The 56795-nt window shown below is 55.9% G+C and carries 54 protein-coding genes; 28 read left to right on the forward strand and 26 right to left on the reverse strand.

The genetic code is table 11. The annotated features are described in order from the left end of the window. Window positions 1–348 precede the first annotated feature (348 nt). From G477_RS0114825 to rbsK, 6 genes are read left to right on the forward strand one after another with little or no spacing between them, the layout of a single operon-like run. Window positions 349–1374, forward strand: a complete 1026-nt coding sequence (locus G477_RS0114825) for a LacI family DNA-binding transcriptional regulator (protein ID WP_035212163.1) — start codon at window positions 349–351, stop codon at window positions 1372–1374. Window positions 1375–1415: 41 nt separating this feature from the next. After that, the gene (gene rbsD / locus G477_RS0114830) at window positions 1416–1814 is read left to right on the forward strand and encodes a D-ribose pyranase (protein ID WP_026698590.1); all 399 of its coding nucleotides are present in this window, start codon (window positions 1416–1418) and stop codon (window positions 1812–1814) included. Between the two features lie 12 nt (window positions 1815–1826). After that, on the forward strand, window positions 1827–3320 hold the full coding sequence (locus G477_RS0114835) for a sugar ABC transporter ATP-binding protein (protein ID WP_035212165.1): 1494 nt from the start codon (window positions 1827–1829) through the stop codon (window positions 3318–3320). Then, window positions 3310–4272 carry an ABC transporter permease gene (locus G477_RS0114840; RefSeq protein WP_156897372.1) on the forward strand — a complete coding sequence of 321 codons (963 nt, stop codon included), beginning with the start codon at window positions 3310–3312 and terminating at the stop codon, window positions 4270–4272. The genes G477_RS0114835 and G477_RS0114840 overlap by 11 nt, the downstream gene beginning before the upstream one ends. A gap of 14 nt (window positions 4273–4286) precedes the next feature. Next, a complete protein-coding gene (locus tag G477_RS19805) occupies window positions 4287–5360 on the forward strand; it encodes a substrate-binding domain-containing protein (protein ID WP_026698593.1) in 1074 nt (357 codons plus the stop codon). A gap of 8 nt (window positions 5361–5368) precedes the next feature. Further along, window positions 5369–6286: a ribokinase gene (gene rbsK, locus G477_RS0114850; RefSeq protein WP_026698594.1), complete on the forward strand. Its 918-nt coding sequence runs from the start codon at window positions 5369–5371 to the stop codon at window positions 6284–6286. A gap of 203 nt (window positions 6287–6489) precedes the next feature. Here the strand turns inward: rbsK and G477_RS0114855 are convergent, their stop codons facing one another. From G477_RS0114855 to G477_RS0114880, 5 genes are all read right to left on the reverse strand, one after another. Then, window positions 6490–6723 (reverse strand): hypothetical protein, encoded by a 234-nt coding sequence (locus tag G477_RS0114855; protein ID WP_026698595.1) that lies wholly within the window; start codon window positions 6721–6723, stop codon window positions 6490–6492. 68 nt (window positions 6724–6791) lie between these two features. Beyond that, on the reverse strand, window positions 6792–6953 hold the full coding sequence (locus G477_RS21020) for a YvrJ family protein (protein ID WP_084406282.1): 162 nt from the start codon (window positions 6951–6953) through the stop codon (window positions 6792–6794). Window positions 6954–7646: 693 nt separating this feature from the next. Next, complete coding sequence (locus G477_RS0114870; protein ID WP_026698596.1) at window positions 7647–7919, reverse strand: hypothetical protein; 273 nt, start codon at window positions 7917–7919, stop codon at window positions 7647–7649. Continuing rightward, entirely contained in the window at window positions 7916–8401 is a 486-nt protein-coding gene (locus tag G477_RS0114875) for a sigma-70 family RNA polymerase sigma factor (protein ID WP_026698597.1), read from the reverse strand. Before G477_RS0114875 ends, G477_RS0114870 begins: the two co-directional genes overlap by 4 nt. 217 nt (window positions 8402–8618) lie before the next feature. After that, a complete protein-coding gene (locus G477_RS0114880) occupies window positions 8619–8885 on the reverse strand; it encodes a hypothetical protein (protein WP_026698598.1) in 267 nt (88 codons plus the stop codon). Window positions 8886–9216: 331 nt separating this feature from the next. Between G477_RS0114880 and G477_RS20625 the strand changes: the two genes are divergently transcribed. Then, the gene (locus tag G477_RS20625; RefSeq protein ID WP_051288081.1) at window positions 9217–10611 is read left to right on the forward strand and encodes a polysaccharide deacetylase family protein; all 1395 of its coding nucleotides are present in this window, start codon (window positions 9217–9219) and stop codon (window positions 10609–10611) included. Window positions 10612–10775: 164 nt separating this feature from the next. Here the strand turns inward: G477_RS20625 and G477_RS0114895 are convergent, their stop codons facing one another. The 4 genes from G477_RS0114895 to G477_RS0114910 are packed head-to-tail and all read right to left on the reverse strand — an operon-like array spanning window position 10776 to window position 12880. Then, window positions 10776–11207 (reverse strand): hypothetical protein, encoded by a 432-nt coding sequence (locus G477_RS0114895; RefSeq protein WP_156897373.1) that lies wholly within the window; start codon window positions 11205–11207, stop codon window positions 10776–10778. 53 nt (window positions 11208–11260) lie between these two features. After that, window positions 11261–11683, reverse strand: a complete 423-nt coding sequence (locus tag G477_RS0114900) for a hypothetical protein (protein WP_026698601.1) — start codon at window positions 11681–11683, stop codon at window positions 11261–11263. Then, window positions 11680–12090, reverse strand: coding sequence for a YhfM domain-containing protein (locus G477_RS0114905; RefSeq protein WP_026698602.1), 411 nt, complete (start codon window positions 12088–12090; stop codon window positions 11680–11682). The genes G477_RS0114900 and G477_RS0114905 overlap by 4 nt, the downstream gene beginning before the upstream one ends. Next, window positions 12074–12880 carry an immunoglobulin-like domain-containing protein gene (locus G477_RS0114910; protein WP_026698603.1) on the reverse strand — a complete coding sequence of 269 codons (807 nt, stop codon included), beginning with the start codon at window positions 12878–12880 and terminating at the stop codon, window positions 12074–12076. The genes G477_RS0114905 and G477_RS0114910 overlap by 17 nt, the downstream gene beginning before the upstream one ends. A gap of 131 nt (window positions 12881–13011) precedes the next feature. Between G477_RS0114910 and G477_RS19815 the strand changes: the two genes are divergently transcribed. Then, the gene (locus G477_RS19815; RefSeq protein ID WP_051288083.1) at window positions 13012–13395 is read left to right on the forward strand and encodes an ArsR/SmtB family transcription factor; all 384 of its coding nucleotides are present in this window, start codon (window positions 13012–13014) and stop codon (window positions 13393–13395) included. A 185-nt stretch (window positions 13396–13580) separates the two neighbouring features. Here the strand turns inward: G477_RS19815 and G477_RS0114920 are convergent, their stop codons facing one another. Next, on the reverse strand, window positions 13581–15548 hold the full coding sequence (locus tag G477_RS0114920; RefSeq protein ID WP_026698604.1) for a penicillin-binding transpeptidase domain-containing protein: 1968 nt from the start codon (window positions 15546–15548) through the stop codon (window positions 13581–13583). A 556-nt stretch (window positions 15549–16104) separates the two neighbouring features. After that, window positions 16105–16617 carry a hypothetical protein gene (locus tag G477_RS0114925; RefSeq protein WP_156897374.1) on the reverse strand — a complete coding sequence of 171 codons (513 nt, stop codon included), beginning with the start codon at window positions 16615–16617 and terminating at the stop codon, window positions 16105–16107. 254 nt (window positions 16618–16871) lie between these two features. On the opposite strand from G477_RS0114925, the gene G477_RS0114930 reads away from it, so the two are divergent. Continuing rightward, window positions 16872–17420 carry a hypothetical protein gene (locus G477_RS0114930; RefSeq protein ID WP_026698606.1) on the forward strand — a complete coding sequence of 183 codons (549 nt, stop codon included), beginning with the start codon at window positions 16872–16874 and terminating at the stop codon, window positions 17418–17420. 40 nt (window positions 17421–17460) lie between these two features. Further along, on the forward strand, window positions 17461–17808 hold the full coding sequence (locus tag G477_RS19820; RefSeq protein ID WP_051288085.1) for a nucleoside triphosphate pyrophosphohydrolase: 348 nt from the start codon (window positions 17461–17463) through the stop codon (window positions 17806–17808). Here G477_RS19820 and G477_RS0114940 read toward each other — a convergent pair. The 3 genes from G477_RS0114940 to G477_RS0114950 all read right to left on the reverse strand — a co-directional run bounded on the left by G477_RS0114940 (window position 17790) and on the right by G477_RS0114950 (window position 20215). Next, complete coding sequence (locus G477_RS0114940; protein ID WP_026698607.1) at window positions 17790–18356, reverse strand: GNAT family N-acetyltransferase; 567 nt, start codon at window positions 18354–18356, stop codon at window positions 17790–17792. The genes G477_RS19820 and G477_RS0114940 overlap by 19 nt on opposite strands. A 48-nt stretch (window positions 18357–18404) precedes the next feature. Continuing rightward, window positions 18405–19838, reverse strand: a complete 1434-nt coding sequence (locus G477_RS19825; RefSeq protein WP_051288087.1) for an RQC-minor-2 family DNA-binding protein — start codon at window positions 19836–19838, stop codon at window positions 18405–18407. A gap of 62 nt (window positions 19839–19900) precedes the next feature. Beyond that, window positions 19901–20215: a winged helix-turn-helix transcriptional regulator gene (locus G477_RS0114950; protein WP_026698608.1), complete on the reverse strand. Its 315-nt coding sequence runs from the start codon at window positions 20213–20215 to the stop codon at window positions 19901–19903. A gap of 270 nt (window positions 20216–20485) precedes the next feature. Between G477_RS0114950 and wrbA the strand changes: the two genes are divergently transcribed. Then, window positions 20486–21100, forward strand: a complete 615-nt coding sequence (gene wrbA / locus G477_RS0114955; protein WP_026698609.1) for an NAD(P)H:quinone oxidoreductase — start codon at window positions 20486–20488, stop codon at window positions 21098–21100. A 459-nt stretch (window positions 21101–21559) separates the two neighbouring features. Here wrbA and G477_RS0114960 read toward each other — a convergent pair whose 3' ends face one another. Continuing rightward, complete coding sequence (locus G477_RS0114960) at window positions 21560–22063, reverse strand: OsmC family protein (RefSeq protein ID WP_026698610.1); 504 nt, start codon at window positions 22061–22063, stop codon at window positions 21560–21562. A 170-nt stretch (window positions 22064–22233) separates the two neighbouring features. Between G477_RS0114960 and G477_RS0114965 the strand changes: the two genes are divergently transcribed. The 3 genes from G477_RS0114965 (at window position 22234) to G477_RS0114980 (ending at window position 24829) form a co-directional block, all read left to right on the forward strand. After that, window positions 22234–22860 carry a TVP38/TMEM64 family protein gene (locus G477_RS0114965; protein WP_026698611.1) on the forward strand — a complete coding sequence of 209 codons (627 nt, stop codon included), beginning with the start codon at window positions 22234–22236 and terminating at the stop codon, window positions 22858–22860. Next, window positions 22832–23086 (forward strand): glutaredoxin family protein, encoded by a 255-nt coding sequence (locus tag G477_RS0114970; protein WP_051288089.1) that lies wholly within the window; start codon window positions 22832–22834, stop codon window positions 23084–23086. The genes G477_RS0114965 and G477_RS0114970 overlap by 29 nt, the downstream gene beginning before the upstream one ends. Before the next feature lie 597 nt (window positions 23087–23683). Continuing rightward, the gene (locus G477_RS0114980; protein WP_026698614.1) at window positions 23684–24829 is read left to right on the forward strand and encodes a baeRF3 domain-containing protein; all 1146 of its coding nucleotides are present in this window, start codon (window positions 23684–23686) and stop codon (window positions 24827–24829) included. Window positions 24830–24909: 80 nt separating this feature from the next. Here the strand turns inward: G477_RS0114980 and G477_RS0114985 are convergent, their stop codons facing one another. Further along, complete coding sequence (locus G477_RS0114985) at window positions 24910–25635, reverse strand: FadR/GntR family transcriptional regulator (RefSeq protein WP_026698615.1); 726 nt, start codon at window positions 25633–25635, stop codon at window positions 24910–24912. Window positions 25636–26021: 386 nt separating this feature from the next. Next, window positions 26022–26363 (reverse strand): hypothetical protein, encoded by a 342-nt coding sequence (locus G477_RS0114990; protein WP_026698616.1) that lies wholly within the window; start codon window positions 26361–26363, stop codon window positions 26022–26024. Window positions 26364–26550: 187 nt separating this feature from the next. On the opposite strand from G477_RS0114990, the gene G477_RS0114995 reads away from it, so the two are divergent. After that, window positions 26551–27246 (forward strand): response regulator transcription factor, encoded by a 696-nt coding sequence (locus tag G477_RS0114995; RefSeq protein WP_026698617.1) that lies wholly within the window; start codon window positions 26551–26553, stop codon window positions 27244–27246. After that, on the forward strand, window positions 27239–28576 hold the full coding sequence (locus G477_RS0115000; RefSeq protein ID WP_026698618.1) for a sensor histidine kinase: 1338 nt from the start codon (window positions 27239–27241) through the stop codon (window positions 28574–28576). The genes G477_RS0114995 and G477_RS0115000 overlap by 8 nt, the downstream gene beginning before the upstream one ends. A 375-nt stretch (window positions 28577–28951) precedes the next feature. Here the strand turns inward: G477_RS0115000 and G477_RS0115005 are convergent, their stop codons facing one another. From G477_RS0115005 to G477_RS0115020, 4 genes are read right to left on the reverse strand one after another with little or no spacing between them, the layout of a single operon-like run. Beyond that, on the reverse strand, window positions 28952–29659 hold the full coding sequence (locus G477_RS0115005) for a LutC/YkgG family protein (protein ID WP_035212170.1): 708 nt from the start codon (window positions 29657–29659) through the stop codon (window positions 28952–28954). Next, window positions 29656–31071 (reverse strand): LutB/LldF family L-lactate oxidation iron-sulfur protein, encoded by a 1416-nt coding sequence (locus G477_RS0115010; protein ID WP_026698620.1) that lies wholly within the window; start codon window positions 31069–31071, stop codon window positions 29656–29658. The genes G477_RS0115005 and G477_RS0115010 overlap by 4 nt, the downstream gene beginning before the upstream one ends. Before the next feature lie 2 nt (window positions 31072–31073). Next, window positions 31074–31805 carry a (Fe-S)-binding protein gene (locus G477_RS0115015; RefSeq protein ID WP_026698621.1) on the reverse strand — a complete coding sequence of 244 codons (732 nt, stop codon included), beginning with the start codon at window positions 31803–31805 and terminating at the stop codon, window positions 31074–31076. A 21-nt stretch (window positions 31806–31826) separates the two neighbouring features. Further along, a complete protein-coding gene (locus G477_RS0115020) occupies window positions 31827–33575 on the reverse strand; it encodes an L-lactate permease (RefSeq protein ID WP_026698622.1) in 1749 nt (582 codons plus the stop codon). A gap of 718 nt (window positions 33576–34293) precedes the next feature. Between G477_RS0115020 and G477_RS0115025 the strand changes: the two genes are divergently transcribed. The 6 genes from G477_RS0115025 (at window position 34294) to G477_RS0115055 (ending at window position 41769) form a co-directional block, all read left to right on the forward strand. Next, on the forward strand, window positions 34294–34887 hold the full coding sequence (locus tag G477_RS0115025) for a hypothetical protein (RefSeq protein WP_026698623.1): 594 nt from the start codon (window positions 34294–34296) through the stop codon (window positions 34885–34887). A gap of 341 nt (window positions 34888–35228) precedes the next feature. Further along, window positions 35229–36851, forward strand: a complete 1623-nt coding sequence (locus tag G477_RS0115030; protein ID WP_026698624.1) for a glutathione ABC transporter substrate-binding protein — start codon at window positions 35229–35231, stop codon at window positions 36849–36851. A 339-nt stretch (window positions 36852–37190) separates the two neighbouring features. Beyond that, window positions 37191–38723, forward strand: coding sequence for a BCCT family transporter (locus tag G477_RS0115040; RefSeq protein WP_245575558.1), 1533 nt, complete (start codon window positions 37191–37193; stop codon window positions 38721–38723). Window positions 38724–38779: 56 nt separating this feature from the next. Then, window positions 38780–40429, forward strand: coding sequence for an acyl-CoA dehydrogenase family protein (locus G477_RS19830; RefSeq protein ID WP_051288091.1), 1650 nt, complete (start codon window positions 38780–38782; stop codon window positions 40427–40429). A 182-nt stretch (window positions 40430–40611) separates the two neighbouring features. Continuing rightward, a complete protein-coding gene (locus G477_RS0115050; RefSeq protein WP_205622345.1) occupies window positions 40612–40980 on the forward strand; it encodes a DUF805 domain-containing protein in 369 nt (122 codons plus the stop codon). A 102-nt stretch (window positions 40981–41082) separates the two neighbouring features. Then, complete coding sequence (locus tag G477_RS0115055; protein ID WP_026698627.1) at window positions 41083–41769, forward strand: Na-translocating system protein MpsC family protein; 687 nt, start codon at window positions 41083–41085, stop codon at window positions 41767–41769. Window positions 41770–41804: 35 nt separating this feature from the next. Here G477_RS0115055 and G477_RS0115060 read toward each other — a convergent pair whose 3' ends face one another. Continuing rightward, entirely contained in the window at window positions 41805–41996 is a 192-nt protein-coding gene (locus G477_RS0115060; RefSeq protein ID WP_026698628.1) for a hypothetical protein, read from the reverse strand. Window positions 41997–42262: 266 nt separating this feature from the next. Then, entirely contained in the window at window positions 42263–42982 is a 720-nt protein-coding gene (locus G477_RS0115065; RefSeq protein WP_415783237.1) for an MBL fold metallo-hydrolase, read from the reverse strand. 498 nt (window positions 42983–43480) lie between these two features. Between G477_RS0115065 and G477_RS0115075 the strand changes: the two genes are divergently transcribed. Continuing rightward, on the forward strand, window positions 43481–44494 hold the full coding sequence (locus tag G477_RS0115075) for a zinc-binding alcohol dehydrogenase family protein (RefSeq protein ID WP_026698630.1): 1014 nt from the start codon (window positions 43481–43483) through the stop codon (window positions 44492–44494). Between the two features lie 140 nt (window positions 44495–44634). Here G477_RS0115075 and G477_RS0115080 read toward each other — a convergent pair whose 3' ends face one another. The 3 genes from G477_RS0115080 to G477_RS0115090 all read right to left on the reverse strand — a co-directional run bounded on the left by G477_RS0115080 (window position 44635) and on the right by G477_RS0115090 (window position 48631). Continuing rightward, a complete protein-coding gene (locus G477_RS0115080) occupies window positions 44635–45372 on the reverse strand; it encodes a GTP pyrophosphokinase (protein ID WP_026698631.1) in 738 nt (245 codons plus the stop codon). A 295-nt stretch (window positions 45373–45667) separates the two neighbouring features. Further along, the gene (locus G477_RS0115085; RefSeq protein WP_026698632.1) at window positions 45668–47704 is read right to left on the reverse strand and encodes a beta-galactosidase; all 2037 of its coding nucleotides are present in this window, start codon (window positions 47702–47704) and stop codon (window positions 45668–45670) included. A gap of 96 nt (window positions 47705–47800) precedes the next feature. Further along, a complete protein-coding gene (locus tag G477_RS0115090) occupies window positions 47801–48631 on the reverse strand; it encodes an AraC family transcriptional regulator (protein ID WP_026698633.1) in 831 nt (276 codons plus the stop codon). 398 nt (window positions 48632–49029) lie between these two features. On the opposite strand from G477_RS0115090, the gene licT reads away from it, so the two are divergent. The 5 genes from licT to G477_RS0115125 all read left to right on the forward strand — a co-directional run bounded on the left by licT (window position 49030) and on the right by G477_RS0115125 (window position 56632). Further along, entirely contained in the window at window positions 49030–49893 is an 864-nt protein-coding gene (gene licT / locus G477_RS0115095) for a BglG family transcription antiterminator LicT (RefSeq protein ID WP_026698634.1), read from the forward strand. Window positions 49894–50131: 238 nt separating this feature from the next. Continuing rightward, a complete protein-coding gene (locus G477_RS0115105) occupies window positions 50132–52006 on the forward strand; it encodes a beta-glucoside-specific PTS transporter subunit IIABC (protein ID WP_026698635.1) in 1875 nt (624 codons plus the stop codon). Beyond that, window positions 51999–53462, forward strand: coding sequence for a glycoside hydrolase family 1 protein (locus tag G477_RS0115110; protein ID WP_035212173.1), 1464 nt, complete (start codon window positions 51999–52001; stop codon window positions 53460–53462). The genes G477_RS0115105 and G477_RS0115110 overlap by 8 nt, the downstream gene beginning before the upstream one ends. A gap of 410 nt (window positions 53463–53872) precedes the next feature. Next, on the forward strand, window positions 53873–54799 hold the full coding sequence (locus G477_RS0115120; protein WP_026698638.1) for a phosphotransferase: 927 nt from the start codon (window positions 53873–53875) through the stop codon (window positions 54797–54799). 699 nt (window positions 54800–55498) lie between these two features. Further along, window positions 55499–56632: an alcohol dehydrogenase catalytic domain-containing protein gene (locus G477_RS0115125; RefSeq protein WP_026698639.1), complete on the forward strand. Its 1134-nt coding sequence runs from the start codon at window positions 55499–55501 to the stop codon at window positions 56630–56632. The last annotated feature ends 163 nt before the right edge of the window (window positions 56633–56795 follow it).

Consider the following 56795-nt stretch of genomic DNA (forward strand, 5'->3'; position numbering starts at 1 on the left):
CAGGGCGCCCGCTTAGCAAGACGAAGCGTCTCAAACATTCCGCCAAGCGACGCGGATTTGGATTCGTCGCCGCACAAGCGGCGGTGACCTCCTTATCGCCGGCTGCCCGTGGCAGCCGGGGCAGGGAAAAAGTTCAGTGGATGAAGCGCGGCAGGCGACTTGGCTCACCAGGCAGCCGAAGTTGGATCAGCATACCAAAAAGCATCGATCACCTTCTTTTCGCTTGACGAAACTTGTCAGAAAATTTTAAAAAGTGACTTGCTTCTTTAGCAGAACCGTGGTAGATTGAACCTATGAAAGCGCTTACGTTAAAATCTAAACGTTTACATTGAAGAGCAGGTGAGGCAATTGGGAAAGAAAGCGACGATTCTGGATGTAGCAAAAGAGGCGGGTGTGTCGGTAGCTACCGTGTCCCGCGTCGTGAACAAACAGGGGGGCGTCAAGCAGGAAACGGAGGCACGTATTCTGGCTGCGATTGAGAAACTCGACTACGTCCGGAACGCGATTGCCCGAAGCATGGTACGAAAGGAAACGAAGACGATCGGCGTCATCATTCCAGACATGACGAACCCCTTTTTCTCGAAAGTCATCTCCGGCATTGAGCAGGCAGCCCTGAACGATCACTACTTTACGATCATTTCGAACTCGCACGAATCGGAAGCAAGAGAGGAAGAAATTCTCGACCACTACCTGCAGCGCGGGGTCGACGGCCTTGTCATTACAACCGCAAACGAGACCGGTCATCAGCTCGATGCGTTCATGAAGTCGAACATTCCCGTCGTCGCCGTCGACCGGCAGCTGAAGCAGTATGAAGTCGACACCGTGCTCTCGGGCAACCGGGAAGGGTCCTTTGAAGCCGTCCAGCACTTGATCCAGGAAGGCTTCCGGCGAATTGCAATCATCCGTGGACCACAGCACACCACGCCAGGCCTGGAACGCTTTAAAGGCTACTTGAAAGCGCTGCAGATGCACGGCATTCACATGGAAGAAGAGCTGATCGTGGATGGGGATTTCATGGAAGAGAGCGGGTATCAATGCATTCAGCGGCTCTATCACATGGATCACCCGCCGGATGCGGTGTTTTCCTCGAACAACTTGATGAGCATCGGAGCGGTGAAGGCGATGAAAGATTTGAACTGGGAGATCGGCTTCGAAGTCGGGTTCTCCGGCTTTGATGATATTGAGATTGCGACCTTCATGGAGCCGAACCTGACGATGGTCTCGCGAAACATGGAAGGCCTCGGTGAAGTCGCCTTTAAGTACCTGCAGCGCCGGATGAGAGAACCGGATCCGAGCCGTCCGAAGCGGGAATACATCATGGCTCCGTCGCTGATTGTCCGGGAATCCGGCAGAAGACTTCGAAGGCATGTGTAAAAATCTAAACGTTTACATTCCAGTTAGGGAGGAGCCTGACCATGAACAAAGGGAACATTCTTCATCCTGAGCTGAACCGGCTCATTGCGGAAACCGGGCACATGGAAGAAATTGTCGTTACTGACGCGGGACTGCCGATCCCGGAGGAGGCAGGAACGAGAATCGACCTGGCTCTGGAAGAAGGCATGGTGCCGTTTCTGACGCTGCTGGACGCGGTGCGCTCCACGTTTTCTGTCGAGAAAATCATTCTGGCAGAAGAAATCAAATCGAAAAGTCCGGAAATGGAGCAGGCGATCCTCGATCGGTTTCCCGGCATGGAAACCGAGTACGTGCCGCATCCGGATTTCAAGCAGCGGACGAAAAACGCCAGAGGGCTCGTGCGCTCCGGAGAATTCACGCCGTACGCCAACGTCATTCTGGTAGGGGGAGTCGTGTACTAAGGGGGGATACACATGAATCTGCTTCGTATGGAGAAAATGAACAAAGCGTTCAACCGCATTTACGTGCTCCGAGACATCGATCTGCACGTAGATAAAGGGGAAATCGTCGCACTGCTCGGAGAAAACGGAGCGGGCAAATCCACACTCATGAAGCTGCTGGCAGGCATACATGATCCGACCTCTGGAAGCATCTATTTAAAAGGGGAAAAGGTCGAGATCAATGGACCGAAACATTCGCAGCGGCTCGGGATCAGCATCATCCACCAGGAGTTCAACCTGCTGCGGGAGCTGTCGATCGCCGAAAACCTGCACATCGGCAGCTACTTGACGAAGGGGGGCGGACGGATCGACTGGAAAGCGATGAACGATCATACAAAAGAGATGCTGGAGCGCGTCGGGCTTTCCCGGCTCGATCCGAAAACGCTCATTAAAAACTGCTCCATCGCCGAACAGCAGCTGATTGAAATCGCCAAAGCGCTGTCCGTCGAAGCCGAAATCCTCATCATGGATGAGCCGACCGCGACGCTGAATAACGAAGAGACCGAAAGGCTCCTCACCCTCATGGAGGAACTGCGCCAGCAGGAATTGGGGATTATATTCATCACCCACCGGCTCGATGAAGTCATCCAGGGGGCCACCCGCTTCGAAGTCATCCGCGATGGGGAGTATATCGGCGGGGCGGAAGTAGAAGGGCACACGAAGGATGAAATTGTCACGATGATGGTCGGGCGCCGTCTTTCAGACATGTTTCCCGAGCGGGTGAAGCAGTACGGCGATCCGCTGCTGGAGGTCGAGCATCTGCACGTGAAAAACAAGCTCGAAGATATTCACTTCACCGTGCATGAAGGGGAGATCCTCGGCATCGCAGGCCTCGTCGGTTCGGGGAAAACAGAGCTCTCCAAAGCCCTCTTCGGCATGCAGAAGCTCGAGAGCGGCCGGGTGATTATGGCCGGGAAAGACATTCAAACGCCGAAGGAAGCGATCGATGCCGGCATCGCGCTCGTCACCGACGACCGAAAAGAAGAAGGTCTCATTCTGGATTTATCCGTTGCCGAAAACCTGCTGCTGCCGAGCTACCGCAAAATCGCTTCCTACGGCCGGCTGAACAAGAAGAAAATGAAAGACATTGTGGACCGGTGGTTTTCCGGGCTGTCGATCAAAGCGTCCAGTCCGCAGGTGGAGGTCCGTACCCTGAGCGGCGGGAACCAGCAGAAGGTAGTCCTCGGCAAATGGCTGCAGATGGACCCGAAGCTGCTCATCCTCAATGAACCGACCCGGGGCATTGATATCGGGGCTAAGCAGGAGATTTACAAAATCATCAAAGACCTCTCAGCCGAAGGGATTGCCGTTATTCTGATTTCCTCGGAAATGCCGGAAATTCTCGGCATGGCCCACCGGGTGCTCGTCATGCACGACGGACGGCTGACCGGCGAAATGGAAATCGAGGATGCGACTCAGGAAAAAATCTTTCAATATGCCGTTGGTGGTGATCCTCATGGAAACTAATACGAATACGGGCTGGATTAAAACAGCATTGCTGCTGGACCGGTTCCGCGTCCTGATTATCTTCGTTGTCCTGCTCATTATCGCCAGTCTCGTCTCGGACGCCTTCTTTACCGTCACGAACTTGTTTAACGTGTTCCGTCAGGTGTCGATCGTCGGGATTATCGCCGTTGGAATGACGCTCGTGATTCTGACCGCGGGCATCGACTTGTCCGTCGGCTCGGTCATGGCCTTTACCGGCGCGGTTGCTGCCGGCGTCATCACGGCCGGCCTGCCGTTCCCCGTTGCCATTCTGCTTTGTCTTCTCGTCGGCCTGCTGATCGGCGCGTTCAACGGGGTCGTCGTCGCGAAAGGCGGCGTGCCGCCGTTCATCGCAACGCTGGCGATGATGGTCATCGCCAGAGGGATGACGCTGGTGCTGACAGGCGGAAGTCCGACCGTCATCACCGAACCGGCCTACCGGTTCATTGGAAGCGGCCAGATCCTCGGCATTCCGTTTCCTGTTGTGCTGATGGTGACCATTTTCGCGGTCATGTTCTGGGTGCTGAAAAACACGACGTTCGGCCGTAACATTTATGCCGTCGGTGGAAACGAAGAGGCGGCGAAACTCGCCGGGATCAACGTGGACAGAGTCAAAATTTCCGTCTACGCGCTGACCGGCATGTTTGCCTCGATTTCCGCTTTAATATATACGTCCCGGCTCATGACGGCCCAGCCCAACGCCGGGGTCATGCTCGAACTCGATGCCATTGCCGCCGTCATTATCGGAGGTACGAGGCTGACCGGAGGAAAGGGGGGAGTCATCGGAACCTTGATCGGGGCGCTGATCATGGGGGTGCTGGATAACATCTTGAACCTCGCCAACGTATCGCCTTTTTATCAGGACATTGCCAAAGGTCTCGTCATTTTAGCTGCAGTGCTGCTGGACAGCCGCTTGTCGAAATTAAACAAATAATGGGGGTAATGAACATGAAAAAGGTTTGGATGGTCTCTGCTGTTGCTGTTTTTGGCCTCTTGAGTGCCTGTGGGGATAACGATGTGGAGAATGAAGGCGCCGCTGATAACGACATGAACAATAATATGAATAACGATATGGACAACAACATGGATGACGACAATAACACGAACGACGAGAACGACATGAACAATAATGACGCGAACAACAACGCCAACAACAATAACGGCGGCGCAGATGGAGACTACACCGTAGCGCTTGCCATGAACACGCTTGACAACCCGTTTTTCGTCGACTTGAGTGAAGGGGCCGAAGAAACCGCAGAAGAGGAGGGGCTTGACCTCATCATGACGGACTCCCAGGGAGATGCCGGCCAGCAGGCGTCCGACGTGGAAAACCTGCTCACCCAGTCCCCGGATCTGCTCATCCTGAATCCGGTTGACAGTGACGCAGCCGAACAGATCGTCCTGATGGCAAACGAGCAGGACGTGCCGGTACTGACCGTGGACCGCCAGGCCTCCGGCGGGGATGTCATCAGCCATATCGGTTTTGACGCCCTTCGATCCGGAAACATTGCCGGTGAGTTCGTTTCGGACACCCTTGAAGGAGAAGGCAATGTCGTAGAAATCCAGGGGATCCTCGGTACGAACGTCGGCCGGGACCGGAGTGAAGGGTTCAATGAGCATATTGAAGAGCACGACGGGATTGAAATCATCGCCAGCCAGTCGGCCAACTTTGACCGCGGGGAAGCGCTGAACGTGGCGGAGGACATCCTCCAGGCCAACGACGATATTGATGCGATCTATGCTGCTAACGATGAAATGGTGATGGGTGCCCTCTCCGCAGTCGAAGCCGCCGGACGGGAAGATGATATCGTCATGATCGGCACCGATGCGATTGATCCGGCGATGGAGGCGATTCAGGAAGGGCGTCTGGACGCAACGATTGCAGAACCGCCGTTTTTCCTCGGACGTGATGCGGTCCACACTGCGGTGGACGTGTTGAACGGAGAAGACGTGGATGAGATGATTACCCTTGAAAACCAGCTTGTGACCGAGGAGAATGTCGACGAGATTGAAACCAGGTAGGTGAGAGCATGACGAAAATTACGGTAGTAGGAAGTTATGTCACGGATTTGACGGCACGGACCCCGCATATGCCGAAACCCGGAGAGACCGTCCTCGGCGGTCCCTTCCGGATGGGGCCTGGAGGTAAAGGCGGCAACCAGGCGGTTGCCGCCGCACGGCTCGGCGCGGAGGTGACGATGGTCACGAAGCTCGGGCGCGACCTTTTCGCAGAAGAAGCACGCCGCAACTTCCAGGAGGAGGGCATTGACACCCGGTTCATCTCTGAATCAGCCGAGGAAGCAACCGGCGCCGCCTTGATTGCCGTAGACGATCACGGGGAGAACATGATCGTCGTCACACTTGGGGCCTGCGGCGATCTTTCCGCAGCCGATGTCGCCGAGGCAGAAGAGGCGATTGCGGCATCTGATGTCGTGCTGCTGCAGCTGGAAACCTCTATGGAGGCAGTGGAAGCCGCTGTCGCCGCTGCTGCAGAACACGACCGCATGGTCATCCTGAATCCGGCGCCCTTTCAGCCGGTACCGGACGCACTGCTGCAGCAGGTTGACTGCATCACGCCGAATGAAACCGAAGCCGGCCTCCTTACTGGCATGGAAGTGAACAGCCGGGAAACAGCTGCAGCCGCTGCAGACATTTTGTTTGAGAAAGGCATTGGCATTGTCATCATTACGCTCGGCGGCGATGGCTGTTACGTCCGGGAAGCTGCCGGCGGCTATCACGTCCCGGCGATGCGCGCGGAAGTGTACGACACGACCGGTGCCGGCGATGCATTCAATGGAGCCCTCGCTCATTTTCTTGCAGAAGGCAAGCCCCTCGCCGCCGCCAGCCGCCTCGCCAACGCCGCCGCTGCGATTTCGGTCACCAGGGCAGGCACCGCACCGGCGATGGCTTACGAGCACGAGCTGGAGGCGTATGGAATCGAAGAATAATCATGGCTGTGCTCCTTCCCCTCCCCCGGGAAGTCCGCATAGAGCAGCCCCCGGTCTGATCCGCAGACCGGGGGCTGTTTTTAGGAGAAAGCCGGCCGAAGCGGGAAACATGCGGCCAGGCCTTCCCGCTTCCGAGGCATACAAAAATCCCGCGTCGGAAGCGAAGATGCTTCCGGCGCGGGAGGACAGCCTGTTCTGCTGATTTACACACTCTTGTGAGCGGCTTCTCTCTCTGCTGTGCGCTGTTCTTTGCAGCGTTCCGACCAGGTGAAGAGAGCCGCAGCGGCAGCAAAACTGCCCATCACCAAGGCGAAAATCACCGACTGCAGCGTCGGTGACAGGAATACCATTCCGATCAGCAGGGCGCCCAGCAGAGGCAGGACAAACGTATTTCGTTCGTGCTTTTCTGTATACGTTTTTCGTTGATTCCGCTTCATAGGCTCAACCCCCGTCCCAGAAATCCGGGTTCAGTGTATCATACCAGCAGCTGGAACAAAACCCTTTCTCATCCACTGTCTTCCCAGCGGCGGATCCGGCGCTCGAGGTGCTCCACTTCCTCGGCGAGCCGGTCGATCCGTTTTTCGAAACGGGTCAGCAGATAGGCCGCGACAAATACAGGAAAACCGACATTGCCGACGAACAGGGCCCACTCGGGTAACTGCATCATCGCTATCCCTCCTTTCGAGAAGCTGACGAGCAGCTTCTCCTTTATAAAGGGGAATATACGTTCGTTTTTTAACCGAAAAAAAGAGATTGAGCCGAAAGATGCGGGGCCGTCCGGGCCTTTTCTTGAAGGTTCTGTGAAAGCCTAGTTTTGTTATAACAAAAGTACGCCTGCGGCTCTTTTTTCTTCGCCTGCCGCGGAGACATCCTTCCGCTCTCCCTCCCTTACGTCCGGAAGGATCGTCACGCTTTCTTTATCCGCAGGCGTCTCGAAAAAGAGCCTGGGCCTGCTCCGTTTCATAAACGTTTCTTTTCTCTCAGAAGGACGCAGCGAAGACCGGCGGACGCCTGTGGAAGAAGAAGATCAGAAGATCCCGCAGGGCGTCAGACCGAGGAAGCTGGAGATTTCCTCCACGGCAAGCGTGCCGAGTTGCAGCGGCGTTTTCTGTCATTGTCAACAATAAACAATAACGGAGCTTTCTTGAAAGTAGAGGAATGGATAAGTTCTCATACAAGAAGACGACGGCCTTGTCGGCTGCTCGGGAAGCATGAAGAACCTATGCTTCCCTCAAACATCTGCGGTACAAGCCGTTCCGGCCAAAAGGCGCTTTTGGTCGGTAATAAGCATGTATAGGTTCTCATCGATGGAGACGCGTAGGCGCACCAAGCTGGGAATCGGCGGGCTGCAGGGACTTGTTCACCGCTCCGGCCTCCACGTGCCGGCTGTATGGCGTCTGTCCCGGTGCCGTTGTTCGAAAAAACCGGTGTTCGTGTCGAGCGGGTAATGCATCGCAGCGTCGAGGAGCCAGACGATCAGCTCCTGATACAGATCCTCCCGCTCTTCCGGCGGCACCTGCGTCAACGACGCACGGATTTTTGGTTCCATGTGATCAATCAGTTTTTGTTTTGGTTCCGGCTGGTCCGGATGCCGCTGGATGTCACGGATCAGGCCGGTCAGGATCGGTTTCATCTAAGGTCCACGATCCGCTGCCGGAGGGAGGCCAGAGCCCGGCGCTTTACTCGAGAGACGCTCGGCGGCTGCATGCCGAGGCGTGCGGCGGTTTCGCGTGCCGGAAGCTGATGGAGAAAGACGGCTTCCAGTACCGACTGCTCCCGAATGGATAACGTTCGATACGCCTGATACAGCGTTTCGTCGGCGATCGCCCCGCTCAGCGAAGTCCCGTCTTCCCAAATCGGCTCGGCGTCAGGGGAAGGAAGATGCACGGGGAGGATGGAGGTGCTCTGTTTTCTCCGGCTCCGGTCCATTTGGACAGCGCGGAAGTGCAGCGAGCGGGCCAAGTAGCTGCGCAGCCGGATTTCGCTGCAGAAAGATCGAAACGCCGCGTCCAGCCGACGGCGGGCGGCGGGGCTCGGGGTGATCATGGCACGTGTGTACAGGTGATAGTAAGGCGGATGCTGCAGAAATCGGGTCGTGAGTGGGACGCGGGACATGGGGCACCTCCTAAGGGAACGCTTGTTCTGTATTATAACGGGAAACACGCATGATTGCAAGAACGACAAGGGTTCGGTGCGTCTTTCTATGTCATCAGCTTATTGGTTTGGACAAAATGAAACAGCCTGCAGATCACCTTGGTCCGCAGGCGCTTTCCTGTCGCCGCAGGAAAGCGCCTTGGCTTACAGCCGCACCTTCCTTCCTGGCAGACGGGTATCATGTTTCTGTTACCTTTTCCCCTCGCAGTACCTGTTCGCTCATCGCAATCCCCCCGGCAAGGCCGAGCACTATCCAGACGATCCGCAGCACCACCTCCAGCCATGCTGGATCAAAGCGGAGGAGGTAGCTGCCGAGCAGCATCCATCCCGTTACAGCCATGATCACACCGATGAGCGCCATCACGGTCTGCTTCGGCCGGCTGGACCGCCGTCCGGCAGCAAGCAGCAGCACTCCTGCGGGGATCAGAACCCCGGCAGAGGCCAAATCAAGCCTGGCATCATCTCCTTGTATTTGTCTCTTTTCCTTACGAAAGAGGACGGAACATCTTGTTACTGCCTTACTGCACCTCGGGAGAAAGGAAACAGGACTCGTTCAAGCCACCGCAAGCTGACTTCACTTACGGAAAAAGAGAGAACGTCATGCCCCTGCCGCGACAGATTCCGTTTGTTTCCTGTTTCTCTACGCACTTCCTGTCCGCCCAGGATAAAACAGTGACGTTTTTCTGCGTTCTGTTATATAATAGAATAAAACTCCTTTTCACCTTCCTACATATGCCGGATGGTGCGGCATACAATCCCATAATGAGGTGAAGACGATGAAAGCGAAGCTGGTAGTACTGGTTGTTTGCAGTCTGTTGTTCAGCCTGTTTCTCCCGGAAACCTCCGCAGCAGCAGCTTCACAGATGGTGACGAAAGGGAATACGAGCGAGAAAGTGGTAGCCCTGACCTTCGACGACGGAGCGGATGGGACGAACATTCCATCGATTCTGGACACGTTAAAACGGGAAAATGTCCCTGCGACCTTCTTTTTGACGGGAACCGGATTGAAGGATCATCCGGACCGCATCCGGCAGATCACCGCTGACGGCCATGAACTCGGCAACCATTCCTACACGCACCCGGATTTTACGACGCTGAGCCGCGCGCAGATCATCGAAGAGCTGGAGAAAACCGAGGCACTCACCAGAGAGGTGACCGGCCAGTCTACGAAGCCGATTTTCCGGGCGCCGTTCGGCTATGTGAACGCCGCTGTCCTTGACGGCGTCGGCGCAGCCGGCTATACGCACACCATCGGCTGGAACATCGATACGATCGACTGGCGCGGCCCGTACAAAAATGAGATCACCGACCGCGTCATCAGCGGGATTGAACCCGGATCTATCGTCCTGATGCACACCGGCGCCGGGGCACCGGGGACCCCTCATGCTCTGCCCGACATCATTCAGGAACTCGATGCCCTCGGCTACCGCTTCGTCACTGTAGGCGACATGCTCGGCCTCTCCGAACCAGTCACCGGACAGACCTACATCGTCCAGCCGGGCGATACGTTGACGGCAATCGCCGCGCGTTTCAACACGACCGCTGCCAATCTGCGTGAATGGAACAACCTGCAGCCGGGTGCCATCCTCTCTGTCGGACAGGTGCTGATCGTTTCGGACCTGCTGTTCTCCGATATCGCCGGCAACTGGGCGAGAAGCGAAATCCAGACCATGGCAGAACAGCAGTACGTCTTCGGCCGCAGCCCCGGTCTCTTTGTTCCAGGCGGGGATGTGACGCGGGCCGAATTTGCAGCGCTTCTCACCAGGGTGCTGGAGCTGGACACGAATCTGGATGGGCCCCCGTTCGCGGATATAAACACAGCCGACTGGTATGCGCCTTATGCCGCTGCGGTGAAAAACGCCGGCATGATGACCGGGTATCCCGCGGGCGGCAGCACAGTATTCCGACCGGATCAAAAAATCAGCCGGGAGGAAGTGGCCGTTGTGCTGGTGCGGGCGCTCGAGGCAGAAACCGGCAGCACGCTGCCATCCCAGCCGCTGACCTTTGCGGACCGGGGAACCATAGCCGACTGGGCGGAAAGCAGCGTCGCCCGAGTGACCGAGGCCGGCTTGATGCGGGGCAGGACGTCCACGACCTTTGATCCCAAAGGTGTCACCACCCGAGCCGAATCCGCCGTCGTCATGTACCGCCTGCTGCCGCTGATCGACTGATGTTCATAGAACGAAAGCGCCGAGCGCCTTTTGGTCGGGACGGTGCCTCCCTCGATGAAAACGGAAATATTTGTAACACCAAATAAAGCACGCCTGCCGAATCGAGGCAGGCGTGCTTTGTTTGGATCAGGAGCTTTCTCGAAAGCTAGGGCGTGGCCGGCATGTTATTCCACGTCGACCAAAAACGTGTACATGGCACGGTTGCTGCTGTCCGGCCAGTTAGCGGTGACGCCGATCGGGTACAGCCCCGGCTCTTCCGGCATCTGGATTTCCCCATTGTCGGTACCCAGTGCTTCCACCGGCCCTTCGCTTTCCCACAGCTGGGCTTCTACCTCTGGATTGGAACCGTCCCCAAAGGTGTAGGAGACAGTTTCTCCAGCCTCTGTCGATAAGGCCTCCATGTCCATGATCGTGATCGTCTCGTCCGGAGGCGGGCCGGAAGCGTTGGTCGAACCGCCCCAGTAGGACCAGGAGTAGGACCCGAGCATGCCGGTGGCTGCCTCTTCTTCTGTTTCCATCGTCAGTTCCGGCGGCTCATCGCAGGCAGCCAGCAGGACGAGAAACAGGAACATTATTGCGGTCTTGAATGTGTCCACCTCCTATCATCAAGTGGATGGTCAGCAGATTCGTCCATGGCGGAAAGCCGGCATCATTTTACTTCCACGTACAGCGTATAGACGGCGTGGTTGCTGCTGTCCGGCCAGTCGGCGGTGATGCCGATTGGATACAGCCCCGGTTCCTCCGGCATCTGCACCTCGTTTCTCGTCGTATCGAGTTCGTACAGCGGTCCGTGTTCATCCCACGCTTCTGCTTCCAGTTCGGGAGTGGATCCATCAACGACAGCGACCCGCACAGACGATGCCGCTTCTACGGGGAAAGCTCCCATATCCAGGTTCGACACGGTTTCATTCGGCGGACCATAGGAGGAATGCGCGGATCCCGTCAACGAGGTCCAATAGTTGGATCCGAGTTCCCCCGTCCTATGTCCCTCATCTGTTGCCATGACGATGTCCGGCGGTTCGCTGCTGCACGCGGCAAGCAGCAGGATCGACAGGGGGAGGAGTGACTTCATTCTCCTCTCACCTCCATAGCAATATCTGCTTCCCGGAGCAGCTCCCGCAGATCTTCGGTGCTGCCGCTGGATAACGAGTATAAAGTGTGCGTGTCACGGGCTTCCATTACCGAGCCGCCGCCTTCCTCCGGCAGCCAGAGATGAAAATGTCGCTCGGGTTCTTCGCCGACGACGAGATGCAAATCTCCTTCGGCCATATCGACAGCCCCGCTTTGCTCGTTGGCTCCGTCGAGAATATCCGCCGCCTCTTCCGCGTCTGTGCCGCTCAGCGTACCAAGAACCTCTCCACCTGCGGTTCCGAAGCCGTCAAAGCCGCGAATCTCTACACGTTCGGGCTCTTCGAGATCAAACGTGCTTCCGCAGCCGGCGAGAACGAGCAGGATCAACATGCTAATCACGCGTCCCATACACACCCAGCCTTTCCTCGATATCGGTACCGTTCACGGAGAAGTCCTTCGTGATGCGGAACTCGCCGCTGCCGACCCCGTCCAGATCCAGCTCCTGTTCGTACGTGTCTCCCGGAGGAAGCGTCAAACCGATATCTTCAAACGCATGATCCAGCGTCCTTTCCCAGTCTCCATTCTCCGCTTCCTCTACGTGGTACTGAAGCCCGAAAAACAGCTCGGTCGGGCCGCGGTTCTCCAGCTGCAGCACGTAGCCTCCGGCGTTTTCTTCCACCGAGAGCTCCGCGTTCGCTTCCTGCGGCGGCACAGCGGCAGAGCCGGCAAACGTATCCGTCACGTTCCCTTCGTCATCGAGCGTTTCGGCGCTGATGATATACATCGTATCCTTCTCCGGAAGCGAGGCGGCAAAAGAATCGTCCGTCGTCGTCGTTTCTTCGATAACTTCGACGAGTTCCAGTTCTTCGGTTCGTTCGGTGAGCCGGTAGCGGACACTCCCCTCCCACGGCACGGTGACGCCGCTGATTTCCACCTCCTCGTCCGGATGGGTGATCCCGTGGGCGCCCATGAAGCCATCCTGAAAAGCATCGCCCATGCCTTCTTCGTATTCGGTATTCCGAATAGGGTCCAGGGAGCCCGCTTCTGGCCACACCCACGTCTCGGTCTCTCCATCCATCGAACCATATACCGAGTCATGCTCCTGCGGGGCTTGTTCCGGTTCAGACTCCGTCGTCACTTCCATCTCAGTGCCGCATCCTGCCAGCAGCAGGACAGCAGCTCCGGATAAACGATACATCGAACCCCTCCTTTATCCCCTTAGACGTAAAAATTGGAAACACGTTACAATCATGATGCGGAAGCATTGCTCCAGCGCCGGACAGCGTATATAATTGAATGTACATATAAACGAAGGAAGAGGTGAGCAGCATGACAGATACAACCGTATCTTCGTATGCCTCCATGTTTAAGCTGCTTGCAGACGAAAAGCGACTGCACATGCTCCGCTACCTGCAGATCAGCGGCCTGTGCGTCTGCGATCTGGAAGTACTGCTGGATATCAGCCAGCCATCCGCCAGCCAGCACCTCCGCAAACTGAAAGCAGAAGGGATGATCACGTCCCACCGTCACGACCAGTGGCAGATTTACAGCATCAACGAAGCGTACCCGCTGTATTCCATGCTCCGGGCCGTACTGGAAGAACTGCCTTCAGCGAAAAAGGACGTCGATGAACTGACGGAAAAAGGCCTCCGCTCCCGCTGTTCCATGCAGGAGATCGAGATCAAGCTGCCGGAAAAAGCCGAAGCGAAGTAAAATGAAGTAAGACGAGAACAAAGACCGTCCCCGCACAGGCGTGCAGAGACGGTCTTTTTCGCTTGGTCAAAAGGAGAAGACGCGGCATCGTTTGCTGCTCGGGAAGCATGAAGAACCCATGCTTCCCTCCAAGAACCTGCGATGCACGCCGTTCCGACAAAAAGGTGCTGCGTGCTTTTGGTCTCCTACAGGCCGCTCCAGATGGCATTCGCCACATCGACCGCCTCGCCGCTGTCGGCGTCCTGCAGCATGACGACGAGAACGTATTCCTCATCGAGGCTGGCGAACCAGCCGATCTGATCTCCATCCTCCACGGTCTGCTCCGATTTCAGTTCCGCCGTGCCGGTTTTGCCGATCACATCCCGGTCATGCCCCGGATCTTCCCGGTAGGCCGTCCCGTCCGGATCCTGCACGACCGAAGCGAGGGTGTCCCGGATAATGCCGAGCGTTTCTTCCTCCAGAGGCTGTGATGCTTCCGCCTCGTCGTCCATCAGCAGCACCGGTTCGGTCATAGCACCGTCTGTGAACGTCGTGTACAGCCCTGCCATGTGGACAGGAGAGCTGAGCACCTGCCCCTGCCCATAGCCGGTGTCGGCAAGCAGGATGTCTTCGTCGATCGTGTCATCGTTGGCGAGCTGCGCCTCCTGCAGCGGAAGCGGGTAGTCCCATGATTCCCCGAAGCCGAACGCTTCGGCACCATCGAGCATCGTGTCTGCCCCGAGGTCGAGCGCCTCCTGCGCGAAGTAAATGTTATCCGAGAGGGCCATCGCCGTATCGAGATCCACTTCTGTCACGCTGTCGTTCACGCGGGTGATTTCAAAGCCGCCCCAGCTCTCGTCCTGCTGCCACTGGTCTCCTTCAATCGTACGCGCCGCTTCCGGATCGAGCGTGCCTGCGTTGAGGCCGATCGCGGCGGTCACCGGTTTGAAAATCGAGCCCGGCGAATAGGCCTGGCGGAAGCGCTGTTCGAACAGCTGCTCCACGGTATCCAGCTCGTCGACGGTTGGATCCGGGAGCTCGAGGTAGCGCAGATTCGAGTCGAACGATGGTCCGCTCGTAAGCGCCAGCGTTTCACCGGTGTCGGCATCGAGGAGCACCGCAGCGCCGGACTCCCCTTCCAGAGCTCCCGCCGTCAGCTCCTGGTAGCTGCTGTCGATCGTGAGCGTGATGTCGTCGCCGTCCACCGGCTGCTCGGACTGAATCACTTCGCGCACCTCGTCGGAAGCATCGACAATCCGGACTTCAACGCCGCGCTCCCCGCGCAGTGTTTCCTCTTCAAAATATTCGATGCCGTATTTGCCGATATCGGCATCGCTCGGATAGTCGTCAACCTCTTCCAGCTCTTCGCCGGTAATCGGACCGATATGGCCGGCAAGGTGACCGGCGCTTCGTCCGAGCGGATACTGCCGCCCTTCTTCGGTGTTCAGGAGCACCCCGTCAATCTCGAGCAGCTCCTCGACCCGCGGGTCATCGTAGGCGACGAGCTGCACCGGCGCAGCCCAGTCCGGGTTGTCCGGATACTGGTTCGCCGCCTCATATACCGCATCGGCATCGAGCTCCATGACGTCCGCGAAGGCTTCTGTTGAAGCTTCCAAATCCTCCGCTGATTCCGGCACGAACGCTGCTTCGTACACCTCTCCATTCTGCGCGATCGGTTCATCATTCCGGTCCATGATTTCCCCTCGAACGGGTTCTTCATAAGCCACTCGGATCGAATCGTCTTCCGCCTGCATCCCCGGCAGCAGGTGGTCCGGCTGCCAGACCGCTTCCCAGTCGCCGGGACCGTCCTCGTCTTCTGTTCGTTCCAGCGGCACCGTCGTATCGTAGTTCAGTTCGCCGGCAAGTGTCTCGATGCTAACCGAGACGCTGTAGTCGATCTCCTGGATTTCCCCAAGGTCGATGTCGTCCTCTTCCTCAAAATCGCGTGCGTCGAAATCGAGCGACCCCACCTCCGCCTGCAGGTCCCCGTAAATGAGCTCGTACCGTTCGGCCAGATCGGCATCCACGCCGTCCATTGCCTCGTAGCTTCCGTCCTGCCAGGCTAAGAGATAGGGAACCAAAGCTTCTTCCTCCGGATTCGGCGGGTCTTCGCCAAAGCAGCCGGCAAGCAGCACGGAAACCCCGACGGCGCCGGCTATGTATCCCTTTTTCATGATAAACTCCCCCTTATGTTCTCTATTTCCAGTATACAGGGAATCATTCCGGAGAGAAAGCTGGCAGGATGCCCGGGCCTTTCGATGATGGAAAGAAAGCACCTCAGCAACGCACTCGAAGGCAAGAGTTGGGATGGTTCCGTTGGGAGGCCTGTAGCCGCAGCGCCGTTTTCAGGAATGCTGCGTCCGAGCGCGGTCTCCGAGTGACCGCTCCGGCCGCGTGAGTGACCGCCCGGCACCGGAACGGCCGCTGTGCGCATCGCAGCGTCTGCGGACGAAGCTGGTGCGACCGAGAGCAGCAGATGAGTGACCGCTCCGACGCTGCGAACGTCCGAGCTGCGTCCAGAACACGGACACAGAAGTTCCACTTCTCTTGGTCCGATCAAAAAAACTGCCCGGCATCGGCCGGGCAGGTTGGATAATAAGTATCCAAAAGGGGTGATTGCGGGAAGAAAAAGCTTTTCTTCCCTTGCAGAGTTTGCGACGCGCACCTTTTCGACCAAATGCGGCTCTCGATCCTTCCGCAGCTCCAGTATCTGAAAAAACGTTCGTACTCCTAGTGCGCACTGCCGAGGACGTCTTCCATGATGGCGGCACCCTCTTCTTCGGTGGCCGCGGGGACGACCGTTTCCACAGTTTCGCCGTCGTCTCTTGTATGCTGAAGAACAGCCGTGGAATAGTCCTCATCGACAACGATCGTAAACGGTGTGACGGCACCGCCATCGCGGACGACAGCGTGCATCCGCTGCTGATGAAATTCTCCCCGGATCCCCTGCCCGCTGGTCATCGATTCGCCTTCTTCATACAGTTCTACGTCCAGATGCGCCGGCGTTACCCAGACACTGCGAACATCCGTGCCGCCCCGGAAAAACGACGTCAGTGCCTCCCATCGCAGCGACACGTGTTCCGGCGTGTACGTGCCGTTGATAATAATCGAGTCGATCGTGGACACCGAACTGCCGAATTGAACGGCCGGTCCTTCCATATAGACTTCTTCTGTAGGGTTATTGAAGATTAAAAAAATTGTAAAGCCAATAATAATAACTATGGTTATTGTCAGTTTTAGCATTTCTAATCACCTTTTAATAATGTAATGTAAATACTTAGATTCCGTTGATGGTACGCAAAAATCCATAAATTAGATTTGTTGAATTATGCAAACTCAATATATTAGCTTGGTGAAAATGAAGATCTAGTGCTCATTTAAAGCCATAGAAGTAATTTTAGTATATGGTGTATCGATTTAGTATAATTGTACTTTTTATTTCAAATGATTTATTTAAGTTCTATCACTAATTAACAACCTATTTTAGGAGGAATTCTATGAGAGAGAATTATATTTCTAATTCTGCAAGTCTTTTTGGCTTATTTATATTTTTGTTAACAATCTGGCTTACACCAAACATTTTTGGAAGTGCACACTCAGGTGATCTTACATTTTTTGTTTACTTATCATCTTTTATAATAGTAGGAATGTTTTTTAAAATATTCCATGCTTTCTGTTATGAGAATGATAGAATTAAATCGTGCATATGGATATGGATTTTAATAGGTTTTGTAACAAGCGTTAATTTATTTTGGATTCATACTGCAACTGAACGTTATCATGATGAATACATTAGTTACTCAGTTTTAGTTGATAGATTTGAGGAGGAACATGATAGAGCTGATTTTGACGAGAGCGACTTAAGATATATTAATAATTTAGAAAGTAAGATGATTTATTTTCAAAACCAGTACCGTCAAAATAAACAAATAGATTCAAACCAATCAAGTTTTGTCATAAGACACTTTCTGAGACTATCTGTTATTTTAGTAAGTATACTAGGAGTTATAGTTGGTTTACAGAAAAGAAAAAAGAGTGATAGATAAGTATATATTTGTGAAACTTACTAGGTTAGGGGGTCAGAACATGACAAAGTACCATAAACTCGTGCGGGATTTAATCCCGGAAGTGGTAGCAGAAGAAGGACAGATCGCCCGCGCCCGATTCGCCCGGCCCGAGGAGCTCCGCGGCCTGCTTTTTGCGAAGCTGCGAGAAGAAATCGACGAGCTGGAGGAAGAGCCGAGTGTCGAGGAGCTGGCAGATGTGTACGAAGTACTGGAAGCGCTCCGGGAGCATCACGACTACTCCGATGAGGACGTGGCCAAAGCGCGGGAGAAGAAAAAAGTCGAACGAGGCGGATTCCGTCAGGGCGTGATTCTCGAATCCGTCCGCGACGAAGAAGACAGCGCTGATGATCAGGAGGACAAGTCCTGATGCTGCTGCCACTCTGACTTCAACAGGCCATAGACGGCATGGTCGGCAAAATGATCGTACAGCCACTCGGCCTGACGCAGCGTGCCTTCCCGGACGAAACCAAATCGTTCCGGGAGGGCACGACTTTTTTCGTTGGCAACCGCCGCTCGGATTTCAATGCGGTGAAAGCAGAACTCGTCGAACCCGTAATGGAGGAGCGCGTCCAGCGCCTTCGTCATGATGCCGCGGCCGTGAAACCCGCTGCCGAGCCAGTAGCCGGCATTGGCTGTATGGTTCCTGCGGTCAATGGAATGGAAGCCGGCAGTACCGGCGAGCTGGCCGTCCACGAGCACGGCAAACGAGGTGATCAGTCCGCCCTGGTCCACCGTCGCCTGCAGCGTCCGCTGGATGAATGCCCGGCTGTCTTTTTCTGTCTCCATGGCATCCACCCAGGTGAGCCAGGGGCGCAGCGTCGGTTTCGAGGCGAGGAGGAGGGCGGACAGGTCCCACGCATCGTCTTTACGGAACATGCGCATGGTCACCCCGTCTCCAAGATCAGCTGGGTACATAAAAAAACCTCCTTTTTGGCAACTATAGCACAAAAAGGAGGTTGACTATTACTCTTCCTGCAGGCCGTGCACGTCAATAACGGCTTTGACAGCACGGTGGATGTGTTTTTCCGGCCAGTCGGCGAGCAGCCCGAAAATAGGGGCTTCGTGCAGGTGGAACCGGCGCAGCTTGTTCGTCGGGCGGCCATAGAGCATGCGGACGAGCATGTGGAATGTCACCGGCTGCTCCGTCGTAAGCAGGTACGCTTCAATCCGCTCCTGATCGGCGCGCAGCAGCTCCCAGCCGGCCCGCTGAAAGACGACGTCGTCCGGCCTTGGTGCCGCCGCATCCAGTGCTGCTTTCAACGCGGTCTCCGCATCGGACAGCAACCGGGAAACGTCTTCGTCCAGCCAGTCGGCATCTGCGTGCCGGAGCAGCGCGATATCCGGGAGATCCACTGCTGCGAGCGAATGCAGCTCCGGCTCCACGTCCGTTTCCGGCAGGACGGCTGCCTCGAGCAGACGCGCGGTGTGCAGGACCGGGAAGGAGGGAGCGTGTTCTCCGAGGTCGTCCTGCATCTGCAGCAGCCGGCGGATCCGGTCGGTTTCCTGCGCGAGCCGCCGCTCGATCTGCTGGAGCCCCTGCAGCTGCCGGATCACTTTCGGTGTGCGGACGGCCATCTCGTTAAACTGCCGCTCGATTGTCGCAATCCGCTTTACAGCCCGCGGCATCAGCACTTCTTCCGGCAGGAAAAGGTGGTCTTCATCGGGATCATACTGCACGTAGAACCCGCAGTCGGCGCACGTGCAGCGGAGCATGCGGCCGTCGATCGTCAGCTGCTTGTCGTGCCGGCACATGTCCCAGCGCCAGTCCGGCGGGATCATCCGGTACGGACGCAGCACGATCTCGACTCGGTGCCGCCAGTAGGCAACATCCTCCGGCTCCTTCAGTACGGAAAGCAGCGAGGACCGGTTGAGGGTCTCGACCGCCTGTACGACGTGCTGCTTTTCCCGGGCGAGCCGGGTGAACGGATGATCGTCAAAGGCGCGGCGGATCTGCTGCAGCCAGTGTTCCCGCGGCTCGGCATGAATGCGCGCAGCAGAAACATACTGCGCAGTGACGTCTTCTATATGGCGCTGCAGCTGGCTCTTCGACAGCTGCGCATACGGCTTCGCATAAAAGTGGAGCGGATCATACGACAGATAGCCCTGCGGCGCTTCTTCCCATAAGAAGGCTTCCGGGCGCATCAAGGTCGGGAACAGTTCATCCGCGCCGTCGACCGGTACCGGGAGCAGCACATCCGGAAGGCCGGTCAGCTGTATCCAGGCTTCCTGTTCGTCAGGCGAAAGAGCAGCAAGCGCGCTCTCCGCTGCTGTATCCAGTCTGGACAGAGCGGCTCGCTTTTCTTTATTCGTCTGATTGGCTGCTTCCTGTTTATGCCCGATCTGCAGCAGGGTCAGTGAGGGGTGCAAAGGGGCTTCTTCATTCGCTGTCAGACTCATCATAACCACCTCCAGGTTCTTTCATTTTACCCGGTAAAGGCGTGTGCCGAAAAGAAGAAAGCTCAGCAGCTGCTGGAGGTCATCCAGCGCTCGGACCACGTCTCCAGCGCTCGCATGACCGGCTCGAGCTCTTCTCCCTGATCGGTCAGTTCATAAATGATGCGGACAGGCGTCTCCGGGTAGACGGTCCGGTCGACGAGGCCGTTCTCCTCGAGCTCCTTCAGCCGGGACGACAGAAGCCGTCCGCTGATCCCGAGGGCGGATTCGATCGTACAGAACCGCTGGGGTCCCTGGAGAAGCTGGTAAATAATCAGGCCGGTCCAGCGCCGGCCGAGCATAGACATTGCTGATTCAAACCGCGGACACACTTCTTTCATCGCTGCCACTCCTCTTCTCTATCATGGTAACGATAGTGTAGCATATAACTAACTTTTTTAATATTAATTACTTTTTGTAACTAAAAGCATTGACAAGAGCTGCTTACTGTTATACGATTACTTACGAAAAGTAACTTAGTGATCTGTTTTCCTTTCGGAAGGAAAGCAGCAGCTGGTTAGCAATCACCCGCAGCAGAAACGCTGCAGAAGGAGCGTTGCACGATGGGACTGCTGGACAATTTATTTCCAAACAAAAAGGAGAGATCGAGCATGGCACAAGTAAAAGTAGCGGTTGTGTATTACAGTTCTACAGGTACGAACCACAAGATGGCAGTATGGGCGAAAGAAGCAGCGGAACAAGCTGGAGCCGAAGTGAAGCTGGTCCGCGCGGCGGAACTCGCACCGGATGCAGCGATTGACTCCAACCCGGCGTGGAGAGCGCACCTGGAAGAAACAAAAGACATCCCGACAGCGACACCGGACGACCTGGACTGGGCGGATGCGTTTATCTTCAGTACACCGACACGTTTCGGTAACCTGCCGGGTCAAATGAAGCAGTTCCTCGACACAACAGGCGGACTCTGGGGACAGGGCAAGCTCGTCAACAAAGTCGTGACTGGCATGTCTTCCGCAGCGAACCCGCACGGCGGTCAAGAAGCAACCATCCAGGCATTGTATACATCCATGATGCACTGGGGCGCGATCATCGCAGCACCAGGCTACTCTGATCCAGTCACGTTTGCAGCAGGCGGTAACCCGTACGGCACAAGCGTCACTGTAGACCAAGAAGGCAACATGGTCGAAGACGTACAGGACGCAGTCAAGCACCAGGCAAAGCGTACTGTCGATGTAGCCAGCTGGGTGAAAAACGGCCAGCAGGGTTAATCGTATAGAAACACGACACGCCTCAGCAGCATGCTGAGGCGTTTTTTATGGAGCCGGAACCAGTCGAAGGAGAGACAATAGAACCTTCAGCCCGACATTCCCTCGTTTCCGCGGCTGGCGGAGCAGCCGGGGACCGGAAGGGCTTGGGTGATTGGTGGTTGGGTTTCTGAAGGAGACGTCGACGGGCTCAGTCAATGCGCCGCCGCGTGACGCTGAGTGACCGAGCGCGGCTCCTGAGTTTCCGCAGCGCTCCTTGGAGTGACCGCCCAGCGCCGAAATCGCCGCTGATTCTCGCTGAGTGACCGCCGGCGGGCTCGTTACGTCTGCTCCTCCGCGCGCTGCGTCCGCCCTTACGCTCTGAACGTCCGAGCTGCGTCCAAAACATGGACCGGGAACTCCCCTCCTTCTTTCTCCGATCAAAAAAACCTGCCCGGCATCGGCCGGACAGGTTCGTTTGATTTACGTCTGAATCGTCGTATCAACAGCGACAGGGTTTTCAATCGTCTGCTTGACGACGCAGTAGCGTTCGGTGAGCTTTTTCAGCACAGCAACCTGCTCTTCGTCTGCGTCCGTGTCGAGGTCGAAGGTGAGGTTGATGGATTTGAAGCCGACCGGCGCTTCTTTGGAGACGCCGAGAGTACCTCGGAAGTCGAGTTCGCCATCGGCTTTTACAGTCCCGCTGCGGATCGTGATCTCCATGTTGGTTGCGACCGCCTGCAGGGTCACACCGGCGCAGGCAACGAGGGCTTCGAGCAGCATGTCGCCGGAGCACGCCTGCGTGCCGGGTCCGCCAGTGGCCGGGTGGAGGCCGGCTTCGACGAGGGCTTTACCTGTCTGTACGCTGCAGGAAACGCCTTCGCCTACCTGGCCTTCCGCAGAGAGCGTTACCACAGCGGCTTCGGCATCTTCTTTATACTGATCTTTCAGTGGGGCCTGCATATTAACGAGGGTTTCTTTATCCATTCTTTTCGTCCTCCTTCATGATGGTGAGTCTACCTCTCCAGTGTACCAATGTTCAGAATAGAAGGAAATCCATTCCGATCGCTTTTGTTGGAATCAGGCGGAAGTTTTTTTCGCTGGAAAAAGGGAATAAATTAGAGACGATGACAAGACAGCGGAGGAGGGGAGAGGCAGTGCTCGAGATCATATTTGAATTTCTGCGGGAGCTGGGCTGGATCGGCCTGGTGATCGGCGTCAGCGTGGAAGGGCTGTCTGTCCCCTTCCCGGCGGCGATCGTGTTCCTCGTTTATGGGTACGTCATGAATCCGGCCGGGCTGGATTTTCTCTGGCTGAGCCTGCTCGGTGCAGGAGCCTATACAGTGGTGTCCTATATTCCGTACGTCATTGCGGTACGCTGGCAGCATGTCGTGCAGCGGCGGATGACGTCCGTCCGGGTGAAGAAGATGATTCGTTTCATGGAGCGCAACCGTAACGCAACGATCGCGATTGGCCGGACCCTCGGGATGGGCTACATCGTCTACGTTGCAGCCGTCTGCCGCATCGGACCTGTCCGCTACGGCATCTTCACGTTTCTCGGCGTGTTTGTCGTCGGTCCGCCGATGCTCTATCTCGGCAGCCTCGGCAACGTCGGCGAAGTGTATGCGGTGTTCCAGCAGCTGCAGTATGTGATTGCAGCCTTCCTTCTGCTCGGTGTCGGCGCCTATCTCTATTTCTGGATCCGCAAAAAACGACGGCTCGCCCGTCATCAGCAGAGAGGAGGAGATCAACATCATGAGTCTGCTCGTGTACACAACGAATGACTGTGTCGAATGCGACTTCGTCAAAAAAGCACTCGATGCCAATGATATGGCCTACGAGGTGCGCAACGTCCGTGAACATCCGGCGTATCAGCAGGAAGTGGAACAGCTCGGGTTTCTCGGTGTGCCGGTGACGGTATACAAAGAAGAAGCCGTCAAAGGCATGGTACCGGAGCTGGAGAAACTGATCGCAAAGGCGAAAGCGGAAGCAACAGAAACCGAAGCATAGCCGGTCCAGCTTCCGGCCGAAAGGATACAGACGAAAAGCCGTGGAGGAAGAGCCCGAATGTACGTCCTGCGTACATGACCGGCCTGTCTCCAAGGCTTTTTGGTAATATGAATAGATGCGTTTTCATCGAGGGAGACGGCGCCGCGCCCTGCCAGGGAAGACCCCCTTTCTTCCTTCAACAAGCCTGCGGCACACGCCGCTCCGACCAAAAGGCGCTCCGCGCTTTGGTGCATGTGATGTCTGCCGAGGAAAGGCGGCAGCCAGTTTTTGGCTTTTCGCGGAAAGCGTCTTTTCACATCAAACAGGAGAACCGAGCCATCGGGCGCTTCGATGGTGGCTCGTTTCAAGCAAAAAGATCAAGAAATGTCCCGCTTTCAAGCGTCCGCTCGTAGTATAATAGAAGAAAGCTCTCGCCTGCTGCCGCGGGCGGCGCTTTTACTCGAGAAGAAGAACGTATGCGTTCTCATGCAGGGAGACAACGGTTTTGTCCACTGCACGCCGTTTCGCCCAAAAACCAGCCGCCCCTGCAGAAACGGACGATCTTTCTCAGCCATGCCGTCAGTCCCCCTGGTTACCATGAATGGAGGCGGATGCAGGATGTATGAAATGGCAGAACGATTCCCTCATTCCATTTTTGACGAAAAGGCAGGCCCGTTTGTCTCGCTGTACCAGCCGACGCAGAAAGCAGGACCCGAAAAGCAGCAGAACGTGATTATTTTCCGCAAGCTTGTGAAAGAAGCCGCGCAGGTGCTGGAGCATCAGTTTCCGGAGGTGGACAGGGAGAAGCTGCTGGAGCCGGTCTATGCTCTGGAACAGGACCGTGCCTTTTGGCGGTCGGTAGACGAGGGGCTTGCCGTGTTTGCTGCGGAGAACCGCTGTGTCGTGTATCGACTGTCGCGGCCGGTGCGGGAGACGGTCGTGACGGAACATCGACCGTATATCAGTCCTTTGATCCGCGTGTTTCAGTCGGCCGACTATTATCAGCTGCTTGGACTCAATATGCATACGTTCAGCCTATTTGAAGGAAATCGCTACGGGTTCCGCGAAGTGGCTATTCCTGCTGAAGTGGAGCGGACGAAGGAAGAGGTGCTCGGCGAACGATCAACCGAATCCCATATTGATAAAGGTTCGGTGAGCGGCAGTGGAGGAAGCAGGGGCGCTTATTTCGGCAAAGGGGATAAACAAGACGAGATCGATAAAGACACGGAGAAGTTTTTTCGGTTTGTCGATCGCTATGTCACCGAGCAGCATTCGAAAAAGACGCAGCTGCCGCTGATTCTGGCAGCGGTCAAAGAGCATCACGGGCATTTCCGGAAAATCAGCAGCAACCCGTATTTGATGGAGGCAGGGGTTAAATGTGCCTTCGATGCACTGGATGCACAGGAGATGACGACACGGGTCTGGGAGATCATCGAACCGTTGTATCTGGAAAAAACGAAGACGCTCGTGGGTACGTTCGAGCGGGCGAGAGCCAACGGCGGCGGCTCTGCTCATCTGGAAGAGATTGCGATCGCTGCAGTGGAAAATCGGCTGGTTCATCTGATGATTGAAGATGACCGGGTCGTTCCGGGAACAGTCGATGCTGCGACCGGCGAAGTGCTCGGAAGCAGCGGCGAGGCAGACGGCAGGAAAGATATTCTCGGCGACTTGGCGGAGCTTGCGTTCAAGCGGAGCGTGCCGCTCGTCGTCCTCCCGAAAGAGCGCATGCCGGTAGACACTGGAGCAGCGGCTGTCTTCCGCTGAGAGGAACTCGACGCCCCCGTGAAAGAAATACAGCTGCAACGGCACGAGGACGGCTCCCGAAACAGGGCCGTCCTCGTTTGTTACGTGTTTTTTTCCTGGTCCAGTCCGCGCAGGAGCACGGCTTCGACGTTTTCGAGATGCGTCAGCATGGCTCTGCGGGAAGCGGTGCCGTCCTGGGCGGCAATCGCCTCGTATACCGCTTCGTGTTCGTCGACGAGTTTCTGCATTGTGCGCTTTTCGGTATAAAGCCAGATACGCCGGGCTTCATACATGCTCGAGCGGAGTGTCTCCGCGAGCTGTTCCATGACGCGCAGCACCGTATGGTTGCCGGATGCAGTGGCTACAGCCAGATGAAAGGCGACGTCGGCCGCTTCCCCGACGTCATCGCCTGATTCCGCATGGCGCATCTGTGACAACGCCTCGCGCATCGCAGCGAGGTCCTTATCAGAGCGGCGCATCGCAGCGTATTCTGCTGTGCCGCCTTCCAGCATGCGCCGCAGCTCAAACAGCTCGAGCATCTCTTTGCGGGAGAGCAGCCGGTCGGCGCGCAGGGAATCGAGCAGCTCGTGCATGTCCATATTGTTGATGTACGTGCCTTCCCCCTGCTTGATGGTGACTACGCCGACAGCACGGAGGGCACTGAGCGCCTCGCGCACAGCAGAGCGGCTCACCCGCAGCTGCTCTGCCAGCTGCACGACAGAAGCCAATTTATCTCCCGGCTGCAGTTCGCCGCTGCGGATCATCTCTTCAATCTGCTCCCGGACAATTTCGGCTATCTTTTTGGACTGGACTTGTTTAAAACTCATCGTCGGTTCTCCTTTTTGTGCATACTATCCAAAACATACCACTACGAAAGAAGTACCGCAAATAAGAGCGACCTGAAGAAGCTGCAGGTTCCGGCTTCATAACAAGTCCGGATTATACCAGAATCATGCAGCACAATAAGAGCCACTGCCTTTCCCATGTGACCGGAGATGAGGCCTTTTCGCTGCTCTGTTTATGATAATAGAATAATATTGCTTTTCTTTCTTAAAATAGCCCATGAAAAAACGCCGGAGGCAGGAATAATGGGCCTTCGGCGTTTTGGTGGTAAGAGAAGTAGAAAGTATTCTACTCTTACAGTATTTATGTTGCTTAATAACCGGACGACGGCTCCAACGAAGCACGTCGTCCGGTATCGCTTCTGAAAGCTTTAGTCCCGGTTCTGACAGCCGCCGGAACCGTGCATGCCGGCACCGGGATGGCTGTCCATCTGCTCATGGTACTCGTCCATGGACCCATGGTACTCTTCCATTTCCTCATGATGCTCCTGCATCTCTTCCTCGTTCATCGGATGCCCGCCGTCCATCATGCCTCGGTCACCGTTCATCATGCCGCCAGGGCCGCCGTTCATCATGCTTCCGTCGCCGCCCATCCAGTCCTGCATCCAGCCGTGCTCCTGAAACGGCAGGCTGTCATTCTGCGCCGCCGCAGTCCCCGCCGCCGCGAGTCCGATCAGCAGTATCGCCGCAATCAGGATAAGTCCCTTTCTCATGTTCAACGCCTCCTTTGTGTACAGAGGAGGAAGGCCTCTCCCTCCTGCTCTATCTTCATCCTATCAACAACCTGTGTAGATCTGATGAAGATACCCGCATCACGTATGAAGATCTGATGAAGAAGCATCAAATCAGCAGGCCGGATGCTATAATAGCACTACGACATTAACCGCAGGAGGATGCCACATGCACGTCATGATTATCGAAGATGAAACGTCGATCATCGACGTCCTCGAAGCCTATTTGAAACGCGAAGGACACACCGTCACGAGCGAAACGAACGGCCGGCGCGGACTCGAGCGCTTTCATGAGGAGCAGCCCGATTTCCTCATCCTCGACCTCATGCTCCCGGACCTCTCCGGCGAAGCCATCTGCACCGACATCCGCCGCACCAGCACCACCCCCATCCTCATGCTGAGCGCCAAAGCCGCCGAAGCCGAACGCATCCAGGGCATGATGCTCGGCGCCGATGACTACGTCGTCAAACCATTCAGCCCAAGGGAAATCATGGTGCGCATGGACGCGGTCATGCGGCGCGTGAAGCCTCCTTCGGAACGAGAGGAAGTCTGGTCTTTCCAACAAGGAGAGCTTGTGATCAAGCCGAAGGAACGCCTTGTCTATAAGAGGGGCGGGCAGTTGCACCTGACCCCGATCGAATACCGGCTTCTGGAAGCGATGGCGGCGCATCCCGGCTGGGTATACGAACGGGCGGACCTCTTGGAGAAAGTCCAGCAGGACGGGTTTTACGAAGGATACGAACGCAGCATCGATGTGCATATCAAAAACCTCCGCCGAAAAATCGAAGAGGAACCGTCGGAGCCGAAATGGATTCAGACCGTATTCGGCATGGGCTATAAGTTCCAGGGTGAGCGGGATGCTTAATACGCTGCAGAAGCGCTACTTTTTTTTCATGCTGCTGGCCGTTGGAGGCAGCCTGCTGCTGATGAGTGTTCTGGTGCTTTGGAGTGTGGACCGGAACTTCGGCGCCTATTTGTCGGACCAGCAGGAACAGCAGGTCGAAGAGACAGCGGCTTCGATTGAAAGGGCGTACGAAGAAACGGGCAGCCTCTCAGCCGTCCCGCCGATGCTTTCCGGCAGCGGCCACGAACATGTCATGGTCACCGTCTACGATGAAGACGAGGAACCGATCTCGGGGCCCGGGGCCGGCATGCATGGGATGATGGCCGGGGACGAGGAGGCGGAGGAGCTCACGTATGAACTGACGTCGGACGGGGAAGTCATCGGCTACCTCGGCGTGCAGTTCCCTGGAGGCTACGGAAGTGACGAGCGGGCCTTTCTGACGGAGCTGGTCTTGCAGATGCTGCTCGTCTTTGTCCTGCTGACGCTTGCGGCGGCCGTCGTCAGCTATGCAGCAGCCAACCGGCTGACCGCCGGACTCCGGGATATCGGCCGGCGCGTTTCCGGTTTGAAAGAAACAACGGCTTTAACAGAGACACCGGCTTACAACGTACAGGAACTCGATGAACTGGCTGCTGGGGTGCGTGCTCTTTCGGATCATCTACAGCGGGAAGAAGAGCGCCGGCGCCGCTTCATCGGGGATGTCACGCACGAGCTGCGGACGCCGCTGGCCGCACTGCGCAGTCAGGTGGAAGCTTTTCAAGACGGAGTGATGGAGCCGACGGAACCCCGGCTGGCAGCGACGCACGCCGAACTGATGCGGCTCGTCCGGCTCGTCCAGGAGATGGAGCGGCTGTTTGAAGCGGAAGGCTCGCCGGCGTTGCAGCTGGAGCGGATCCAGGCGGACGTCCTGCTCGCCGAAACAGCGGCGTCGCAGGAACCGATGTTTCAGCAGAAGCAGCTCGTCCTGCACACCGAGCTGGAGCCAGTCACGCTGGAGGCCGAATCGGACCGGCTTCGGCAGATCGTGCTGAACCTGCTCCATAACGCATGGAAGTTTACGCCGGAGGGAAAGCAGGTAATGCTGCGGCTGTTCGAAGAAGAAGGGGAGGCCGTCATTCAGGTGGAAGATGAAGGGCCCGGCCTGGAAGCAGGGGGGCAGGAGCTGGTGTTTGATCGTTTTTATCAGGCCGATCCCGCCCGCACCGGAAGCCGGGAAGGCCTCGGACTCGGACTCTCGATTGCTGCAGCCTTCACCAAAGCCCACGGCGGAACCCTGCAGGCAGAAAATCGTCCGGACGGCGGCGCCAGGTTCATACTGCGGCTGCCTGCAGCAGAAACAGATGCTTCATGAGAAACGCCGACGGCCGGAAAAGAGGGCCGTCGGCGTTTCCTTTATCCGGATGGGAGAGTAGAGCATCATTTCTCGATCAGTCCAGCAGCGCCAAGCAAAAAGCTGGTCGACTGCCACTCTGAAGCATGTCGCCCGGCCCCTGAAACCTCGACGCCCCGACGGAAAAGCATGTCGCCCCGGGCAAAAAGCGTGCCACAGAGGGCCAAGTGCGCCACAGGAGGCTAGAGGTACGTCGAGGTACGGGACGAAGCCCACCGCCCCGCAGGAAAACCTCGCCAAACGAATCCAGTGATGCTCCTCCCCAGCAAAAAGCGCCGGAACGAAACGTCCCGGCGCTGCTGCTATCGATGAATGACGTGTCGGCGTAACCTTGTGCTACGCATCTTCGATAATAATATAATGCGCCCGCACCGGCCCATGCACCCCGACGAGCAGCCGCATTTCGATGTCGGCCGAGTTACTCGGACCGGAAATGAAGTTGATGCAGGACGGGACGATGCCGTCTTCCTGCTGCCGCTCGTGGATGATAGAGGCGGCCTGCGTCATCCGCGGCACAATCGTCGAGCGTGGAATGAGCGCAATGTGCCCTTCCGGCAGGAGACTCACCGCCCGGCCTTTGCCGGGGCCGCTGAACAACACGAGCGTCCCGGATTCCGCCAGCGTCACGTCCGAAAAGGTGAGGCCGATTTTCGCGTCAGCCGCCTGGGCGACGGCGAGGTCTGGATCGTTTTCATCCCAGCGGTGCGTATCCGGCCGCGATGCAAGTCTGTCGGCGAGACCGAAGTGCTCCATTCGCGGGTCATCCCAGTAGACGACCGGAGCCGTGCCGTAGTCGGCGAAAGCCCGTTCCACGACGTCCGCGAGCTCCGCTTTCGTCGTCGTTTCCACCGTCGTATGAATCACGTCGCAGTGCTCGATCAGTTTTTCCTGCAGCTGGGCCTGGTTCAGCCCGGCGTAGACTGCGTCCTGCGGCCGGTTCTGCCACTCAGGAACCTCGACGCCGGACGTGATTGGCTCTTCACGGCCGAAACGGTCGGCAATGTTCTGCAGAAATTTCTCTTTTCCTTGAATCGATCCCGTCATGACGATTCTCCTTTCCTGCGGTTTTTAAACCAGGAACGGAAGTTGTCTCCGCGCTGGGCAGGCAGCGTACGCAGGCTTGTCCACCGCTTCATGGGACCTGGGCCGACCCCTTCCTTTTTGCTGACGCCGCCAATGACCGGCGAGGCCGACTTGGCTCCCATCTGAAAGAGGGAAGGGTGACTCGCCGCATAGCCGAATCCTTTCATCGCCCATTTTTCTCCGGTATCTCCGCCGCCGTATTCTTCGACGATGTCCCGGCGGTGTTCAATGAGCAGTTCATGAAGCGGAATTTTCACCGGACAGGCATCCGTACACGCCGCGCAGAGCGAGGAGGCGTAAGGGAGCTCTTTATGCTCGTCATAGCCTTCCAGTAATGGTGTGAGCACTGCGCCAATCGGTCCTGGATAGATTGAGCCGTACGAATGTCCGCCGATATGCCGGTACACCGGGCATACGTTGATGCAGGCGGCGCAGCGGATGCACTGCAGGGCGCTCTGGTACTTCGTGCCGAGAATCTTCGAGCGGCCGTTGTCGACGATGACGATGTGGAAGTTTTCCGGTGCGTGGCTGCCTTCGCCGCCGTCCGGCGACAGGCCGGTAATGTAGCTCGTGAGTTTCTGACCGACAGCGCTGCGGCACAGCATCGTCACGAGCACGTCGAGTTCTTCCCACGTCGGCACGATGCGCTCCATGCCCATGACGCTGATCTGTGTTTTCGGCAGCGAGGTCACCATGCGGGCGTTCCCTTCGTTCGTGACTAGGGAGACGGCACCTGATTCTGCAACGGCAAAGTTACAGCCGGTAATCCCGACCTCCGCTTCGAGAAAATCCTGGCGCAGCTGTTCCCGGGCGAAGCGGCCGAGCGCTTCCGGATCGGAGGACTCGGTGTAGCCGCGTTTTTCTTCAAACGTGTCGCGGATCTGTTCTTTGTTTTTATGCAGAGCCGGCACGACGATGTGCGACGGCGGATCGTGGTCATCGAGCTGCAGGATCCATTCACCGAGATCCGACTCCACGACGCTGCAGCCGACTTCCTCGAGCGCTTCGTTCATGCCGATCTCTTCCGTGACCATCGACTTCGCTTTGACGACTTTTTGTGCATGTTCTTTCTTCACGACGGATTGGATATATTCATTTGCTTCTTCCTTCGTCTCCGCAAAAAAGACGTGGCCGCCCTGGGCTGCGACGTTTTCGGCGAACTGGTTCAAATAAAAGTCGAGATGCTCCAGCGTGTGCTGGCGGATCTCTTCGGAATGGTCGCGCCACGCTTCCCAGTCAAGTTCGGAGGTCGATGTCGTTTTCCGCCCCTCTAGCCGGTCCTGTGCGCCGGAGACGGCCGATCGCATGAAGTGATTGTCGATGCCGCGTTCTACCCGTTCAAAAAACGGATCGTTGTTAATCTGGATACCCATCGTTACCCTGCTCCTTCCGTCTGGTTGAGGACTTCCGCAATATGCAGGACCTTCACCTCTTTGCCGCGCCGTTCGATCCGGCCGCCGATGTTCATGAGGCAGCCGAGGTCAGCGCCGATCAAGTATTCTGCGCCGGTTTCTTCAACATAATCTACTTTGTCATCGACCATCTGCTCGGAGATCGGCATCATTTTCACCGCAAACGTCCCGCCGAACCCACAGCATTGCTCCTTGTAGGGGAGCTCATGAAAGTCGAGTCCTTTCACGTGCTGAAGCAGCTTCATCGGTGCTTCGGTCACGCCGAGCAGCCGAGTCATATGGCACGACGTATGGTACGTCGCCGATCCGGGCAGAGAAGCGCCTACATCCTCGACGCCGAGCACGTCCACAATGAACTGCGTCAGCTCATACGTTTTTGCAGCAAGCCGCTCCGCACGAAGCTGCCATTCCGGATCGTCCCGCAGCAGGTGCGGATATTCCCGGAACATCACCGCGCACGAACCGGAAGGCGTCACGACATACGGGGCGTCTTCAAAGGTCCGGATCATGTGGCGTGCCGCCTTTTTCGCATCTTCGTGGTAGCCGCTGTTGAACGCCGGCTGCCCGCAGCACGTCTGGGCCGTCGGAAAATCGACCTCACAGCCGAGGCGCTCGAGCACTTCAACGGTAGAACGCCCAACAGACGCGGGGTAGACCGCGTCTCCAAGGCAGGTTAAAAACAGGGCAACGTTCATGATGTATCTTCCTCCTGAAGGTTAAGCAGATTTGCGCAGCTCCGCCTCTTCCTTGCTGTGACGGGCACCGCGGACGACAGCATAGATCAGCGACCCGATGATCGCGACGAGGATCACACTGCCAATATTGAACCCAAAACCGTAGAACCACACCGACGCCAGTGCACCGGCAAACAGCACGTAGTACGCCGTCGGAATCAGCATCCGCCGGATCAGCGTCCCCTCACGACCCGTGACACCACCGGCCGCACTCGCCGCCACCACATTATGCACACAGATCATGTTCCCGGCCGCACCACCGATCGCCTGCAGCGCCACGGTCGTCGTCCCGGTCACCCCGATCAGCTCGGCCGTTTCATACTGAAAGCCGGAGAACATCATGTTGCTGATCGTATTGCTTCCCGCAACAAACGCTCCGAGCGCGCCGATCACTGACGACACCATCGGCCACTGCGGACCGAACACGGACTCAGCCCCCAGCGCCAGCTGGAACGGCATCGTCCCGAACTCGTTCGTCTCCACCCCGCTGTTGATGAACACCTGTACCATCGGCACGGCGAAAATGAGTGCGGCGGCGGCCGCGACGACCGTTTTGAACGCGGAAGTCACGGCGACGGCGTAATGCTTCAATGGCATCCTATAGATAGCAATCGAGATCAGGGACACGGCAACAAGAATCGTGGCGGGCAGGTACAGCGGTGTGGAATCCACCCCGACCCCGCCGCCGAACGGCTCGCCGAGATCAATGACGAACTGCTGCAGCATCGCCTGGAACGGCAGCGCCTCCAGCCTCGTCAGGATCAGCAGCACGCCGACCAGCATGTACGGCACCCAGGCCCGGACCATCGACACACGTGATGTCGTACTGATCGGCTCGGTTTTCAACGTGCCTTTCCAGTCTTCCTCCCAGTCTTCTTCTTTCTCAAAGGTGAACACCTGCCGCGGCAGGAACCAGCCGCGCCGGGCTGCCGGGATGACAATCGCCAGCCCGATCAGGCCGCCGAAGAGCGACGGGAATTCCGGTCCGAGAAAGACAGCAATCGTCACGTAGGGAAGGGTAAAGGCGACGCCGGCAAAGAGCGCAAACTTCCAGGCAGCAAGCCCTTCCGTAAACGACCGGCTTTTTCCGAAAAATTTGGTCAGCATCGCCACCATGAATAAAGGAATAAACGAACCGATAATAGCATGAAGAATGGAGACGTGCTGGGTAATTTCCGTCAGCTGATCCGGCGTATAGCCGGTAATGCCTTCGAGCCCGCTGCTCACGCCGACAAGGATCGGTGTCCCGATCGCACCGAATGTAACGGGGGTGGATTGAATGATCAGGGCGACCATAACGGCACCGAGCGCGGGGAATCCGATCGCGACAAGCAGCGGTGCAGCAATGGCAGCCGGCGTCCCGAACCCGGACGCCCCTTCAATGAAGGAACCGAAGAGCCAGCAGATAATAATCGCCTGCACCCGCCGGTCCGGAGAAATGTCGGTAAACCCCTGCCGGATCGTATCGAGCGCGCCCCCTTCTCGAAGCGTGTTTAAAAGCAGAATCGCCCCGAACACGATAAAGAGAATCTCCAGGGCAGAAACGACCCCGTTCGTCATGGCTCCGCCGATCTGAGCAGCGGGGACGTTCCAGATCGTCATCGCAACAAGGACGGTGATGACAAGAGAGAGCGGCATCGCCCGGCTCGCCGGCCATCGTAAAATCACAAGAAACAACAGCACGGAAATGATCGGAGTTAAAGCAATCAAAGTTAACATCGTTGTTGACATCGTATTTCCTCCTATTCTTCACGCTTTTCCATCGATTGTCAAGCAGGTGAGCAGGTCATCTGATGACTTGACGTGTAAGTGGTTACATCATACCCGCAAATGACAGCGCTTGCAATAAGTCACGGAATATTCGTTATTTTACATACGAAAGCCCCGTTTATTTCATGCAGAAGCAGGGAGGATAGGCATATTTGTGAAATGCAGAACATAAAAGCCTGCCGGCGCAGGCAGACGTCAGCGAATGAGTGGCGGAACGTGGATCGGGGGACCCCTGGCACCGCCGTCAAATGACTGCCCGCTTCGCTGGAGTGACCGAGCCGGCCCGTGCTGTGACCGCTGCGGGCGTCGGAGTGACCGCCCAGCCCGTGAGTGACCGCTGCTGACGACGTTACGACCGCGGAGCGCTGCCAAGCGACTGCCGGGAGACGCTGAACGTCCGAGCCGGGGCCGTGAACGACCGCTCTGCGCCAGAACCAGGTGCCGATGCAAATCGAAGACCATCAATCATGTTCCTCATTCGGCGGCTGCCCCGGCAGCCGGAAACCAGAAGGGCTCAGGTGACTGACGGACGCTCCGCGCTTGAAGTCATGAACGACATTTCAGCCAGAAGGCACGAGACCTGACCGCTTGAAACGGACGCTCTCCATTCTTGTTCAAAAAGAAAAATGTGAAACCCCCTCTCTCTTCTTTCGTAGAACAGGAAGAGGGAGGACTGTTGATGAAGCGGCTAATAGACTGGATCGACAACGACGATATCGATAAGCTGGTGATTGTTCTGGTGGTGATTGCAGGGATATCATCCATCCTTGTTCCGGCGGTCCTCGTTATTTTTGCGCAGGAATTGTTCATGTATGACCCGGGGGCCTTTTTGTTTGAACATCCATCCGCCGCCTATTTGATCGTCGGCGCAGGCTTTCTTATCGTGACTGCTGCAGGGATCCTTTACTTTGCATTCAAATCGCTGTGGGATCGACATCACCCGCTTTTCGGTGGTGCAGTGACGCTGTTCCTGATGGTGTTTTCTCTTCCGGTGGCCTACGTGGGCCTGATGCATTATTTCTACATGGATGACGATCAGTTTGTCTACAATGACGTCTGGACGCTGGAAGAGCGCGCATATGCCTGGGAAGACATCGACGTCGTGGAACTCCTGACAGAAGAAGAAGGCGGCAGCAGGTCGTATGATGGATTGAAGATACATACGAACGAAGGGACGGTCTACGAACTGAGTATGGGCGGCGGCGTCACTCAGCAGCGCAGCCGCATTCTTGAAGCAGTAGAAGCAGCGGGAGGGACCGTGACCCGTTCCTGATTGGACGAAATAACACATGCATTGAAAAAGCGGAGAGGCCTGCTGCCATGGCCCTCCGCTTTTTTGTTTGTAGTTTAAAAAGTAGAAGTTTTCATAAAAGGAGACGGCGGCATCGTAAGCTGCGCGGGAAGAACGAAGAACCTGTTCTTCCCTTGAAAAGCTTGCAGCGATTCTGCACGCCGTTCCGACAAATAGGCGCTTCGCGATTTTGTTCTTGTTTGAACGGAAAGCAAGCGCTTTCCATTGTCAGATTTATTTAAATCCGAGTAAATTCATTTACTTTATGTGCTTTGTCATATAAAATAACGGACATACTTACGAGATAACAGGGGGAGTTCATCATGAAAAAAGTGTCAGCACTTGCAGGAGTATTCTTTTTAGCTGCCTGCGCCGGCGAGGGAGAGCCGGTCGAAGAAGAAAGCGGCGGGGCCGAAGAAGCTGCGGAAAATCAACAAAATGACAACGAGGAGAACGATGCTGATGAGGAAGAGGAGGCCGACGGGCTGACGATCAGCATGCAGGCGGACGCGCAGTCGCTCGATCCGCACTTCGGGAACGATCACTATTCACTGAACGTGAAACGGGCGATCTATGACACGCTCGTGATGACAGACGAAAACCTGGATCTTCATATGGGGCTGGCTACTTCCTTTGAGCAGATCGAGCCGGAGACATGGGAAATCGAACTCGAGGAAGACATCGTGTTCCATGACGGGGAAGAGCTGAATGCGGAAGTGGTGCAGCTCAACATCGAGCGGATGCTGGACCCGGAACTCGGTTCGCCGGTCGCCTTTATGTTCGACATGATCGAAGAAGTCGATATCGTCGACGATCATACGCTGCAGCTGCACACGGAGTATCCGTTCGCCCCGCTGCGCACCCACTTTGCTCATCCGGCCGGACAGATCATCAGCCCGGACGTGATCGAAGCCGATTACGCCGCTGTCGGCGAAGGAGAAGACCCTGGCAGCGTCGTCACGGAGAACCCGGTCGGCACCGGTTTTTACGAACTGGAAGAGCAGGAGCCGGGCGATTACTACGAACTGACGCAGAATGAAGACTACTGGCGCGGGGAAGCAGGAGCGGAGCATCTGACGTTCGAGGTCGTTCCTGAAGATTTGACGCGCGTCGGTGAGCTGGAGACCGGGGAAGCCGATGTGATCGGACACTTGAATCCAAACGATGTCGAGCGGCTGGAGGAAAATGAAGATACCGATGTGGCCCGCTATGACAGCGCCTCGCTCGCCTACCTCGGTTTCCAGACGGAGCTCGCGCCGTTCGATGATGCCGACGTTCGTCGGGCTGTTGCGAAAGCAGTGAACAAAGAAGACATCATCTCCTCTGCGATCGGCGGAGCGGCTCTGCAGGCAGATGGCCCGCTCGCCCCGCCGGTGTTCGGTTCTTCTGACGACCTGGACGTAATCGAAGAAGACCTGGAAGCAGCGGAGGAGCTGCTGGCCGGGGCTGGCTATGAAGATGGTTTGGAGACGGAAATCTGGATCGATGATTCCCGTGTCGACCGGGATATCGCGGAGATACTGCAGGCGCAGCTGGCGCCCATCGGCATCGACCTCGAGATTGAATCTCTCGAAGCCGGCGTGCACCGGGACTACATTTCCGATGGGGAAGCACCGATGTTCATCAGCTCCTGGGGCACCGTGACAGGCGATGCGGACTACGGGCTGTATCCGGTGTTCCACTCCAGCAATCACGGTATCTCCGGGAACCGCACATTCTACGATAACGAAGACGTGGATGAGCTTCTGGAAGCAGCAAGACAGGAAGAAGAGGACGAGGAGCGGCTTGCGCTTTATCACGATGCCCAGCAGATCATTATGAACGACGTGCCGATGGTGCCGCTCTATCACCGGGAACATCTCGCCGGAGTGAGCAGCGACCTGGAAAACTTCGTCATTCATCCAAGCAGCCTGTACGACCTGTTTCCGGTCCACAAAGGCAACTGAATCCCTGCACGAAGAGACCGCTCCCGGAGAACACAATCCGGGAGCGGTTATTTTTTTCTTTGCAGGAACATGTTACAGCAGGGAGACTGCGGCGCGTCCGCCGCTGCAGGCCGCCCGCATCCCTGTACAGAGCGACTCAACCAGGCATCCGATCGACCCGCTTCCCACCTTCCATACTTCTTCCTGGAAGGAACGGCGAAAACGAGGCTTCCTGAACGGAGGTTCTGTCTGCCGCGCCCGCACCATCAGGAAGTCTGCTGCTGGCACGTTCAAAGAGGGAACGTTTGCCTTAAGGTCCGGTGTGGAATAAGAGGGATAAAAGAGAGAGGAGAGAGGTCATTGTCACGGTTGCGAGCGTACTGGGAGTCTCATCATATTTTCTTTTTGTCGGCCGCGCTGATTGCCGCCTTGGTTGTCTGGGGAGCCGTCGATCCATCTGGTATGACCGGGGTGATGGAGTTTTTCATGCTGGAGATGATCGAACAGTTCGGCTGGTTCTACGTGCTGGCCACAGCGGTTTTCGTCGGCTTCTGCCTCTTTCTCGGATTCGGTCCATATCGACACATGAAGCTGGGACATAAAGAGGAGCAGCCGGAATACAGTTATTTCACTTGGCTCGGCATGCTTTTTGCTGCTGGTATGGGGGTTGGTCTTGTGTTTTGGGGAGTGGGGGAGCCCCTGTCCCATTTTCAGGAACCACCACCGGAAGGAGGAGAGCCTGGAACAATGGCCGCAGCCGAGGACGGGCTGCTGTGGGGGTTGTTTCACTGGGGCCTTCACCCGTGGAGTATTTATGCGATTGTTGCACTTGGTCTCGCGTTTGCTAAATTCCGGAAGTATCTGCCCGGTCTTGTAAGTTCAGCGTTCTATCCTGTATTAGGAGAAAAAATACACCAGTGGCCAGGCAAAGCGATTGATATCATCGTGATTACAGCTACAACGGTTGGCATAGCGACTTCCTTTGGCATGAGCACCCTGCAGGTCGGAAGCGGACTGGAAGCAGTGTTTGATATCCAGGCTGGCAACGTCGTCTATTTTGTCATAATCGCCGTTGTTACGATTATTTTTCTAACCTCTGTGCTATCTGGAATCAACCGGGGAATGCGTTGGCTTAGTATATCCAACCTGACGCTGGCCGGTGTGCTGCTGGCTGCTGTCGTGCTTCTCGGACCGACCTTATTTATCCTTGAACACAGTGTCGTTACTTTGGGACAGTATATTTCCGGTCTTCCACAGATGAGCCTGGATATGAATCCATATGGGGAGAACGAGTGGAAAGGGGACTGGACACTTTTCTACTGGGCCTGGGTTATTTCTTGGAGCCCCTTTGTCGGTACCTTTATTGCCCGTGTTTCCCGGGGACGCTCGCTGCAGGAGTTTATCATCGGCGTGTTGTTTGTACCTACGCTGCTGACGTTGATGTGGTTTACCGCTTTTGGTGGTACCGGGCTTTATGCAGAGCTTCAGGGGAATGCAGCGATCTCGGACCAAGTGCTTCAGGAACCGGAAGCTGGCTTTTTTCTTGTGTTGGAACAACTGCCCGGAAGTTTTATCTTTAGTATTGGTGCGTTGATCCTAATTACAATCTTCTTCGTAACCTCCGCGAACTCCGCTACTTATGTGCTGGGAGTCTTTTCGTCAAACGGAGATCTGCAGCCGGAGCGGAAAATTCTGTTGGTTTGGGGGTTACTCATTTCCGCGATTGCTTCCGTTCTACTTTTGAGCGGCGGACTGGATGGGATGCAGGCAGCAGCTACGATTACAGCGTTTCCATTCACGATCATCATGCTGGCCCTCTTGGTAGCCATCTACCGCTCGCTGCGAATCGAAGGAGAAGTCACGCATAATGTCGAGAAAAAAGAGGATTGGTAGCGCTGCATGGAGAAGCATAGCGTAGATCCCATGATACGCTGGAGGAGATGATACAGATGACTGCCATATTTCAAGAAGAACCTCTGCTGCAGGAACTCGTGGACACGTATGTGCCGAAGGAGCACCGGCCATGGGCGCAAAAGCAGCTGCAGTGGCTCGGAAGCTATGTGTACAACGAGATGGACCGCCGTGCGGCGTTTACGGACCGGGAAGGAGAGCCGAAGCTGTTCAAATACGATGCGTACGGGCGAGAACAGTCCTACGTTCGGGTCGATGAAGGGTATGCCCGGACCGCGGCGGATATCTACGGTGCCGGGATCGTCGGTGGCGTGTTCCGGGATGTGCCGGAACTCGGCGCCCCGACCGGGTATGTTTTTTCTTTCCTTCAAGGGTACCTGGTATCCCAGAGTGAACCCGGTTTCTACTGTCCCGTGACGTTGACGATGGCCTCGGCCTATCTGCTCGACCGCTATGCTGAAGGAGAGGCACGTGCTAAGTTTCTTCCCGGTGTGACAGCGCTCGGTGAGGAAAAATTGGAAGAGGGAGCGACGTTCCTGACAGAGCGGCAGGGTGGATCCGATGTTGGTGCCAACGCAGTAGAGGCGCTGCCGGAACCGGACCGCCCGGGTGTGTACCGCTTGTACGGTGAAAAATATTTCGCCAGCAATGCCGGCCGGGCGGAGGTCATGATGGTGCTCGCGCGGACTCCGGAAAGCGGGGGCGGGAGCAGAGGTCTGTCGTTATTCGCGGTACCCTGGTATGAAGGCGCGGACAAAAACCGGCTGTCGATCCGCCGGCTCAAAGACAAGCTCGGCGTCCGTGCCGTCCCTTCTGGAGAGGTGGAGTTCGACGGAGCTGAAGCGTGGATGATCGGCGAAGAAACTAGAGGGCTGTCGATGATGATGGAAGCTCTGAATCTTTCCCGCGTCTGCAACGCAGCAGCATCTGCCGGTATCATGCGGCGGGCGTACCGCGAAGCGCTGCAGTATGCGTCCGGCCGAGAAGCTTTCGGCAGCAGACTGACGGATTTCCCGATGGTGCAGGATACCTTCACCCGGCTGGCGGTGAAGCTGGAGGCTGAAGTGCGCACCGTCTTTTACACAGCGGACCGGTTTGAAGCCTGGACGAACGGACAGGAGGAGGATGCCTACCTGCGCCTGCTTGTAGCATTAGTGAAAGAAGAGAGCGCCGATCAGGCGATTCATTTCGCTCATGAGGCTGTCGAAATGCTGGGCGGGAACGGCTACATTGAAGACTTTGTCACCCCGCGGCTGCTGCGGGATGCTCAGGTGCTGACAGTCTGGGAAGGGACACGTAACATCCTCGGGCTCGAGGTGCTGCGGCTGATGAACAAAACCGGCGTCCACGAACAGTTCTTCTCGCGGCTGCTTGCGTCCTTCGAGGCTTCGGGACTGGAGGAAGCCGCCGTGGTCAAAGCGATGGCAGAAGAACTGGAAGAGTCGTGCCGGGGGCTCCTGGAACTGCCGGCAGCAGAGCAGACGAGGTACGTGAAACCATTGATGAAAAAGATGGTATCGCTGCTGGAGGTCCAGCAGCTGCTCGAAGCAGGAGCAGAAGATACGGCGTCCATGCTGATCCGGATGGAGACGATGCCCCGTTTTGACCGAGGAGAAGGAAGCTGGACGCTGGACGAAGGCATGCAGCGGTGGCAGGAAGATGTCGAACGGCTGAAACCGGAACAATAAAGGCACGAAGAAGAGCCCCGCAGTCATCGTGAACCAGCTGCGGGGCTGACGTATGCATCGTCATGGAGCCGAATATTTCCCGGGAAATATTCGGTGATTTCCATTTTCTTTCTCACACTTTTCTTGTGGCACCTGTGTGTTCTGCCTCGTATAATGGAGGAGGAAAAGAAGGAGGGACACACTTGCGCTGGTATATTCATGTATTTGCATCTATGCTTAATTTTCAGGGAAGGTCGAGACGCCAGGAATACTGGACCTTTCAAGTCATTAACTTTACGATTATTGCTGCTTTTATCGCTGCCGATTCCGTGCTTGGTGCTGCAGGCAGCATCTCCGGGCTCTACAGTCTGGCACAGCTGCTGCCGAATATTTCGGTCTCCATCCGGCGCCTGCATGATACCGGGAGAAGCGGATTCTGGTTCTTTATTCTGCTGATCCCGCTGGTCGGTGTATTCGTCTATTTCTACTTCATGCTGCAGGATGGGCAGGAAGGGGAGAACCGTTACGGCGCAGATCCGCAGGGGCAGGAGCCGTTTCAGCGCCTCGGCTGATCTGCAATGATTGGAGACACGAAAGAGGTTTCAGTGCCGGGGTTTCAGGGAAAAACATCGACAACCACATAAAAAAAGCGGATGTGGAAAGGAGGGAATACCATGGTACAGAAAAAGCCGGTGGAATCAGATGTCAGTTCGAAGTTCTCGAAATTAATGCGCAGACATTTCGGACGAGGCCCTGAATCTGTCTATGTGACCGTCAAAGGGCCGTTTTTTACTGCCTATCTGCAGGGATTTCTTCATCCTATGGAAAAAGTTCTGCTGAAACAGAAGGAGAATGAGCGCATCCTCTCGACCAGAGGGTTGATGATTGACGAATTGGAGCAGGACATGCGTAAAGAAGTGTTCGAAATGACGAGTCTCCGTGTCAATACCTTCCAGTCCGACTGGGATCTGGACCGTGAATCCGGCGTGATCATCGGTATTCTGGAAGAGTCCATCCACGATTCGCTGGATTGGCCGGTTCATATTGAGCGCCAGAAACTGATCGACGAGTTCTGCCGTGCCAGTGCCCTGGCGGAAAAGCCGCCGAAGGAAACGAATGTGTACTGGTTGAATAACCGTACAGTGCTGGCTGAGCGGCACGGAATATTGACCCGTGTGGAGAAACAGCTCGTCAAAGACGGCTATGACAGGGAGCTCGTCTTGTCCAAAAGGCCGGTGGAGAAAGAAGCACTTGCGGAAGTGGATTTGGAGAAGGTGTTGAATCAACAAATTAAAGAAACGTTTGTCGACTGGGATTTGTCGAAAGATATCGGCTATATCGTACTTATTTTAGACATATAAAAACCGGTCATGACGTTGACCGGCGATCATCTTATTTACTTCTGCATGATGTTCATGGATTCGCATTGTTCACATCGTAGAAATCCCTGCTGAATCAGGGAAGTCACATACTGTTCTGAATTCGTGAACTCCCGTGCATGGGCTGGTGTGCTGTTAAAGCCGCAGCGGTCTCCGGCGCAAAGGCTGAGGTGCACGCGCTGTTCGGCATGATCGACGAAATAGGTCATCGATGGATCCTTCCTTTCTATCCTGCGTAGTATGTCCAAATCTGCAGCTGCTGGTCCTGAGAGGGTAGGAAAAACATCCAAATAAAAAAGAGCCGAAAAGAATAGACCTCTCGTGCAGAGGCAATCTTTTCGGCTCTATAATCAGCGCTAATAGTCTGTTACATGGAACCTGCGTATTAGGTTTACAGTATTGTCTGTTCAATTACTGTATCCCTTATCATACGGGTTCTATTTGTCGTTGTCAACAGGGTGCCGCCCTGAATGAATCAAAATTCTTCCAGCCGCAGGCTCGCTTTTTTTTCAAGGCGCTGTACCGCTTTTTTCATTGCTTCTCCCGGCCGATGAAGCAGCCGGCCGTGTCCGACCGCCAGCAGTTCCGGCTCTAAGGCGGCTGCTTTTCTCGCAGAATCAAGCGACGTCGGCAGGTGCCATGTAGCAAAGGAAGGGAAGGGAAAACGCCAGCATGTATCACCGGCAGCATAAACGCCCCCCTGCGTCTGGAACGCATCAGAGGCAATCAGCGTGCGGTCCCGCTCATCAAAGAGACCAATCATACCGGGCGTGTGTCCGGGAAGCGGAATGACGCGGAGAGAGCCCACGTAGTCCCCTTCTTTAAGAAGGTAGTCGGGTCGGGTCCGGATCTTCGTAATAAAGCCTCCTTTGACTGGTGCCTGTGGTTCCGTAGGGAGGAGCGTCCGGTCTCCGTGCAGCAGCTTCAACTCTCTTCTTGGAAGGTAAATCGAGGCGTTCGGGAGCGCTTTTGCGAGATGGTCCAGACTCGCAACATGGTCGCTGTGGGCGTGAGTTATCACAATCCGCTTGATCGGTTTGTTCCTTTTTTTCGCAGCCCCGAGAATAAACCTGCAGCTGTAGGAAAGCCCCGTGTCGACGAGCGTCAGGTTGTCTTCCTCCTCCACAAGGTAACAATTAACTGGGAAGATACGAGGGAAAAATGCGAGTTGATGGAGCCGGCCATGGGATGTCACGCGCAACGTACTCCCCCCTTTCTTCAAATCGATCCTGGCAGTGATAGGAGCGCTGTCCAGCTTTCTGTCAGGCCTCCATGATAGGCAGCGAGAAAGATGGCTGCATGTCAGAAGAAACGAGGACCGTCTCTCCCGCTGTTCGAAAAGCAAACGGCGCAGGTGTTTTTCTTCACGTCCGCCGGGTCGTCCCTCGCATGCGGACGATATGTTCACCTACCTATGTTATACCCTTTTTCCCTTGATCCTTAAGCTTCCTTTTCGCGGGCTTTATGCATGTGGTCGGCTGAGGAAAAAGCGTACGCCGCTGCAGAACGGCAGCCTTTTTTCGGGATCATCCGTCCGTCGGCTTTCTCGTCGTTCTCACCGCCGCCGGAACAAAAAGAAGGAAGAAACGTGCAGCAGCACGCAGGATAACACCCGAATGGATGATCTTTTGTTTGAACGTCGTCACAGGAAGGGAATAGGAAAAAGATATTTCGAATAGAGGAGGCCGTTCTCATGAAAGCTGTTGGACTGTATGAATACCTTCCGGCGGAAAACCCGGAAAGCCTGCAGGACGTGGAGGTGAATCGTCCTTCTGCAGCCGGACACGATATCCTTGTGGAAGTCAAAGCGGTATCGATCAATCCGGTGGATACGAAAATCCGCTCACCGAAAGAAGGAAAAGAGGAGAGCCCGAGAATTCTCGGCTGGGATGCTGCAGGAACCGTTACAGAAGTGGGCGAGGCTGTCACTTTGTTCAAGCCCGGGGATGACGTTTACTATGCCGGGTCTGTCGACAGACAGGGAAGCAACGCCGATTTTCAGCTCGTGGATGAACGGATTGCAGCCAGCAAGCCGGAGTCGCTCGATTACGCGGAAGCTGCTGCCATGCCGCTGACGACGATTACAGCTTGGGAAGGTTTGTTTGAACGTCTTGGGATTCCTAAAGATCCACAGACGAACAAAGACCGTACCATCCTGGTGATCGGTGCAGCCGGCGGTGTCGGCTCGATTGCTGTGCAGCTGGCTAAATGGGCCGGTTTGACGGTAATTGGAACAGCTTCCAGGGAAGAGACTTCCAACTGGGCAGAGTCGCTTGGAGCCGACTACATCATCAACCACCATGAAGATATGGGTGAACAGGTGCGCGCGCTCGGTTTCAACGAAGTGGACAATGTCTTCTGCCTGAATTCGACTCACATTCACTTTCCGGCAGCGGGAGAGCTCGTGAAGCCCCAGGGAGGGTTCTGTTCGATCGTTGAATCTCCGGAAGAGCTGGACATGAACATATTGAAAAACAAAAGCGCCTATTTCGCCTGGGAATTCATGTTTACCCGGCCGTTGTATCAGACAGACGACATGATCGAGCAGCATAATCTGCTCACCGAAGCCGCTGCCCTGTTTGAGAGCGGCGAGCTGAAAACCACCCTTACAGAACGGAAGAGGCCCCTTGAAGCTGACGTCATGCGGGCGGCGCACCAGCGGGTGGAAGAAGGCAGCATGATCGGCAAGCTCGTCGTCGAGCGCTGATGCTGCTCCCCTTATTATCACGAAACCGAACCATCCCGCCGGACCGAGGTCCAGGCGGGGTGGTTTTCGTTCTGTGATAGGAATGTAGACGCTTTTTCTGCAGGGGGAAGGCGGCTTCGTGCGCGGTGCGCTGTGGTTCGTCAGCGGTGGCTCTCCTCCCCGGAGAGCAGCGAAGCTGGAAGCTGGAGAGCGCGCTCCCGCAGCAGCAGATCCACGACGTTCTCTTCTTCCTCTTCCCCGCGGCGCTCCTGCATTTCCTGATGAAGCCGCTCCATCTTTTGATCAAGCACGGCAGCTGTAGCCGCGGCTTCCTGCAGCTCGGCCCGCAGCCGCTCCGGCACGTCCCGGTCGTATTTGTAGAAAATTTTGTGCTCGAGGCTGGCCCAGAAATCCATGGCGATCGTGCGGATCTGCAGCTCGACCGGGACCCGTTCCGTTCTGTCCGACATGAACACCGGGATGCTCACAATCAGGTGCAGGCTCTGGTACCCGCTTTCTTTCGGCTTCCGGATGTAATCTTTCTCTTCGATCAGTGCGATGTCCTGCTGCTGAAGCAGCATACGGCTCACCTCGTAGATGTCCTGGCGGAAGGAGCAGTTGATACGGATGCCGGCAATATCCTGAATGTTTGTCCGGATAGACGACAGAGATACCGGCAGCGACTTGCGGTGCAGTTTCTCGATGATGCTTTCCGGTGTTTTCAGCCGGGAGGCGACATGTTCGATCGGGTTGTAGTCATTTAAGTAGTGGAATTCCTGCTGAAGAATCTCAATCTTCGTCGTCAGCTCGTCCATGGCAAACTGGTACGTCATCAGAAAACGTGTCATTTCCCGGCGGATACGCTGGAACTGTTCTACGGGAATCGTCTGCTCGGTCATCGTTCATCACGTTCCTTTCGTTCCCTTCTTCTTTCATTTTACTATGAACGTGCAGCTGAAAACGACAAGGGTGATGACATTTTTGTGAAATTATTCACATAACCAGCTGGAGTCGAAAGAGGAGGGAGGAAGAGGCGTGGGCCGTCAGCAACGTTGGGGACATCTGGAGACAAAAAAGCACCCCCCTCCACCGGAAAACCGACGTCTTCCGCCAGGACACCTTACGAACGTAAAAAACCAGCGGCTCTCGCTTAGGAGAGCCACTGGCTGCTTCGGGGCCTTCTTCGGCCGAGGATTAGTTTGTCGTTCGAGCGACGCGTACATCGTAGGCATCCAGGTGGAGGCTGGCTGGAAGAGCCGCTCCTGTGCGCACATCGTCGAGCTGTTCGGAAGATAGATCTACGACGGCAGGTTCTCCGGTGACGTTCATGATAAAGAGGTATTCCGCTTCCTCATCCTCCCGCACCGATACCGATACGCCTTCAGGCACCTGCAGCCGCGGCTGCACGTCTGCTTCGGCAAGCAGCAGGGAGTATAGGCGGTCCAGCGCGTGCGCGTCCGGCCGGGCAGCAACGTACCAGCCGAGGCCCCCGCCGTAGGCATGCTTCGTGAGGAAAGGACTCCCCGCATAGAAATCGGACGTGTATGTGCCGAGAACCTCGGCGCCGTTCGTCTCTGTAATTTCACACAGGTCATACACGCTGCCCGTGCCGCCGGTGAAGGAGACCGTATTCTGCTCGCCGTCATACAGGCCGTCGATTTCAAGCGGTTCGACGCCGAGCGCTTCGGCTAGCGGTCGGACGCGCCCGCCGAGGTGGACGAGGTCACTTTCACCGACAACGCCGCTCCAGTAAGTGGCAAGGAGCTGTCCGCCTGCGTGGACATAGTCACGGAGCACGGCGGCTTCTGCTTCGGTCAGCATGTACATCATCGGGGCGATCACGAGTTTATAGCGGCTCAGGTCGTCCCCCGGTTTGCGGAAATCGATGTTGATGCCGCGCTTCCACAGTTCGTGGTAATGTTCGCGAAGGGTGTCCTCGTAGTGCATGCCGTCATTCCGCGGTCCCTGCGTTTCTTTGACGGCCCAGAGGTTAGCCCAGCTGTAAAGAATACAGACGTCTGCCTGGACCGTTGTTCCGGCGATATCACCGAGAGTTGTCAGCGTCGTGCCGAGGTGCTTCACATCCTGGAAGACCCGTGTCCGGTTCGTGCCGTCATGGCCGATCACAGCGCCGTGAAATTTTTCGCTGGAACCGCGGCTCTGGCGCCACTGGAAATACTGGACCGAATCAGATCCGTGTGCCACGGCCTGCAGGGACGAGAGCTCGTGCATTCCCGGTTTTTTCAGCTTGCTCATCGGCTGCCAGTTCGTCATGCTCGGCGTGCTCTCCATTAAGAGAAACGGCTGTCCGTGGCGGAGCGAGCGCATCATATCATGGTTCAGGGCCGTCCAGGAAGCAGTCGGAGCTTCTTTGCCCGGCGTGTGCCAGTCCGGATAGCTGTCCCAGGAGACGAAATCGACATGTTCAGCGAATTTCCAGTAGTCGAGGCCTTCAAACAGCTCCATCTCCATGAAATTGGCCGTGATCGGGAGGCTGGAACCGGTGCTCTGAACAGCGTCGACTTCCTTCAGATAGAAATCAATCGTCTGGTCGGTGACGAACCGCTTCCAATCCAGAACGAGTCCGTGCACGGACTGTTCTCCGAGCGGAGACGGCGATTCGACCTGGGACCAGTCGGTATACGTATGACTCCAGAACGTGGTCCACCACGCATGGTTCAAGGCTTTCAGCGTGCCGTAGCGGTCCTGGAGCCATTCGCGGAACGCTTCCTGGCAGAGCGCACAGTGGCATTCGCCGCCGTATTCATTGGAGATGTGCCAGCCGATTACAGCCGGATGCCCGTCATAGCGTTCAGACAGCTTTTGATTCATGATGGCGGCTTTCTCCCGGTAGACAGGCGACGTAGGGCAGTGGTTGTGCCGTTCGCCATGCAGGTTTTTGAAACGTTCCGGCGTCGTACGGAGCACTTCCGGATACGCCTGGGACATCCAGGCCGGCCGGGCTCCTGTTGGTGTTGCGAGAAAAGCAGAGATGCCTTCCTCCGCAAGGCGGTGCAGGACGTGGTCCATCCACTCAAAAGTGAAATGCCCTTCCTCCGGCTCCAGGCTGACCCAGGAGAAAATGCCGACGGATACCACGTTCACTTCCGCTTCTTTCATGTAGGCAAGATCTTTCTCAAATACATCCGGATAGGCGAGCCACTGCTCCGGGTTATAGTCTGCACCGTGCAGCATGCGGTTTCCGAACAGCGGGTTAAAAGGTTTTGTCATGATCCTCACTCCTTCGTCTTTCTTTCATTCTACCGTATGCGGCAGAGGGTGAATATGCAGGAGTCTGAACAGAAAATGCGGCTGTCTGAAACCAGGTCAGCCGCGGCGGTTCATATCCCGGTAGGCTTTCGGGGTGACCCGCTCCACTCGACGAAATGTCCCGATGAAGTGGCTGACATCGCGGAAGCCGGTCAGCGAGGCCGCCTTTTCAATCGTCAGCTCGGGATTCGCGTGGAGCAGTTCTTTGGCCCGACGGATCCGCAGTTGAATGAGGAATCGGTACGGGCTGATACCGAATGCCTCCTTGAATTGCCGGTTCAAATATTGACTGCTGACGCCGGCGTAGGAAGCGATATCATCGAGGGTGAGGTCCTCGGCATAATAAAGTTCCAGCCAGTCCACAATCGGACGGATTCTCCTTGCTGCCGCCGATAGCGACTGCCGGCCGGCCGGCTGAATCGACTGCTGCAGCTCCATCAGGAAGTGGTACAGTTGCGTGGAGAGCTCCGGACGGGCAAAGTCCAGGTCTTTCCTCGCGGTATGCATCATCTGCTGCAGCGTATCGGAAACGCTGCTCTCCTCTGAGGTGGCATAGACGGTAGAGACGTTCAGCTGGAGCGCTTCCAATACCGCAGGAGCAGCAGCGCCGCTGAAGGTCACATAAGCAGTCGCCCATTCTCCCTCTGGATAGTAGGCATGCGGGGTGTACGGCGTCATCATGACGCCGCGGCCGGCCGGGAGCTGGACGTTCCTTCCTTCTATCTGAAACGTGCCGCTCCCTTCGAGCGTCTGCAGCCAGTGATAGTAGGGATAGCCTTCCGGTCGGTCGAATGCCTCTTCCTGCGGATTCAGGCCGATACTCTCCACCCAGAGCGGCAGCTCGCCGCCGATTCGTGTAAACGTAAATCGTTGTTTATGTAAAATCATGCCACGGCTCCTTTGTCATCATGTGCTCTCTGTTTCTTCATTGTCGCACAGCCAGGTGGAATCAGCCAGATGGAAGCAGGATCAGCGCTGATATGCCGCTGTCCTCTGCGGAGCAGTACCCTCACTGAAACAAGGACGAGGCAAAAAGATTTTGACACGTTGATCGGAATCTGCTATATTTACAGACAACATAAAGAAACCGATTACATGCTCAGGATTGTGACTGTTCGGCAGGCAAAACCTACGCACGGCGAAAAAGGGGGACGTGTTTCCCCCTCCTTCCGCCGGCGTAGGTTTTTTTCGTTGAAAAGCGGCCGGAGGCTTTAGGAAGCGTCAGCAGCCCGGACGTGGATGCTCCAAAAGGGATGTAACCAAGGTGCAGGAGAGGAGGTGGAGCTGTGAAGATTGCGAAGGTTTTCAACAACAATGTCGTACTGACCTATGACCAGCAGAATCAGGAATTGGTAGTGATGGGAAAAGGGATCGCTTTTCAGAAGAAAAAAGGAGATGTTCTCGATCCGGAGCAGGTGGACAAAACGTTTATTCTGCAGCGGGAAGGGATGGCGGCCAAGCTGGCGGAACTGCTGACCGACGTTCCGGAGCAGTACCTTCATCTGGCAGAAGAGATCGCTTCGGCTGCTGCAGAGACATTGGATGCTTCGCTGGACGATTATATTTACGTATCCCTGACGGATCATATCAGCTACGCGGTGACCCGGCAAAAGCAGGGGATCGAGCTGCAGAACCCGATTTTATGGGAAGTGAGAAAATTTTATCCGAAAGAATATGAAGCCGGAGTGGAAGCGCTCGACAGGATTGAACGGGCAACAGGCGTCCGGCTCGGCGAAGATGAGGCAGCCTCCATTGCGCTCCACCTGCTCAACAGTCAAATCGGAAGCGAAGACATGAGTTCCATGGTACAGGTCACCAAGATCGTGCAGAACATCCTGACGATCGTGACGTATCATTTCCGTATGAAGCTGGACGAGACCAGCGTGAACTACGAACGCTTTCTGACGCATCTGCGTTTCTTTGCCTACCGTGTTATTCGGCAGGAACGGGCTCCGCCGGCCGATCCGGACGATTTCTTATACGAGCAGGTGAGAAAGAAGTATGAAGATGCGTTCCGCTGCGCCAACAAGATTGCAGCGTACATGGAAGAGACGTATCAACGGAGTGTATCGAAAGAGGAGATCGTCTTTCTCACCCTCCATCTGGAACGGGTGACAAGCAGACAAAAAAATCATTCCACAGGATTGTGACTGTCCGGCAGGCAAAACCTGAGCTGAAAGAAAGAGGGCGTCGTGTCTCTTTCGATCGCTCAGGTTTTTTTATTTGATAAGCAGAAGCTTTTTAGGAAGGAAGCCGGCGTCGCGTGCTGCGCGGGAAGAACGAAGCGTTTCTTCTTCCTTCAACATACCTGCGGGACATGCCATACGGACCAGCAGGCGCTCCGCGCTTGAAGTATACAGATGTTTATTCAGAAGAGGAGGGACGATCATGAATCATGAGCAGGCAGCAGCCGATATTCTGCAGGGGGTCGGCGGAGAGGAAAATGTCCAGTCCGTCGTTCACTGTGCAACGCGGCTGCGGTTTCAGTTGAACGATCACGCGAAAGCAGATAAAAAACGCATTTCCAACATTCCAGGCGTTATTCAAGTCGTGGAAAGCGGTGGTCAATATCAAGTCGTTATCGGCAATGAGGTCAGCGATGTCTTCCGGGAACTGGAACAAAAGACGTCCAAAGCAGCATCCTCCGGGGAGAGCGGGGGTGGAGGAGGATCGAATCAGAACTTGTTCAACCGGCTGATCGATATCATTGCCGCCATCTTCACGCCCGTCCTTGGTGCGCTCGTCGGTGCGGGTATTCTGCGGGGGCTCGTCGTTCTCGCAGAATCGATGAACTGGCTGCAGGAAGGAACGGGTACGCATACCATTTTGGATGCCATGTCGGATAGTGTCTTCTTCTTCCTTCCGATCCTGCTCGCCATCACGACCGCAAGAAAGTTCGGCGGGGATCCGTACGTCGCTGTGATTATTGCTGCTTCACTCTTATATCCGACGATGGAGGAGGCGGCAGCTTCTGGAGAAACACTTTCTTTCTTCGGGATACCGGTCGTCATGACCAGCTTCGCATCGGCGGTCATTCCGATCGTGCTCGCCATTTTCTTAATGTCCAAGCTTGAAATCTGGCTTCGGAAACGGGTACATTCGTCGATCAGGCTCTTTTTCGTTCCGCTCGTGCTGATCAGCTTGATGGTACCAGTCACCTTGATTGTGTTCGGTCCTTTCGGCACCTATGTAAGCGCGGGTCTCGCCGCAGGGTACGAATGGATTTATGACGGGAGTGCCATCATTGCCGGTGTGTTTGCCGGCGCTCTCTGGCAGGTGCTCGTGATTTTCGGGCTTCATTGGGGATTCGTACCGATTTTCGTGAATAACCTGGCAGCATTCGGGGAAGATACGATGGCAGCACTGATTGCGCCTGCTGTGTTTGGACAGGCCGGCGCGGTGCTCGGCGTGCTGTTGAAGACGAAACGGAAAGAAATCAAAACCGTTGCTGCGCCGTCAACGATTTCCGGGTTGTTCGGTGTGACGGAGCCGGCAATTTACGGGGTAACGCTCCGCTACAAAAAGCCGTTTGCCATGGGTGTGATCGGCGGCGGCATCGGCGGCGGTATTGCCGGACTGTCGGGCGCTTCCAGTGTTGCTTTCGCACTGCCGGGGCTGCCGGCGCTGCCTGTTTACGCAGGCGATGGTTTTGTGCTGTTCTTGATTGCCTTGGCTGTGGCCTTTTTCCTTGCGGCGCTGCTGACGTATCTTTTCGGCTTTCATGATGGCATGGAAACCGAAATGGAATCAGAAGAAGACCAAGAGACAGAGAATGTCGCTTCAACCAATTCGAGCGTGCAGCTGGGAAGCCCGATGACGGGAGCCCTCATCCCGTTGTCGGAAGTGAATGATGAAGCCTTCGCATCGGGAGCTGTAGGACGAGGGACAGCTGTCGTACCGACCGATGGAAGACTTTACGCTCCGGCATCCGGCATCGTATCGAGCGTTTTTCCGAGCCGGCATGCCGTCGGAGTGACGACCGATGACGGCGCGGAGGTGCTGATGCATATTGGATTGAACACGGTCCAGCTGGACGGCAGCGGCTTTGAGCTTCATGTCTCCCAGGGACAGCGGGTCAACAAAGGAGACCTGCTTGTGACCGCTGACCTTGATTACGTGAGTGGAGAAGGTTTTGATGTTGTCACGCCGGTTGTGGTGACGAACGCAGACGCGTATTTTGATGTTCTGGCAGAAGAAGACGCCAACGTCCAGCATGGCGAGACCATTTTATCGATTATCAAAGGAGGAACGCATCATGAGTGAATTTCCAAAAGCGTTTAAATGGGGCGGCGCGATTGCTGCCAACCAAGTAGAAGGAAGCCACGATCAGGACGGCAAAGGACCGTCGATCAGTGATGTGGTCAAAAGAGTCCGGCCCGAGGACCGCAGGAGCATGAAGCTGCCGTTTCCTTCGCATGACGAAATCCAGGAGGCACTTCTGGATACCAATCACGCCGAGTACCCGAAGCGGCGCGGCATTGATTTCTACAACCGGTATAAAGAGGATCTCGCTTTGTTTAAAGAACTCGGCTTCGATGTGCTGCGGATTTCCATCAGCTGGCCCCGTATTTTCCCGCAGGGGGACGAGATGGAACCGAATGAGGCAGGACTGCAGTTTTATGAAGATCTTTTTGAGGAGATGCACAAGCAGGGGATTGAGCCGGTGGTCACGTTGTCCCACTATGAAACACCGATTCATCTCGTTCTCGAATACGGCGGGTGGAAAAACCGGGAGCTGGTCGCTTTTTTCGAACGGTACTCGAGAACGGTAATGGCGCGGTTCAAGGATCACGTCGCCTACTGGATTACGTTCAATGAGATCAACAGCATGTTCATGTCACCGTATATCGGTGCGGCGCTGACGCCGGATGATGCGCCGGAAGCAACGCGCCAGCAGGACATTTATCAGGCAGCGCATCACCAATTTCTTGCGAATGCAGCTGCTGTGAAAGCGAAAAAAGAACTGATACCGGAAGGGCAGATCGGCTGCATGGTGATCGGGATGATCAACTACCCTTCTTCGCCGCATCCGGAAGATGTGCGTCAGGCGATGGAGGATCAGCGGCGCACCTACTTTTTCACAGACGTGATGGCGCGGGGGCACTATCCAGCCTACAGCAGACGCTGGTTTGAAGAGGCCGGCGCTGCACCGGAAATGGAGCCGGGGGATGAAGCCTTCCTGGCCGAGCATCCAGTGGATTATATCGCGCTCAGCTATTACATGTCCGCGGTGTCGGCGCGGCCGGAAACCGAAGGGGAAAAGGCCGCCGGAAACTTGATGAGCGGACTGAAGAATCCGTATCTGGAGGCGTCCGACTGGGGATGGCAGATCGATCCTTCCGGCCTGCGCACGCTCGTGAATCAAATGTACGACCGCTACGAGAAGCCGCTGTTTATTGTAGAGAACGGCCTCGGCGCTTTCGACGAAGTAGAAGAGGACGGCACGATTCAGGACCCTTACCGCGTGGACTACCTGCGGGAGCATTTGCAGCAGCTGAAAGCGGCAGCTGCCGACGGAGTCGACCTGATCGGGTATACCGCCTGGGGGCCGATCGATCTCATCAGCTTTTCCACGTCCGAGATGTCCAAACGGTACGGCTTCATTTATGTTGACCAGGATGATGACGGAAACGGATCGCTGGAACGGCGTCGAAAAGACAGCTTCTACTGGTATCAAAAAGTAATCGAGACGAACGGAGAACACCTGGACCGCTCGTAAAGCGGGGACGGTGCCGGGCCTGGCGGAAGGGCAGGACCCGGCAGCCGTTGATCCGTGCTTTTTCAGGTGATAGGAATGTAGACGTTCTCAAGCAGGACGACGGCGGCTTTGTTGGCTGCGCGGGAAGCATCAACAACCTATGCTTTCTTCAAAGAACCTGCGGTACACGCCGTTCCGAACAAAAGGCGCTCTGCGCTTTTGTTCAAGTATAAGTTTTCATACAGGGGGACGGCGGCTTCATGCGCTGCACGGGAAGAAACAAAAACGTCTTCTTCCCTCAAAAGGCTTGCAGCGCTTCCGCACGCCGTTCCGAACAAAAGGCGCTTTGCGCTTTTGTTCAAGCTGACGCTTTTCTCCAATCGATCAAATGCGGTATAATCTCCAGAGACTACTGGAGAGGGGCAGGCAGCATGAAGGACTGGGATGAAGGAAAACCGATGACAGAAAAAGAGGCGGAAACGAGAATTGCCCGCGCTTTTCCGGAGCTGGGTCCGCTCGAGGTGCGGACGGCCGGTACCGGGTTCGATACGTTCGTATTTCAAGTGAATGAACAGTACGTCTTCCGATTCCCGAGGCAGGAAAAGGGGAAATGGGCGATGGAGAATGAGAACCGGATCCTGCACCGGCTCTGGGAAGAAGGGGTCCAGCTTCCGTTCGATGTGCCGCAGCCGCAGTTTTATGCTCCCGGGGAGGACGGGGCTTTTCCGTTCGTCGGGTTTTCCTACGTGCCGGGGCACGAACTGGCTGAAGAAAAGAATGTCGATCTGCTCGGCTTCCACACCGAAGCCCTTGCCGAGATGATGAAGCAGCTGCACACAATCGAACTGGACGACTCGTGGCAGCTGCCGGAGGATGAGCTGCTGCGGTTGTCGTCGAAGAAGCGCCGGCCGATGCTGCTGGAGTATCTGGATGAACTCAAGGAAGTCTGTGATCCACGCACAAGGGAGCTGCTGGAGATGTATTTGTATCACATCCCGGAATGGGAGAACCCTCCCAGTTCTGTGCTCGTGCATGGGGATCTGCATCCGAAGAATCTGATTGCCAGAGAAGGACGGCTGAGCGGCGTCATCGACTGGGGCGATGCCCACTACGGTCACCCGGCATCGGATCTCGCGCTCGTCTTCCAGGCGCTGCCGGCAGCCGAGCACGACCGGTTCTTTGAGCGGTACGGAGCTATTGACGAAGAAACGAAGCAGCTTGCCGTATTTAAAGCCGTTTTCGTGAGCACGGCACTGGCCCGGTACGCCGTTCACTACGGGGAAGACCACGTCCGCCGCTGGTGTGAAGCGGGAGTGCGCCGGGCCATCCAGTTCTGGCAGGAAGACGCGTTGCGATAAAAGGAGTCATGCCCTTCGTCAGGAGGTGCTTGACAATTCATAGGCCTGTTCCGATTTGGTGGTCACCCACATCGGAGCAGGTCTTTTTTTCACAGGATAGGAATGTATAACTTTTCATTCAAGGGGACGGCGGCATCGTACGCTGCGCGGGAAGAACGTAGAACCTGTTCTTCCCTTGAAAAGCCTGCAGCGACGATGCACGCCGTTCCGACCAAAAGACGCTGCGCATTTTTGTTCTGATAGAAAAGCATGCAAAAGGGGCACAGGGGCCGTTTGCCCAGGGCTTAGGCATGTCCATCTTCGTTGAGGGATATCTCGTTCCGAACAAAAGGCACTCCGCGCTTTTTTAATGGTTTAGGTGCGGATCGGAGGTCAGTGCGCTCCATCATTCGCTGATCATCACGGCGAAAGCGAACCAGCTTCATGTTTACAGCTGCACGACGCACCTGCTGGAACCGTGCTGAATCTACCGGAGATGACCGCGGACGTGCGCGCCGATTAACCTGCACCGACGCAATTTCCATCTAAAGACGCTCCGCGCAGCGGAGACGAACAGGTGCATTGTGCTGCGGGTCTTTGCCATGCATTGGATAAGTTGGTGGGGACATATGCTCAACTTTTCCATAAAATGTTTTATTATTAATAAAAACGTCAATAGGAGTACATGACGAACGAGGATATAGAGAGGGCGTGTGCTTTATGCGTGCGGTAACCTATCAAGGGAAAGAGAACATGGAAGTAAAAGATGTGCAGGCACCTTCGATTGAATATGATACGGACATGATTGTGCGGATCACTGCTTCCGGGATATGCGGCTCTGACCTGCATATTTACAAAGGCGGTATTCCAGCACCGGACGACTACATTATCGGACATGAACCGATGGGCATTGTGGAAGAAACAGGACCGGGCGTTAAAACATTGAAAAAAGGAGACCGCGTCGTCATTCCATTCAACATCGGCTGTGGAGACTGCCAGTTCTGCAATCATCAGATGGAAAGCCAGTGCGATAATTCGAATCCGCACGCGGAAATGGGAGGATTGTTTGGGTTCACCGAAGCCTTCGGAGGATTTCCGGGGGGACAGGCGGACTATCTCCGTGTCCCGTACGCGGACTTTACCTCTTTTAAAGTGCCGGAGAACAGTGAGCTGGACGACGAGAGCGTTCTTTTCTTATCGGACGTGATCCCAACCGCCTTCTGGAGCGTGCAGAACAGTGGCGTGACGTATGGAGATACTGTGATCGTTCTCGGCTGCGGGCCGATTGGGCTGATGACGCAGAAGTTTGCCTGGATGAAGGGGGCCGAACGCGTCATTGCCGTTGACCACCATGAATATAGGCTGGAGCACGCCCGCCGGACGAATCATGTAGAAACGTACAATTTTGATAAAAATCCGGACATCGGCAAACTGCTGCATGAGAACACAAAGGGCGGAGCACGCGTCGTTATTGACTGCGTGGGCATGGATGGCACCGTCCCTCCAAACGAAACGTTCGGTTCAGAAGGAGACAACCAGTTTGGTACGATCAGCCCGATCATTACCGCCTCTCAGGCTGTCCGGAAATTCGGTGTCGTCCAGCTGACAGGCGTGTACGGAACGGAAGCGAACAACTTCCCGATCGGTGATTTCTTCACGAGGAACATTGCACTCACGATGGGGCAGGCGCCGGTGATTCACATGATGCCGAGTCTGTATAAAATGGTAGAAAACAACCAGATTAACCCGAAAGATATCATTACTCATTCCATGTCTCTGGAGGACGCGGCGAAAGCATACCGGATGTTTGACCAAAAAGAAGAGGAGAGCATCAAGTTTGTCCTGAAGCCGTAAGCGAAGACGCTGTGAGGATGGGAGCATCGTTCTCCCGTCAACGCCTCCCGCTCGTGCCGCACAGAAACAAAAAGGGAACGCCGCCAGTTTAGTCTGGGGCGTTCCCTGTTGTGTGTCAGGCGGAAAAGGTGATCCTTCTTCGATGCAGTGTCCGCCGCCACCC

It is taken from the genome of Alkalicoccus chagannorensis DSM 18086, assembly GCF_000429725.1.
In the GTDB taxonomy this organism is placed as follows: Bacteria; Bacillota; Bacilli; order Bacillales; family Salisediminibacteriaceae; genus Alkalicoccus; species Alkalicoccus chagannorensis.

Excerpts from the sequence above, each read along its gene's own strand:
- rbsD (WP_026698590.1), top strand. The coding sequence starts at position 1,416 with ATGAACAAAGGGAACATTCTTCATCCTGAGCTGAACCGGCTCATTGCG.
- G477_RS0114835 (WP_035212165.1), top strand. The coding sequence starts at position 1,827 with ATGAATCTGCTTCGTATGGAGAAAATGAACAAAGCGTTCAACCGCATT.
- G477_RS0114840 (WP_156897372.1), top strand. The coding sequence starts at position 3,310 with ATGGAAACTAATACGAATACGGGCTGGATTAAAACAGCATTGCTGCTG.
- G477_RS19805 (WP_026698593.1), top strand. The coding sequence starts at position 4,287 with ATGAAAAAGGTTTGGATGGTCTCTGCTGTTGCTGTTTTTGGCCTCTTG.
- rbsK (WP_026698594.1), top strand. The coding sequence starts at position 5,369 with ATGACGAAAATTACGGTAGTAGGAAGTTATGTCACGGATTTGACGGCA.
- G477_RS0114855 (WP_026698595.1), bottom strand. The coding sequence starts at position 6,723 with ATGAAGCGGAATCAACGAAAAACGTATACAGAAAAGCACGAACGAAAT.
- G477_RS21020 (WP_084406282.1), bottom strand. The coding sequence starts at position 6,953 with ATGATGCAGTTACCCGAGTGGGCCCTGTTCGTCGGCAATGTCGGTTTT.
- G477_RS0114870 (WP_026698596.1), bottom strand. The coding sequence starts at position 7,919 with ATGAAACCGATCCTGACCGGCCTGATCCGTGACATCCAGCGGCATCCG.
- G477_RS0114875 (WP_026698597.1), bottom strand. The coding sequence starts at position 8,401 with ATGTCCCGCGTCCCACTCACGACCCGATTTCTGCAGCATCCGCCTTAC.
- G477_RS20625 (WP_051288081.1), top strand. The coding sequence starts at position 9,217 with ATGAAAGCGAAGCTGGTAGTACTGGTTGTTTGCAGTCTGTTGTTCAGC.
- G477_RS0114900 (WP_026698601.1), bottom strand. The coding sequence starts at position 11,683 with ATGAAGTCACTCCTCCCCCTGTCGATCCTGCTGCTTGCCGCGTGCAGC.
- G477_RS0114905 (WP_026698602.1), bottom strand. The coding sequence starts at position 12,090 with ATGGGACGCGTGATTAGCATGTTGATCCTGCTCGTTCTCGCCGGCTGC.
- G477_RS0114910 (WP_026698603.1), bottom strand. The coding sequence starts at position 12,880 with ATGTATCGTTTATCCGGAGCTGCTGTCCTGCTGCTGGCAGGATGCGGC.
- G477_RS19815 (WP_051288083.1), top strand. The coding sequence starts at position 13,012 with ATGACAGATACAACCGTATCTTCGTATGCCTCCATGTTTAAGCTGCTT.
- G477_RS0114920 (WP_026698604.1), bottom strand. The coding sequence starts at position 15,548 with ATGAAAAAGGGATACATAGCCGGCGCCGTCGGGGTTTCCGTGCTGCTT.
- G477_RS0114925 (WP_156897374.1), bottom strand. The coding sequence starts at position 16,617 with ATGCTAAAACTGACAATAACCATAGTTATTATTATTGGCTTTACAATT.
- G477_RS0114930 (WP_026698606.1), top strand. The coding sequence starts at position 16,872 with ATGAGAGAGAATTATATTTCTAATTCTGCAAGTCTTTTTGGCTTATTT.
- G477_RS19820 (WP_051288085.1), top strand. The coding sequence starts at position 17,461 with ATGACAAAGTACCATAAACTCGTGCGGGATTTAATCCCGGAAGTGGTA.
- G477_RS0114940 (WP_026698607.1), bottom strand. The coding sequence starts at position 18,356 with ATGTACCCAGCTGATCTTGGAGACGGGGTGACCATGCGCATGTTCCGT.
- G477_RS19825 (WP_051288087.1), bottom strand. The coding sequence starts at position 19,838 with ATGAGTCTGACAGCGAATGAAGAAGCCCCTTTGCACCCCTCACTGACC.
- G477_RS0114950 (WP_026698608.1), bottom strand. The coding sequence starts at position 20,215 with ATGAAAGAAGTGTGTCCGCGGTTTGAATCAGCAATGTCTATGCTCGGC.
- wrbA (WP_026698609.1), top strand. The coding sequence starts at position 20,486 with ATGGCACAAGTAAAAGTAGCGGTTGTGTATTACAGTTCTACAGGTACG.
- G477_RS0114960 (WP_026698610.1), bottom strand. The coding sequence starts at position 22,063 with ATGGATAAAGAAACCCTCGTTAATATGCAGGCCCCACTGAAAGATCAG.
- G477_RS0114970 (WP_051288089.1), top strand. The coding sequence starts at position 22,832 with ATGAGTCTGCTCGTGTACACAACGAATGACTGTGTCGAATGCGACTTC.
- G477_RS0114980 (WP_026698614.1), top strand. The coding sequence starts at position 23,684 with ATGTATGAAATGGCAGAACGATTCCCTCATTCCATTTTTGACGAAAAG.
- G477_RS0114985 (WP_026698615.1), bottom strand. The coding sequence starts at position 25,635 with ATGAGTTTTAAACAAGTCCAGTCCAAAAAGATAGCCGAAATTGTCCGG.
- G477_RS0114990 (WP_026698616.1), bottom strand. The coding sequence starts at position 26,363 with ATGAGAAAGGGACTTATCCTGATTGCGGCGATACTGCTGATCGGACTC.
- G477_RS0114995 (WP_026698617.1), top strand. The coding sequence starts at position 26,551 with ATGCACGTCATGATTATCGAAGATGAAACGTCGATCATCGACGTCCTC.
- G477_RS0115000 (WP_026698618.1), top strand. The coding sequence starts at position 27,239 with ATGCTTAATACGCTGCAGAAGCGCTACTTTTTTTTCATGCTGCTGGCC.
- G477_RS0115005 (WP_035212170.1), bottom strand. The coding sequence starts at position 29,659 with ATGACGGGATCGATTCAAGGAAAAGAGAAATTTCTGCAGAACATTGCC.
- G477_RS0115010 (WP_026698620.1), bottom strand. The coding sequence starts at position 31,071 with ATGGGTATCCAGATTAACAACGATCCGTTTTTTGAACGGGTAGAACGC.
- G477_RS0115015 (WP_026698621.1), bottom strand. The coding sequence starts at position 31,805 with ATGAACGTTGCCCTGTTTTTAACCTGCCTTGGAGACGCGGTCTACCCC.
- G477_RS0115020 (WP_026698622.1), bottom strand. The coding sequence starts at position 33,575 with ATGTCAACAACGATGTTAACTTTGATTGCTTTAACTCCGATCATTTCC.
- G477_RS0115025 (WP_026698623.1), top strand. The coding sequence starts at position 34,294 with ATGAAGCGGCTAATAGACTGGATCGACAACGACGATATCGATAAGCTG.
- G477_RS0115030 (WP_026698624.1), top strand. The coding sequence starts at position 35,229 with ATGAAAAAAGTGTCAGCACTTGCAGGAGTATTCTTTTTAGCTGCCTGC.
- G477_RS19830 (WP_051288091.1), top strand. The coding sequence starts at position 38,780 with ATGACTGCCATATTTCAAGAAGAACCTCTGCTGCAGGAACTCGTGGAC.
- G477_RS0115055 (WP_026698627.1), top strand. The coding sequence starts at position 41,083 with ATGGTACAGAAAAAGCCGGTGGAATCAGATGTCAGTTCGAAGTTCTCG.
- G477_RS0115060 (WP_026698628.1), bottom strand. The coding sequence starts at position 41,996 with ATGACCTATTTCGTCGATCATGCCGAACAGCGCGTGCACCTCAGCCTT.
- G477_RS0115075 (WP_026698630.1), top strand. The coding sequence starts at position 43,481 with ATGAAAGCTGTTGGACTGTATGAATACCTTCCGGCGGAAAACCCGGAA.
- G477_RS0115080 (WP_026698631.1), bottom strand. The coding sequence starts at position 45,372 with ATGACCGAGCAGACGATTCCCGTAGAACAGTTCCAGCGTATCCGCCGG.
- G477_RS0115085 (WP_026698632.1), bottom strand. The coding sequence starts at position 47,704 with ATGACAAAACCTTTTAACCCGCTGTTCGGAAACCGCATGCTGCACGGT.
- G477_RS0115090 (WP_026698633.1), bottom strand. The coding sequence starts at position 48,631 with ATGATTTTACATAAACAACGATTTACGTTTACACGAATCGGCGGCGAG.
- G477_RS0115105 (WP_026698635.1), top strand. The coding sequence starts at position 50,132 with ATGAATCATGAGCAGGCAGCAGCCGATATTCTGCAGGGGGTCGGCGGA.
- G477_RS0115110 (WP_035212173.1), top strand. The coding sequence starts at position 51,999 with ATGAGTGAATTTCCAAAAGCGTTTAAATGGGGCGGCGCGATTGCTGCC.
- G477_RS0115120 (WP_026698638.1), top strand. The coding sequence starts at position 53,873 with ATGAAGGACTGGGATGAAGGAAAACCGATGACAGAAAAAGAGGCGGAA.
- G477_RS0115125 (WP_026698639.1), top strand. The coding sequence starts at position 55,499 with ATGCGTGCGGTAACCTATCAAGGGAAAGAGAACATGGAAGTAAAAGAT.